This window comes from Streptomyces sp. NPDC051364 (assembly GCF_040682115.1).
GTDB lineage: Bacteria > Actinomycetota > Actinomycetes > Streptomycetales > Streptomycetaceae > Streptomyces.
On record NZ_JBFBAH010000005.1, the window covers coordinates 56,761 to 108,939 of the forward strand.

41 protein-coding genes, 1 tRNA gene and 1 riboswitch (1 of these 43 only partly in view) are annotated in these 52,179 nt (G+C 72.0%); of the genes, 15 read left to right on the forward strand and 27 right to left on the reverse strand.

Annotated features, from left to right (window positions below):
- The 3 genes in view from AB0M76_RS12320 to hutU are tightly spaced (at most 35 nt apart) and all read right to left on the reverse strand, a layout consistent with a single transcriptional unit that may run on beyond the window.
- Window positions 1–856: the 5' portion of a formimidoylglutamate deiminase gene (locus tag AB0M76_RS12320; RefSeq protein ID WP_365952823.1), read on the reverse strand. Its footprint begins 485 nt before the window's first position; only the first 856 of its 1,341 coding nucleotides appear in the window; it begins with the start codon at window positions 854–856; its stop codon lies off the left edge, out of view.
- Window positions 847–2,037, reverse strand: coding sequence for an allantoate amidohydrolase (locus AB0M76_RS12325; protein ID WP_365953176.1), 1,191 nt, complete (start codon window positions 2,035–2,037; stop codon window positions 847–849). Before AB0M76_RS12325 ends, AB0M76_RS12320 begins: the two co-directional genes overlap by 10 nt.
- Window positions 2,038–2,072: 35 nt before the next feature.
- Window positions 2,073–3,737 (reverse strand): urocanate hydratase, encoded by a 1,665-nt coding sequence (hutU, locus tag AB0M76_RS12330; protein WP_365952824.1) that lies wholly within the window; start codon window positions 3,735–3,737, stop codon window positions 2,073–2,075.
- A gap of 104 nt (window positions 3,738–3,841) precedes the next feature.
- On the opposite strand from hutU, the gene AB0M76_RS12335 reads away from it, so the two are divergent.
- Window positions 3,842–5,206, forward strand: coding sequence for a diaminopimelate decarboxylase (locus AB0M76_RS12335; RefSeq protein WP_365952825.1), 1,365 nt, complete (start codon window positions 3,842–3,844; stop codon window positions 5,204–5,206).
- Between the two features lie 99 nt (window positions 5,207–5,305).
- Here the strand turns inward: AB0M76_RS12335 and AB0M76_RS12340 are convergent, their stop codons facing one another.
- Window positions 5,306–6,148, reverse strand: coding sequence for a MurR/RpiR family transcriptional regulator (locus AB0M76_RS12340; RefSeq protein WP_365952826.1), 843 nt, complete (start codon window positions 6,146–6,148; stop codon window positions 5,306–5,308).
- 168 nt (window positions 6,149–6,316) lie between these two features.
- Between AB0M76_RS12340 and AB0M76_RS12345 the strand changes: the two genes are divergently transcribed.
- Window positions 6,317–6,682, forward strand: a complete 366-nt coding sequence (locus tag AB0M76_RS12345; protein ID WP_365952828.1) for a hypothetical protein — start codon at window positions 6,317–6,319, stop codon at window positions 6,680–6,682.
- 326 nt (window positions 6,683–7,008) lie between these two features.
- Here AB0M76_RS12345 and AB0M76_RS12350 read toward each other — a convergent pair whose 3' ends face one another.
- Complete coding sequence (locus AB0M76_RS12350; RefSeq protein WP_365953177.1) at window positions 7,009–8,394, reverse strand: cystathionine beta-synthase; 1,386 nt, start codon at window positions 8,392–8,394, stop codon at window positions 7,009–7,011.
- Between the two features lie 122 nt (window positions 8,395–8,516).
- Between AB0M76_RS12350 and AB0M76_RS12355 the strand changes: the two genes are divergently transcribed.
- The 3 genes from AB0M76_RS12355 to AB0M76_RS12365 all read left to right on the forward strand — a co-directional run bounded on the left by AB0M76_RS12355 (window position 8,517) and on the right by AB0M76_RS12365 (window position 12,198).
- A complete protein-coding gene (locus AB0M76_RS12355; protein ID WP_365952829.1) occupies window positions 8,517–9,581 on the forward strand; it encodes an SGNH/GDSL hydrolase family protein in 1,065 nt (354 codons plus the stop codon).
- Between the two features lie 146 nt (window positions 9,582–9,727).
- On the forward strand, window positions 9,728–10,948 hold the full coding sequence (locus tag AB0M76_RS12360) for an acetyl-CoA C-acetyltransferase (protein WP_365952830.1): 1,221 nt from the start codon (window positions 9,728–9,730) through the stop codon (window positions 10,946–10,948).
- A gap of 383 nt (window positions 10,949–11,331) precedes the next feature.
- The gene (locus AB0M76_RS12365) at window positions 11,332–12,198 is read left to right on the forward strand and encodes a hypothetical protein (protein ID WP_365953178.1); all 867 of its coding nucleotides are present in this window, start codon (window positions 11,332–11,334) and stop codon (window positions 12,196–12,198) included.
- Here the strand turns inward: AB0M76_RS12365 and AB0M76_RS12370 are convergent.
- On the reverse strand, window positions 12,182–12,547 hold the full coding sequence (locus AB0M76_RS12370) for a hypothetical protein (protein ID WP_365952831.1): 366 nt from the start codon (window positions 12,545–12,547) through the stop codon (window positions 12,182–12,184). The two genes, AB0M76_RS12365 and AB0M76_RS12370, sit on opposite strands and share 17 nt — an antisense overlap.
- Before the next feature lie 106 nt (window positions 12,548–12,653).
- Here AB0M76_RS12370 and AB0M76_RS12375 point away from each other — a divergent pair, with 106 nt between their 5' ends.
- The gene (locus AB0M76_RS12375; protein ID WP_214958001.1) at window positions 12,654–12,884 is read left to right on the forward strand and encodes a DUF4287 domain-containing protein; all 231 of its coding nucleotides are present in this window, start codon (window positions 12,654–12,656) and stop codon (window positions 12,882–12,884) included.
- 193 nt (window positions 12,885–13,077) lie between these two features.
- Here AB0M76_RS12375 and AB0M76_RS12380 read toward each other — a convergent pair whose 3' ends face one another.
- Window positions 13,078–13,926 carry a Bax inhibitor-1/YccA family protein gene (locus AB0M76_RS12380; RefSeq protein WP_365952832.1) on the reverse strand — a complete coding sequence of 283 codons (849 nt, stop codon included), beginning with the start codon at window positions 13,924–13,926 and terminating at the stop codon, window positions 13,078–13,080.
- Between the two features lie 135 nt (window positions 13,927–14,061).
- Window positions 14,062–14,142: transfer RNA gene (locus AB0M76_RS12385), tRNA-Leu, on the reverse strand.
- A 481-nt stretch (window positions 14,143–14,623) separates the two neighbouring features.
- On the opposite strand from AB0M76_RS12385, the gene AB0M76_RS12390 reads away from it, so the two are divergent.
- Together AB0M76_RS12390 and AB0M76_RS12395 are read left to right on the forward strand one after the other, a co-directional pair.
- Complete coding sequence (locus AB0M76_RS12390) at window positions 14,624–15,397, forward strand: ABC transporter ATP-binding protein (RefSeq protein WP_365952833.1); 774 nt, start codon at window positions 14,624–14,626, stop codon at window positions 15,395–15,397.
- A gap of 58 nt (window positions 15,398–15,455) precedes the next feature.
- Window positions 15,456–18,008, forward strand: a complete 2,553-nt coding sequence (locus AB0M76_RS12395) for an FtsX-like permease family protein (protein WP_365952834.1) — start codon at window positions 15,456–15,458, stop codon at window positions 18,006–18,008.
- A gap of 100 nt (window positions 18,009–18,108) precedes the next feature.
- On the opposite strand, the gene AB0M76_RS12400 is transcribed toward AB0M76_RS12395, so the two are convergent.
- From AB0M76_RS12400 to AB0M76_RS12440, 9 genes are all read right to left on the reverse strand, one after another.
- The gene (locus AB0M76_RS12400; RefSeq protein WP_365952835.1) at window positions 18,109–19,503 is read right to left on the reverse strand and encodes a cyclopropane-fatty-acyl-phospholipid synthase family protein; all 1,395 of its coding nucleotides are present in this window, start codon (window positions 19,501–19,503) and stop codon (window positions 18,109–18,111) included.
- 221 nt (window positions 19,504–19,724) lie between these two features.
- The gene (locus AB0M76_RS12405) at window positions 19,725–21,110 is read right to left on the reverse strand and encodes an NAD(P)/FAD-dependent oxidoreductase (protein WP_266666397.1); all 1,386 of its coding nucleotides are present in this window, start codon (window positions 21,108–21,110) and stop codon (window positions 19,725–19,727) included.
- A gap of 447 nt (window positions 21,111–21,557) precedes the next feature.
- Window positions 21,558–22,499 (reverse strand): Ppx/GppA phosphatase family protein, encoded by a 942-nt coding sequence (locus AB0M76_RS12410; RefSeq protein ID WP_365952837.1) that lies wholly within the window; start codon window positions 22,497–22,499, stop codon window positions 21,558–21,560.
- Window positions 22,496–23,053: a DUF501 domain-containing protein gene (locus AB0M76_RS12415; RefSeq protein ID WP_365952838.1), complete on the reverse strand. Its 558-nt coding sequence runs from the start codon at window positions 23,051–23,053 to the stop codon at window positions 22,496–22,498. Before AB0M76_RS12415 ends, AB0M76_RS12410 begins: the two co-directional genes overlap by 4 nt.
- Window positions 23,054–23,126: 73 nt before the next feature.
- Window positions 23,127–23,615: a septum formation initiator family protein gene (locus AB0M76_RS12420; protein ID WP_365952839.1), complete on the reverse strand. Its 489-nt coding sequence runs from the start codon at window positions 23,613–23,615 to the stop codon at window positions 23,127–23,129.
- Between the two features lie 125 nt (window positions 23,616–23,740).
- On the reverse strand, window positions 23,741–25,027 hold the full coding sequence (gene eno, locus AB0M76_RS12425; protein WP_037793436.1) for a phosphopyruvate hydratase: 1,287 nt from the start codon (window positions 25,025–25,027) through the stop codon (window positions 23,741–23,743).
- A 330-nt stretch (window positions 25,028–25,357) separates the two neighbouring features.
- Complete coding sequence (locus tag AB0M76_RS12430; protein ID WP_365952841.1) at window positions 25,358–26,059, reverse strand: transglycosylase family protein; 702 nt, start codon at window positions 26,057–26,059, stop codon at window positions 25,358–25,360.
- A 2-nt stretch (window positions 26,060–26,061) separates the two neighbouring features.
- Window positions 26,062–26,233: riboswitch (cyclic di-AMP (ydaO/yuaA leader) on the reverse strand.
- 282 nt (window positions 26,234–26,515) lie between these two features.
- Complete coding sequence (locus AB0M76_RS12435) at window positions 26,516–27,556, reverse strand: transglycosylase family protein (RefSeq protein WP_365952842.1); 1,041 nt, start codon at window positions 27,554–27,556, stop codon at window positions 26,516–26,518.
- A gap of 102 nt (window positions 27,557–27,658) precedes the next feature.
- On the reverse strand, window positions 27,659–28,933 hold the full coding sequence (locus AB0M76_RS12440; RefSeq protein WP_365952843.1) for a cytochrome P450: 1,275 nt from the start codon (window positions 28,931–28,933) through the stop codon (window positions 27,659–27,661).
- A gap of 130 nt (window positions 28,934–29,063) precedes the next feature.
- Here AB0M76_RS12440 and AB0M76_RS12445 point away from each other — a divergent pair, with 130 nt between their 5' ends.
- Window positions 29,064–30,272, forward strand: a complete 1,209-nt coding sequence (locus AB0M76_RS12445) for a globin domain-containing protein (protein WP_365952844.1) — start codon at window positions 29,064–29,066, stop codon at window positions 30,270–30,272.
- Between the two features lie 20 nt (window positions 30,273–30,292).
- Here AB0M76_RS12445 and AB0M76_RS12450 read toward each other — a convergent pair whose 3' ends face one another.
- Window positions 30,293–31,288: a nucleoside triphosphate pyrophosphohydrolase gene (locus tag AB0M76_RS12450; RefSeq protein WP_365953179.1), complete on the reverse strand. Its 996-nt coding sequence runs from the start codon at window positions 31,286–31,288 to the stop codon at window positions 30,293–30,295.
- A gap of 61 nt (window positions 31,289–31,349) precedes the next feature.
- On the reverse strand, window positions 31,350–31,976 hold the full coding sequence (locus AB0M76_RS12455) for a SurA N-terminal domain-containing protein (RefSeq protein WP_266666379.1): 627 nt from the start codon (window positions 31,974–31,976) through the stop codon (window positions 31,350–31,352).
- A gap of 192 nt (window positions 31,977–32,168) precedes the next feature.
- Between AB0M76_RS12455 and AB0M76_RS12460 the strand changes: the two genes are divergently transcribed.
- A complete protein-coding gene (locus tag AB0M76_RS12460) occupies window positions 32,169–34,598 on the forward strand; it encodes a YfhO family protein (protein WP_365952845.1) in 2,430 nt (809 codons plus the stop codon).
- A gap of 10 nt (window positions 34,599–34,608) precedes the next feature.
- On the opposite strand, the gene AB0M76_RS12465 is transcribed toward AB0M76_RS12460, so the two are convergent.
- Together AB0M76_RS12465 and AB0M76_RS12470 are read right to left on the reverse strand one after the other, a co-directional pair.
- Window positions 34,609–36,120, reverse strand: a complete 1,512-nt coding sequence (locus AB0M76_RS12465; protein ID WP_365952846.1) for a serine/threonine-protein kinase — start codon at window positions 36,118–36,120, stop codon at window positions 34,609–34,611.
- Window positions 36,117–36,707 carry a hypothetical protein gene (locus AB0M76_RS12470; RefSeq protein ID WP_365952847.1) on the reverse strand — a complete coding sequence of 197 codons (591 nt, stop codon included), beginning with the start codon at window positions 36,705–36,707 and terminating at the stop codon, window positions 36,117–36,119. Before AB0M76_RS12470 ends, AB0M76_RS12465 begins: the two co-directional genes overlap by 4 nt.
- A 269-nt stretch (window positions 36,708–36,976) precedes the next feature.
- Here AB0M76_RS12470 and AB0M76_RS12475 point away from each other — a divergent pair, with 269 nt between their 5' ends.
- Together AB0M76_RS12475 and AB0M76_RS12480 are read left to right on the forward strand one after the other, a co-directional pair.
- Window positions 36,977–37,828, forward strand: coding sequence for a hypothetical protein (locus tag AB0M76_RS12475; RefSeq protein ID WP_365952848.1), 852 nt, complete (start codon window positions 36,977–36,979; stop codon window positions 37,826–37,828).
- 72 nt (window positions 37,829–37,900) lie between these two features.
- Window positions 37,901–38,083 carry an antitoxin gene (locus AB0M76_RS12480; RefSeq protein WP_365952849.1) on the forward strand — a complete coding sequence of 61 codons (183 nt, stop codon included), beginning with the start codon at window positions 37,901–37,903 and terminating at the stop codon, window positions 38,081–38,083.
- Window positions 38,084–38,158: 75 nt separating this feature from the next.
- Here the strand turns inward: AB0M76_RS12480 and mfd are convergent, their stop codons facing one another.
- The 3 genes from mfd to AB0M76_RS12495 all read right to left on the reverse strand — a co-directional run bounded on the left by mfd (window position 38,159) and on the right by AB0M76_RS12495 (window position 45,259).
- The gene (gene mfd / locus AB0M76_RS12485; protein ID WP_365952850.1) at window positions 38,159–41,689 is read right to left on the reverse strand and encodes a transcription-repair coupling factor; all 3,531 of its coding nucleotides are present in this window, start codon (window positions 41,687–41,689) and stop codon (window positions 38,159–38,161) included.
- 202 nt (window positions 41,690–41,891) lie between these two features.
- The gene (locus AB0M76_RS12490) at window positions 41,892–44,417 is read right to left on the reverse strand and encodes an FtsX-like permease family protein (protein WP_365953180.1); all 2,526 of its coding nucleotides are present in this window, start codon (window positions 44,415–44,417) and stop codon (window positions 41,892–41,894) included.
- A gap of 53 nt (window positions 44,418–44,470) precedes the next feature.
- On the reverse strand, window positions 44,471–45,259 hold the full coding sequence (locus AB0M76_RS12495) for an ABC transporter ATP-binding protein (protein ID WP_030296992.1): 789 nt from the start codon (window positions 45,257–45,259) through the stop codon (window positions 44,471–44,473).
- A 349-nt stretch (window positions 45,260–45,608) separates the two neighbouring features.
- Here AB0M76_RS12495 and AB0M76_RS12500 point away from each other — a divergent pair, with 349 nt between their 5' ends.
- Together AB0M76_RS12500 and AB0M76_RS12505 are read left to right on the forward strand one after the other, a co-directional pair.
- A complete protein-coding gene (locus AB0M76_RS12500; RefSeq protein ID WP_365952851.1) occupies window positions 45,609–47,186 on the forward strand; it encodes an MFS transporter in 1,578 nt (525 codons plus the stop codon).
- Between the two features lie 87 nt (window positions 47,187–47,273).
- The gene (locus tag AB0M76_RS12505; RefSeq protein ID WP_365952852.1) at window positions 47,274–48,137 is read left to right on the forward strand and encodes a hypothetical protein; all 864 of its coding nucleotides are present in this window, start codon (window positions 47,274–47,276) and stop codon (window positions 48,135–48,137) included.
- Between the two features lie 71 nt (window positions 48,138–48,208).
- Here the strand turns inward: AB0M76_RS12505 and AB0M76_RS12510 are convergent, their stop codons facing one another.
- Window positions 48,209–49,066 (reverse strand): alpha/beta hydrolase, encoded by an 858-nt coding sequence (locus AB0M76_RS12510; protein ID WP_365952854.1) that lies wholly within the window; start codon window positions 49,064–49,066, stop codon window positions 48,209–48,211.
- Window positions 49,067–49,147: 81 nt separating this feature from the next.
- Between AB0M76_RS12510 and AB0M76_RS12515 the strand changes: the two genes are divergently transcribed.
- Complete coding sequence (locus AB0M76_RS12515) at window positions 49,148–49,696, forward strand: CGNR zinc finger domain-containing protein (RefSeq protein ID WP_365952856.1); 549 nt, start codon at window positions 49,148–49,150, stop codon at window positions 49,694–49,696.
- 106 nt (window positions 49,697–49,802) lie between these two features.
- On the opposite strand, the gene AB0M76_RS12520 is transcribed toward AB0M76_RS12515, so the two are convergent.
- Both AB0M76_RS12520 and AB0M76_RS12525 read right to left on the reverse strand, forming a co-directional pair.
- Entirely contained in the window at window positions 49,803–50,684 is an 882-nt protein-coding gene (locus AB0M76_RS12520; protein WP_365952858.1) for a cellulose-binding protein, read from the reverse strand.
- A gap of 135 nt (window positions 50,685–50,819) precedes the next feature.
- A partial coding sequence (locus AB0M76_RS12525; RefSeq protein WP_365952859.1) for an SUKH-4 family immunity protein occupies window positions 50,820–52,179 on the reverse strand: 1,360 nt, incomplete at its 5' end.

Below are 52,179 nucleotides of genomic sequence, written 5' to 3' on the forward strand. Positions count from 1 at the left end.
CGGTCGTGGTGCCGCCCAGCAGCGCGATGTCCCCGTCCGTCAGGTGCGTGTTGTGGACGCCGGTGGTCCGCGGGCCGAGCACCCCGTGGTCGGCCAGGAGCTGGGTCGGGGTACGCCCGTGCGCGGCCTGGCAGGCCTCGTTCTCGGCGGTCTGCTCGGAGAGGTGGACGTGCAGCGGGGCCTGCCGCTCCTCGGCCCAGCGGGCGACCGTGGCCAGTTGCCCGGCCGGTACGGCGCGCACGGAGTGGATCGCCGCCCCGATCAGGGCGTGCTCGCGGGGCTTGAGCGCCGAGACGCGCTCGGCCCAGGCGTCGGCCGTCCCGTCGGAGAACCGCAGCTGGTGCGGGTTCGGCGCCTCGCCGAAGCCCGACGACAGGTACGCCGTGTCGAGCAGCGTGATCCGGATGCCCGCCTCGGCGGCCGCCTCGATCAGCGCCTCGCCCATGGCGTTCGGGTCCGCGTACGGGACGCCGCCGGGCGCGTGGTGGACGTAGTGGAACTCGCCGACGTTGGTGATGCCGGCCAGCGCCATCTCCGCGTACACCGCCCGCGCGAGCGCGAAGTACGTGTCGGGGGTGAGGTTCTGGGCGACCTGGTACATGAACTCGCGCCAGGTCCAGAAGGTCCCGGAGCCCACCTGCACCAGGGAGCGCAGCGCCCGGTGGAAGGCATGGCTGTGCGCGTTGGCCAGCCCGGGGACGGTCAGGCCGCGCAGCACCTCGGCGCCCGGCGGCGGGGTCTCGACCCCGGCGCGCAGGGCGGCGATCCGCCCGTCGGCGCCGGCCTCGAGGGCCACGCCCGGCTCGACGTGGGTGCCGAGCCAGGCGTGTTCCAACCAGTACGTCTTCAGCGGCACGCGAGACCTTCCAGTACGTCGGCGAGGGCGAGGACGCCGGCCACGCAGTCGTCCTCGGGAGCGAACTCCTTCGGCGAGTGGGAGACGCCGGTCGGGTTCCGTACGAACAGCATCGCGGTCGGGACGGCGGCGGAGAGGATTCCGGCGTCGTGTCCCGCCCCGGTGCCGAGGACGGGGACGGAGCCGCCGAGGATCCGGTTCATCTCGTCGCGCAGGGCGTGCTCGAACTCGACGACCGGGGTGAAGGACTCCCGGACGATGGCCAGGTCGATGCCGTCCTGGTCGGCGCGCTCGCGGGCCGCCTTCTCGACGGCGGTGACCACCGCGTCGAGGGTGGCCTGGTCGGCGGCGCGGGAGTCGAGCCAGCCGCGGACGAGCGACGGGATGGCGTTGACCCCGTTCGGCTCGACGGCGATCTTGCCGAAGGTCGCGACGGCGCCGGCGAGGGAGGCCTCGGTACGGGCGGCCAGGACGGTCGCCGCGTACGTGAGCATCGGGTCGCGCCGGTCCACGAGGCGGGTGGTGCCGGCGTGGTTGGCCTCGCCGTGGAAGTCGAACCGCCAGCGGCCGTGCGGCCAGATCGCGGACGCGATGCCGACGGCGTCGCCGGACAGGTCCAGGGCCCGGCCCTGCTCCACGTGGAGCTCGACGAACGCGCCGATGCGGGCGAGGCGCTCCGGGTCGGCCCCGATGGTGTCGGGGTCGTACCCGGCGGCCTCCATGGCCTGGGGCAGGCTGATTCCGTCGGCGTCGCGGAGCTCGTACGCCTTCTCCTTGGTCAGCTGCCCGGCGGCGAGCCGGGAGCCGACGCAGGCGAGGCCGAAGCGGGCCCCTTCCTCGTCACCGAAGTTGGTGATGGCCAGGGGCCTGGCGAACTCCGCGCCCCTCCTGCGGAGTTCGTCCAGGGCGGCGAAGGAGGACACCACGCCGAGGGGGCCGTCGAAGGCGCCGCCGTCGGGGACGGAGTCCAGATGGGAGCCGGTAACGACGGCGTCACCGGCGAGGGGGTCGCCGAGCCAGGCCCACTGGTTGCCGTTGCGGTCGGTCTCGTAGGCGAGGCCGCGGGCCTCCGCCTGGGCCTGGAACCAGGTCCGGCAGTCGGCGTCGGCACCGGTCCACGCGTAGCGGCGGTACCCGCCGGAGTCGGCGTGCCGGCCGAGGGGGGCGAGCTCGTTCCACATGCTGTGGAACGAGGCCGCCCCTGCGGGGTTGTCGCTCACGCGTCGTCGCCCTCGCGCATGGGGACGCGGACGCCGCGCTCGTCGGCCACCGACTCGGCGATGTCGTAGCCCGCGTCGACGTGGCGGATGACGCCCATGCCCGGGTCGTTGGTGAGGACGCGGCGGATCTTCTCGCCCGCGAGCTTGGTGCCGTCGGCGACGGTGACCTGGCCGGCGTGGATCGAGCGGCCCATGCCGACGCCGCCGCCGTGGTGGATCGAGACCCAGGACGCGCCGGAGGCGACGTTGACCATGGCGTTGAGCAGCGGCCAGTCGGCGATCGCGTCGGAGCCGTCGAGCATGGCCTCGGTCTCGCGGTACGGGGAGGCCACGGAACCGCAGTCGAGGTGGTCGCGGCCGATGGCCAGCGGGGCGGCGAGGGTGCCGTCGGCCACCATCTCGTTGAAGCGCTCGCCCGCCTTGTCGCGCTCGCCGTAGCCGAGCCAGCAGATGCGCGCCGGCAGGCCCTGGAAGTGGACGCGCTCGCCGGCCATCTTGATCCAGCGGTGCAGCGACTCGTTCTCCGGGAAGAGCTCCAGCATCGCCTTGTCGGTCTTGTGGATGTCCGAGGCCTCGCCGGACAGGGCCGCCCAGCGGAACGGGCCCTTGCCCTCGCAGAACAGCGGGCGGATGTACGCCGGGACGAAGCCGGGGAAGGCGAACGCGCGGTCGTAGCCGGCCAGCTGCGCCTCGCCGCGGATGGAGTTGCCGTAGTCGAAGACCTCGGAGCCGGCGTCCATGAAGCCGACCATGGCCTCGACGTGCTTCGCCATCGACTCGCGGGCCCGCGTGGTGAAACCGGCCGGGTCCTTGGCCGCATACGCCGCCATGTCGTCGAAGTCGACGCCGATCGGCAGGTACGCGAGCGGGTCGTGCGCGGAGGTCTGGTCCGTCACGATGTCGATCGGGGCGCCCTCGGCGAGCATCTGCGGGAGGAGCTCGGCCGCGTTGCCGAGCAGGCCGATGGAGAGGGGCTTGCGGGCGTCGCGCGCCTCGACCGCGAGCTGCAGCGCGTGCCGCAGGTTGTCGGCCTTCACGTCCAGGTAGCGGTGCTCGATGCGGCGCTCGATGGCGCGCGGGTCGACGTCGATGCAGATCGCGACGCCGTCGTTCATCGTCACGGCCAGCGGCTGGGCGCCGCCCATGCCGCCGAGGCCCGCGGTGAGGGTGATGGTGCCGGCGAGGGTGCCGCCGAACTTCTTGGCCGCGACGGCCGCGAAGGTCTCGTACGTGCCCTGCAGGATGCCCTGGGTGCCGATGTAGATCCAGGAGCCGGCGGTCATCTGGCCGTACATGGTCAGGCCCAGCTGCTCCAGGCGGCGGAACTCCTCCCAGTTGGCCCAGTCGCCGACCAGGTTGGAGTTGGCGAGCAGCACGCGCGGCGCCCACTCGTGGGTCTGCATCACGCCGACCGGGCGGCCGGACTGCACGAGCATCGTCTCGTCCTGCTTGAGGGTCCGCAGGGTGCGGACCATCGCGTCGTACGAGCGCCAGTCGCGCGCCGCCTTGCCGGTGCCGCCGTAGACGACGAGCTTGTCGGGGTGCTCGGCGACCTCGGGGTCGAGGTTGTTCTGCAGCATCCGGAGGGCGGCTTCCTGCTGCCATCCCAGGGTGCTGAGCTCGGTGCCTCGCGCAGCACGTACGGGGCGGGGTCCTGACATGGCGGTGCCTCCTCCGATGTTGGTCAATCTATTCACATCCTGACTTCCTGAATAGATTCAGTCAACAGCTGCGGGCCGACCCGCCGGATGATTGGCTGACGGACATGGCTGTCGAGACGCACACGGCGGCGGGCGCGGCGGACGCCGCGGCGCGCCGGGACCTGGCCGTACGGGCCGCGGTCGAGCAGGGTCTGGTGGGCGGGGCGGATGCCGCGGAGCCCCTGGTCTGCCTGCTGGACGTGACCGGGATCCGATCCTCCGCCGCCGCCCTGACCAGCGCCTTCGCGGCCGCTCTGGCGCCCGGCACCCCCGTCCTGCACGCCTTCGCGGTGAAGGCGTGCCCGCTCGTGCCGGTGCTGAGGCTGCTCTCGTACTGCGGCCTCGGCTGCGAGGTCGCGAGCCCCGGCGAGCTGGCGCTGGCCCGGGCGGCCGGGGTGACACCGGAGCGGACCGTTCTGGACTCCCCCGCCAAGACCGTGGCCGAGCTGCGCGAGGCGCTGGCGCTCGGGATCGCCGTCAACGCCGACAACCGGCAGGAACTGGAACGCCTGGACGCGCTGGTCGCCGAAGCTCCCACGGCGGCCCCTCTGGGGATCCGGATCAACCCGCAGACGGGCGCGGGCGCGATCGACGCCCTGTCCACGGCCACCGCGACGTCGAAGTTCGGGATCGCGCTGCGGGATCCGGGGGCGCGCGAGTGGCTCGTACGGGCCTTCCTGGACCGGCCGTGGCTGACCCGGCTGCACACCCACTCGGGCTCCCAGGGCGTGCCCCTCCCCATGATCGCGGAAGGGGTCCGCGCCCTCCACTCCCTGGCGGAGGAGATCAACGCGGCGGCCGGCCGCCGCCAGGTCGACACCCTCGACATCGGCGGGGGCCTGCCGGTGAACTTCGCGTCGGACGCCGACACCCCGACGTACGCGCAGTACGTGGCGGCCCTCCGGGAGGCCGCCCCGGCCCTCTTCTCCGGCCGCTACGGCCTGGTGACGGAGTTCGGCAGGTCCCTGCTGGCCAAGCACGGGCTGGTGCTCTCCCGGGTCGAGTACACGAAGACCACCGGGGGCCGCCCGATCGCACTCACGCACGCCGGGGTCCAGCTGGCGACCCGTACGGTCTACGCACCGGCGGCGTGGCCGCTGCGGATCCTGCCGTACGACGCGAAGGGCACCCCGAAGACGGGCCCGCCCGTCGCCCAGGACATCGCGGGCCCGGCGTGCTTCGCGGGCGACCTGCTGGCCACGGCCCGGGAACTGCCGGAACTGGCTCCGGGGGACCTGATCGCGGTTCCGGACACGGGCGCGTACTTCTTCACGGCCCACTACGGCTACAACAGCCTCCCGCGCCCGCCGGTCCACGGCTTCACGACGTCCCCCGGGGGCACGGTCCACTTCACCCTGGCCCGCCCGGCCCAGTCGGCGGCATCGATCGTGGCGGAGGCGGGGGGCGGTTTGCGGGACGGGCTGGTGTGACCGGGGTGACGGAGACCGCTGACCGGCATCGGGGATGCGGGGCTATGCGTGCGGCCGTCGCCCCTGTGGGGGGGTGAAGACCCCGCCCCGGCGGAGCCCCTACTCCACGAACAACCCCCGCGCCGCCGCCCGCGCGTCGAAGGCCTCCAGGCGGGCCTGGGCATCCGGGAGGGCGTCGGCCATCGCCTCCAGCAGGACCCGGCCCAGCAGCATCGGCGCGCACGCCGTGTCGAAGGCCAGTCCCGTCCCGACGGGCGCCGGGATCAGCAGGTCCGAGGAGCGGGCCACCGGGGCGAACGCCGAGTCCGCGACCGTCACCACCTTCAGCCCGGCCGCCCGCGCGTGGTCCAGGGCCTCCGCCACCTCCCGCGGATGCCGCGGCAGCGCGAAGCACAGCAGCGCCGAGGCCCCGGCCCCGGCCGCCGCGTCGATCCGGTCGGCGAGCATCGAGCCGCCCTCGTCGAGGAGCCGTACGTCCGGGTGCACCTTGGCGGCGAAGTACGCGAACCCGCGCGCCTGCGAGGACGCCGCCCTCAGCCCGAGCACGGGCAGCGGCCTGGACGCGGCGAGCACCCGGCCCGCCTCCTCGACCGGCGAGGGGTCTGCGAGCATCGCCGAGAGCTGCCGCAGGTTCTCGATCTCACCCTGGACGGCCTGCTGGTACTCGTTGTACGCGTCCCCCTGCGCGGCCTCGGCGCGCTCGGCGGGAGCCACCTCGCGCAGGTGCCGGCGCAGCGCCGGATATCCGTCGAAGCCGAGCGCCACCGCGAAGCGGGTCACCGAGGGCTGGCTCACCCCGGCCAGCTCGGCGAGCTCCACGCTCGACAGGAACGGCACGTCCGCCGCACCCCGGACCATGCAGTGGGCGATTCGCCGCTGGGTGGGCGTCAGCCGGTGCCCCTCGAACAGCTTCTGCAGCCGCGCTGCCGGGCTGTCGCTCATCCCGACCCCTCCGTCCCCATGAATATTCAGTCACCGAGCACTCTGCATGCGGTTATGCAGCACGGCAAGCCGCGGACCGCTCCGCGAGACGACCCGGGGTGGGGACGGCCCCGGGATACGGGGGCTACCCCCAGTGCCGGCGCCGGCGCCCGTTCCTACGCTGGGCTCATGGAGTCCCAGGAGCTGAAGAAGGAACTCGACGCGACGTTGGACGCCCGGCGCGAGCTGGGGCCGGACTACGAGGCCGCGCTCGTGGACTCCTTCGTGGAGAAGGTCGACACCCAGGTCCGCCGCCGGCTGGCCGAGGAGCGCCTGGCCGCCGTCCGCGGGGGCCAGGGCGGCGGCGCGCTGTCGCCGCTGGACGGCAACTTCGGTGAACGCTTCGGCTTCGCGATCATCACGCTGGTCCTGGCGATCCCGCTGTCGGCCATCGGCGCCACGCAGGCGGGGTTCAAGGGCCTGCTGGTCGCCTGGGCGGGCGTCGTCGGCGTGAACTTCATCCACGCGACGAAACGCCTCCGCCACCGCTCCTGACCGCTGCACGGGCGAGCCGAGCCCAATGAAAAAGAGGTGTGCGCGGGGACCGCCGCACCCTCGCGAGCGCGAGGGGCGGGACGACGGCGGTCCCCGCGAAGGACACGGGCCGGGTCAGGGCCGGCCGCGTCCGTGGCGTCCACGCGGTCCGGGAGCCGCTCCGGAATCACGCCAACGCCGTTCGGTGGTGCCGGCCGGGGCGTTTGCGCTCCTGCCGACAACCACCACTGTGCCGGAGCCGTGTTAAGCCGGTGCTGCCGTCACATGACGGGCCCGTACCTTTTGGACGACATACCGACACGGCGTCATCCCGCCACCGGCAGCGGCTACTTCGCGCCCTTCGCGAGGAACGCCAGCAGGTCCTGGCGGCTGACCACGCCGGTCGGCTTGCCCTCGACCAGCACGATCGCCGCGTCCGCCTCGCCCAGCACGGACATCAGCTCCGACACCGGCTCGCCCGAGCCGACCTGCGGCAGCGGCCTGCTCATGTGCTTCTCGAGCGGGTCGGACAGCGAGGCCTGCTTCGCGAACAGCGCCGCCAGCAGCTCCTTCTCCACGACCGAGCCGATGACCTCGGCGGCCATCACGTCCGGGTGGCCGGCGCCGGGCTTGACGATGGGCATCTGCGAGACGCCGTACTCGCGCAGCACCTCGATGGCCTCGCCCACGGTCTCCTCGGGGTGCATGTGGACCAGGGACGGCATGGCGCCCTCCTTGTCCGCGAGCACGTCGCCGATGCGCGCCGCGGGGCCCGCCTCCTCCAGGAAGCCGTGACCGGCCATCCACTCATCGCTGAAGATCTTGCTCATGTAGCCGCGGCCGCTGTCCGGCAGCAGGACGACGACCACGTCGTCCGGGCCGAGGCCCTCGGCGGCCTTCAGCGCCGCGACGACCGCCATGCCGCAGGAGCCGCCGACGAGGAGGCCCTCCTCCTTGGCGAGGCGGCGGGTCATCTGGAAGGAGTCCTTGTCGGACACCGCGATGATCTCGTCGGTGACGTTCGGGTCGTACGCGGTCGGCCAGAAGTCCTCGCCGACGCCCTCGACCAGGTACGGCCGGCCGGAGCCGCCGGAGTAGACCGAGCCCTCGGGGTCGGCGCCGATGACCTTGACCTTGCCGCCGGACACCTCCTTGAGGTAGTTGCCGGTGCCCGAGATCGTGCCGCCCGTGCCGACGCCCGCGACGAAGTGGGTGATCTTCCCGTCCGTCTGCTCCCACAGCTCGGGACCGGTGGTCTCGTAGTGCGAACGGGGGTTGTTCGGGTTGCTGTACTGGTCCGGCTTCCAGGCGCCCGGGGTCTCGCGGACGAGGCGGTCGGACACGTTGTAGTAGGAGTCCGGGTGCTCGGGGTCGACGGCCGTCGGGCAGACCACCACGTCGGCGCCGTACGCGCGCAACACGTTGATCTTGTCCATGGACACCTTGTCAGGGCAGACGAAGATGCACTTGTAGCCCTTCTGCTGGGCCACGATGGCGAGTCCTACGCCGGTGTTGCCGCTCGTCGGCTCCACGATGGTGCCTCCGGGCTTGAGGGCACCGCTCTGCTCGGCGGCCTCGATCATCCGGACGGCGATCCGGTCCTTCACGGATCCGCCGGGATTGAAGTACTCGACCTTGGCAAGGACGGTGGCCTGCAGGCCTTCGGTCACACGGTTGAGCTTCACCAGCGGGGTGTTGCCGACGAGGCTGATCATCGAGTCGTGGAATTGCACCATGTTCTCCAGGGAGGGGACTCCACGGGTTCTCCGGGAGGTCCGGCCAGAGTATGCGGAAAGGGATTGGCCGACCGGCAGTACGGGGCAGGTAGGTCATCGAGGCCAGGCAGCAAAGCGAGGTGGCTCGACAGGTGTCCAGGGCGAGGACGGCCCGCCGGATCGCGGCGGGCGCGGCGTACGGCGGCGGCGGGCTCGGGCTGGTCGGAGCCGCCGCCGTGGGGCTGGTGCTGGCGGAGGTCCAGTTCGCCAAGCGGACGGTGGGCACCGGGCTGGGCGATCCGCCGCGGGCGGACGGGCTGTACGGGAGTGAGTTCGCCAGACCCGAGGCCGGCCCCGGGCTGGAACCGGGCACCGTCCCGCTGCGGCTCGCCATGCTGGGCGACTCCACGGCCGCCGGGCTCGGTGTGCGCCGGGCCAGACAGACCCCGGCCGCGCTGATGGCCTCGGGGCTGGCGGCGGTGGCCGAGCGCCCGGTGGAGCTGCGCAACGTGGCCGCCTCCGGGGCCATGTCCGACGACCTCGACCGCCAGGCGGGCCTGCTCCTGGACGGCGAGCTGCCGCCGCCGGACGTGTGCGTGATCATGATCGGCGCGAACGACGTGACGCGGCGCATGCCGCCGACGCAGTCGGTGCGCCACCTCACCTCGGCCGTACGCCGGCTGCGGCTCGCGGGCTCCGAGGTGGTGGTCGGAACCTGCCCCGACCTGGGCACCATCGAGCCGGTGTACCAGCCGCTGCGGTGGCTGGCCCGCCGGGTCTCGCGCCAGCTGGCTGCCGCGCAGACCATAGGGGTCGTCGCCCTGGGGGCCCGTACGGTCTCGATGGGAGACCTGCTGGGCCCGGAATTCGCGGCGAACCCCCGCGAGATGTTCGGCCCGGACTCGTACCACCCGTCGGCGGAGGGGTACGCGACCGCCGCCATGGCCGTCCTCCCCACCCTGTGCGCGGCGCTCTCCCTGTGGCCGGAGTCGGACCGCCTGGAGGTGGCGCGGAACGAGGACATGCTGCCGGTGGCCAAGGCCGCGTCTGCCGCTGCCGGGCAGGCGGGCACCGAGGTCACGGCCGCCCGCGGGCCGTGGGCCCTCCTCAAGCACCGTCGCCGCCGCCGGGTCCCGGCCGAGGACGTGTCCGCACCCCCACCCAACCCGGACCCCGTCCCGGGCCCCCAGGTGGCAGGCACCTAGGTGCCGGAGCGGGGCGGAACAGGGCGCTGGGCGGGGGCGTTGCACCTGCGGAGCGACCGGCATCACATGCCGAAGCCGGTGACCTCGACCGTACGGGGCGGTAACTTCGCATGCGGTCCCGCAACGACGCACCCCTTGGAGTCCCGATGCCCGAAGCCGTCATCGTTTCCACCGCCCGCTCTCCCATCGGGCGCGCCGGCAAGGGATCCCTCAAGGACGTCCGCCCGGACGACCTGACCGCCACGATCATCCAGGCCGCCCTCGCCAAGATCCCCGAGCTGGACCCGCGCCAGATCGACGACCTGATGCTCGGCTGCGGCCTCCCCGGCGGCGAGCAGGGCCACAACCTGGCCCGCATCGTGGCCGTGCAGATGGGCATGGACTACCTGCCCGGCACCACGATCACCCGCTACTGCTCCTCCTCGCTCCAGACCTCCCGCATGGCGCTGCACGCCATCAAGGCCGGCGAGGGCGACGTCTTCATCTCCGCGGGCGTCGAGACGGTCTCCCGGTTCGCGAAGGGCTCCTCGGACGGCCTGCCGGGCACGCACAACCCGCTCTTCGCCGACGCGGAGGCCCGTACGGGCGCCGTCGCGCAAAGCGAGGGCTCCTCCTGGCGGGACCCGCGCGAGGACGGCCTGATCCCGGACGCCTACATCTCCATGGGGCAGACCGCGGAGAACCTGGCCCGGCTCAAGGGCGTGACCCGCCAGGACATGGACGAGTTCGGCGTCCGCTCCCAGAACCTGGCCGAGGAAGCCATCAAGAACGGCTTCTGGGCCCGCGAGATCACCCCGGTCACCACCCCCGACGGCACCGTCGTCTCCACGGACGACGGCCCGCGCGCCGGCGTCACCCTGGAGGGCGTCTCGGGCCTCAAGCCCGTCTTCCGCCCCGACGGGCTGGTCACGGCCGCCAACTGCTGCCCGCTCAACGACGGCGCCGCCGCGCTGGTCATCATGAGCGACACCAAGGCGCGTGAGCTGGGCCTGACCCCGCTGGCCCGGATCGTCTCCACCGGCGTCACCGGCCTGTCCCCCGAGATCATGGGCCTCGGCCCGGTCGAGGCGTCGAAGCAGGCCCTGAAGCGCGCCGGCCTGACCGTCGGCGACATCGACCTGTTCGAGATCAACGAGGCCTTCGCGGCCCAGGTCATCCCCTCCTACCGGGACCTGGAGATCCCGCTGGAGAAGCTGAACGTCAACGGTGGGGCCATCGCCGTCGGTCACCCGTTCGGAATGACCGGCGCCCGTATCACCGGCACTCTGATCAACAGCCTGCAGTTCCACGACAAGCAGTTCGGCCTCGAGACCATGTGCGTGGGCGGCGGCCAGGGCATGGCCATGGTCATCGAGCGCCTGAGCTGAGCCGGAGCGGAGGGTAGGGGTCGCCGCGAGGAACGAGCGGCGGCACCTGCCCGCAGCGGTGGCGAAGATCAGCGCGACCACAAGGCGAGCGCCTGAGCCAGGTACCGTCCAGGCGCCGCAAGGGATCTGCTTGATCCCTTGCGGCGTACTGACGCCGAATCTAATCCCGTCGCGGCCGACCTGTGACCGAATCTCCCCCAGGATGTGACCTTTGTCCTGGGGGTTTGCCATTTCCCCAGGTCAGGGCATATTCGCCAGCTCCTGGTGTGACCAAAGCCCTGTCCAATTCGTGACGTAATGCACTGCACGCCATTCCCAGGTCGGGACACTCTGATGTAGGAAGTCGGGGGATCGAATCAACCAGGAGTTAGTCAGTGAGCGCCATGTCTCTTGCCCTACTGCTGACCACGGCCGCCGCCGCGGCCGTGGGCGCTGCTGCGCTGCACGCTGTACACGGCCTGCGCAAGCAGGTGGCGGCCCTCCGCAGTGAGCTGGCCACGCCGGCCCACGCCCGCGGCGGTGCGGCCGTCCCGCACGCCCGCAGTGCCGTGCATTCCCCCGCCGCCGAGATACGAGCCGCCGTGGCCGAGGCCCTGGCCGAGGAGCGCGAGCGCGAGCTCGCCGAGGCGCGGGCCTTCTGGGCCGCACAGGAGGCCCGTGACGCCGCGGACGCTTCCCCCCTCTTCGCCGGGGAGACCCCCACCTCCCTGCTGGGCGGCCTGCCCGGGCTCGGTGAGGACGGCCCGGCCGTCTTCCTGCCCCGCCAGGCGGACCTGGTGGGTCTGGAGCCGGTGCTCGGCGACGAGGCGGCTGGGGGCACCTCCCGGCCGGAGGCCGGCGGAGACTACCCCGAGGATTCCGCCGAGCTGGCCGCCGCGCGCCGGCGCCACCCCTCGCACCCCGACTTCGTACCGGTCCAGGCCCCGGCCCCCGGCGCCGACCACGAGCGCACGGTCAGCCGCCTGGAGGAGCTCGCGGAGGCCCGCACGGCCCTCGCCGACGTCCGCCCGGGCCCGCTGGGCACGCTCGACGTGTACGTCTTCACCGACGGCACCACGCTGTGCATGACCCCGGGCCACCGGGAGACGGCGGAGCGCCTCGCCGAGGCCCTGCGCTCGGGCACCGCGCCGGTCCTGCTGGGCGGCTCGGGCATCTCGGGCGCCTATGCGCTGACCTTCTCCTGCGGTGACTCCCAGGACCCGGACAACAATGTCTACATCCTCGCGGACCGCGTCATCGCGTCGCTCTGACTTCCGCCTGCTCCACCAGCCGTACGGCCTCGTCCAGCACCTCGGACGGGGCCTTCGCGGTTTCCGCGGGCTCCTCGGCAGCGGCCGCGCGCAGCGCCTCCGCGAGGTCCAGCCCGGCCACCGCGACCTGGTCCCCGACCACGAAGACCCCCGCGTCGGGCATGTTCCGCGCCGGAGCCGCCCCCTCGGCCTGCTCCGGCACCTCCAGCGCCTGGGCCCGTACGGAGAGCTCCCGGGCCAGCTCCAGCGCCTCGGCGGCGGCCCCCTGCTGGAGACGGCTCTGCGGCATGGCCCGCAGCCGGTCGGCGAAACGTTCCACGGCGGCGCTCAGAGGCGAAGTATCAAGCACCCGGCCGACCTTACGCGCCGCCGCGGCACCATTGCCAACGGGCGAACTCTCCGGCACGGTGGCGTGAAGAGAACAGCACAGCACGGCGATACCTCCGGAGGCGCCCATGTCCGTAGAGTTCTCCGAGCAGACCCACCGGAACATGATCGACAGAATCCCCCTGACCACCGGTCGTGAACTCTCCGACTGGCTCCGCACCGTGGACGACGGCCCCTCCCTCGTCCGGTTCGAGGAGAAGGTCAGCTGGCTGCGCGGTGCGCACGAGCTCTCGTACGGCCAGGCCAAGGCGATCATCCACGAGTACGACCTGCGCAGGGCGGCCCGCAAGTTCGGCTGAGCCCTCCCCGTCCCGATCCCCTCGACCCCTCGTTCCCTGTTCCCCCGTTGCCGGGACATCGTTCCCGTCCCCGATTCCCTGCCCCCGACCCCGTACCCCCTCCGAGACGCGGGAAGGCCCCGCGAGCGGTGAGCTCGCGGGGCCTTCCCCCTGCCGGTGGGGGCGCAGGTACCCGGTACGACTACAGGTACGACTAGTCGTCGCCGGAGAGGATCGAGAAGATCCGCAGCAGCTGCATGTAGATCCACACCAGGGTCACGGTCAGGCCGAAGGCCGCGAGCCAGGCCTCGTCGCGCGGCGCGCCGTACGCGATGCCGTCCTCGACCTGCTTGAAGTCCAGGGCGAGGAAGCAGGCGCCGAGGACGACGCCGATGACGCCGAACAGGATGCCGAGGCCGCCGCTGCGGAAGCCGAGGCCGTCACCGCCCGCGAAGACCGAGAACAGCAGGTTCGCGACCATGAGCAGCATGAAGCCCATGGCGGCCGCCATCACGAAGCCGTAGAAGCGGCGGGTGACGCGGATCCAGCGCATCTTGTACGCGAAGAGCACGGAGGCGAACACGCACATCGTGCCGAGCACGGCCTGGATGACCACACCGGCGCTGAGGTAGGTGCTGGTGGCCGCACTGATGACGCCGAGGAAGAAGCCCTCGAACGCCGCGTAGCCCAGGATGATCGCCGGGGATGCCTTGCGCTTGAAGCTCTGGACGAGCCCGAGGACCAGCGCGACGAGCGCGGCGCCGACGGCGATGCCGTACGACTTGCCGAGGTTCGCCGGGTCGACGGGCATGGCGATCCACGCGATCGTCGCCGTGAGGATGACCGTACCGAGCGTCATGGCCGTACGGCTCACGACGTCGTCCATCGTCATGACGTCGGCGCGCGCGGGCGCCTGCGGCATGCCGGTGGTCACGTCGGTGGCGTAAGGATTCGTCGCGTACGGGTTGGTCCCGGCCTGCTGGTGCTGCGCGTCAAAGCCCGCGTAGCCCCCGCTGTCGCGGCTGAACCCCCGTCGCGAGAAGACCGGGTTGCTGCTCCTCATCTCACTCCTCCATGGCCACCGTGCGCAGCCTTGCAACAAGAGTAATGCGCTCGCAAAGAAAGCACCCTACTGCTGGAGGAGGATCTTAGGAGAAGGCACGGCGAAGCGCCGGAGATATTCGGGAGGGTGCGGGAGTGCCCGGAGCCGGACTTGAACCGGCACGGCCTAAGGCCAGCGAGGTTTAAGCTCGCCGTGTCTGCATTCCACCATCCGGGCAGGGCGTAGCGGCTCCCGTACAAAAGCACTGAACGCTGCGCCGAGCCTATCCGGAACGCCCAGGTCGCCAGCGGGGTCTCTATCCGATGTTGTCTGATTTTATTGGCGCTTGAGGGTCCGTCAGGCGCGAGAACGCACGGTGGGCCCGTTACGGGCGGCGATCACCCCCGAAACGGGAATGACGGGATTTCGATGGCTCGCGCCACCCTGCCCGCCACCCTTCCCGCCACCCCGGGCCACCCCGGGCCACCCCAGGCCACCCGCCCCGCCCCCGAGCAGCGCCGGGCACGCGGTCCGCCCCTGAGGACCGCCCGGCCGGCTGTCATACCAGAGGAGGAGGCGGGCCGCCCCGCGATCAGACTCCAGTGGGCCAGGGAACGGGCACCTCGGCTGATCCCCGGGGCGACCGGCGCAGCGACGATGGAAGAGTCCCGCCGATCAGCAGACCGCACCCCGGTCCGCAGCCCGAGGAGTCGCTTCCGTGACCACCATGAACTACGCCCCCCGCACCACCCAGGCCGTGGCCGCCCGGGCCACCGGCCTCTCCAAGGTGTACGGCCAGGGCGAGACCCAGGTGGTCGCCCTCGACAACGTCTCCGTGGACTTCGGGCAGGGACAGTTCACCGCGATCATGGGGCCCTCGGGCTCCGGCAAGTCCACCCTGATGCACTGCGTCGCCGGCCTGGACACCTTCTCCGCCGGCTCCGTCCGCATCGGCGACACCGAGCTCGGCACCCTCAAGGACAAGCAGCTGACCCAGCTGCGCCGGGACAAGATCGGCTTCATCTTCCAGGCGTTCAACCTGCTGCCGACCCTGACGGCGCTGGAGAACATCACCCTGCCGATGGACATCGCGGGCCGCAAGCCCGACAAGCAGTGGCTGGACAACGTGATCACCATGGTCGGCCTCTCCGACCGGCTCGGCCACCGCCCCACCCAGCTCTCCGGCGGCCAGCAGCAGCGCGTGGCCGTGGCCCGCGCCCTGGCCTCCCGCCCCGAGATCATCTTCGGTGACGAGCCCACCGGAAACCTGGACTCCCGCTCCGGCGCCGAGGTCCTCGGCTTCCTGCGCAACTCCGTCCGCGAGCTCGGCCAGACCGTCGTCATGGTCACCCACGACCCGGTGGCCGCCTCCTACGCGGACCGCGTCATCTTCCTCGCCGACGGCCGCATCGTCGACGAGATGCTCAGCCCCACCGCCGACGGGGTGCTCGACCGCATGAAGGCCTTCGACGCCAAGGGCCGCACCAGCTGAGGGACTGCCCCTCCGCCAGTCCTCCTCCGCTGACCCCCGACACCTGGACTCCTCCGCCATGTTCCGTACCGCCCTGCGCAACGTCCTTGCGCACAAGGCCCGGCTGCTGATGACGGTGCTCGCCGTCACCCTCGGCGTCGCCTTCGTCTCCGGCACCCTCGTCTTCACCGACACCCTCAAGAAGTCCCTCTCCAACCAGTCCGCCAAGAGCTACGAGGGAGTGGCCGTCTCCGTCACCTCGTACGGCCAGGGCCGCAACCAAGCAGGCGAGAAGGAGGGCGATCCCGGCCTCAGCCAGCAGACCCTCGACAAGGTCAAGGCGCTCCCGGGCGTCGGCTCCGTCTCGGGTCGCGTCGCCGGCTTCGCCGGCGTCGGCGACGAGAACGGCAAGCTGATCGGCTCCGGCTGGTCCAACCAGGGCGCCAACTACACGCCCGTCAAGGACGGCAAGGACCCGCGCTACGCCTTCGCCCAGGGCGCCGGCCCGGTCAAGGCCGACGAGATCGCGCTCGACAGGGCAACCGCGGACAAGGGCAAGTACAAGGTCGGCGACAAGGTCCGCGTCGCCACCAACGGCCCGGTCAAGGAGTACTCCCTCGCCGGTGTCTTCACCACCGAGGACGGCGCCGTCCAGGCCGGCGGCAGCCTGGTGCTCTTCGACACCAAGGTCGCCCAGGAGCTCTACCTCAAGCCCGGCTACTTCCAGGAGATGTCGGTCGGCGCGAAGGACGGCACCTCCGCCGACAAGCTGCTGGCCGATATCAAGCCACTGGTCGACAGCAAGAACACCAAGGCGCAGACGGGTGCGGCGCTCGCCAAGGAGCAGGCCAAGGAGATCGAGAAGGGCCTGGGCCAGATGGGCACCATGCTGCTCGTCTTCGCCGGCATCTCGCTCTTCGTCGGCATCTTCCTGATCTACAACACCTTCACCATGCTGGTCACCCAGCGCACCAAGGAGCTGGCCCTGCTGCGCGCCGTCGGCGCCAACCGCGGCCAGGTCATGCGCTCGGTGCTCGCCGAGGCCCTGGTCGTCGGCGCCGTGTCGGCCGCCGTCGGCCTGATCAGCGGCGTCGGCCTGGCGGTCGGCATGCGCTCCCTGATCGGCTCCTTCGGCGCCAAGCTCCCGGGCGGTGACCTCGTGATCGCCCCGGGCACCGTCGTCGCGGCCCTGGTCATCGGCATCCTGGTCACGACGATCGCCGCGGTGCTGCCGGCCTGGCGCACCGGCCGGATCGCCCCGGTCGCCGCCATGGGCAGCGCCCACCTGCCGGCCACCGCGAAGTCCCTGGTCCTGCGCAACGTCCTCGGTTCCGTCATCAGCGTCCTCGGTGTCGGCCTGGTCATGCTCGGCGTGTCCACGGGCGGCGACGACGGCCGTATGACCATCGGCGCGGGCGCCTTCTTCATGCTCATCGGCATGATCGTGCTGCTGCCGCTGCTCTCCAAGCCGGTCATCGGGGCCGTCCGCCCGCTGCTGCAGAAGGTGTTCGGGATCCCCGGCAAGCTGGCCTCCCAGAATGCCGTCCGCAACCCGCGCCGCACCGCCGTCACCGCCGCGTCCCTGGCGATCGGCCTGACCCTGGTCACCACCCTGTCGGTGCTCGGCATCACCGTGGGCAAGGTCGTCGACCGCATGAGCACCGAAAAGCTCAAGGCGGACTACAAGGTCTCCATGGCCGACGACATGGGCAGCCTCGACAAGTCGGTGGCCGAGACCCTGGCCAAGGCCCCCGGCATCAAGGCCGTCTCCCCGCAGACGGGTGGCTTCTTCAAGGTCGGCGAGGACTTCCGGTCGGCCTCCGGTGTCAACCCGGCCGCCATCGGCCAGCTGCTGAACATCGAGACCGTCAGCGGCTCGGTGGACTCCCTCGGCAAGGGCGAGATCCTGGTCGCCGAGAAGACCGCGAAGAAGCAGAACCTCGCCGTCGGCTCCACGCTCAAAGTGAAGTACGACGACGGCCAGGAGGGCACCCTCAAGGTCGGCGCGGTCTACAAGGACATGGAGGGCCTGCTCTCCCCGTACGTCATCGACAACAAGATCCTCAGTGAGCACAGCGAGGAACAGTACGTCCGCGAGGTGTACGTCAACGTCGACGGCGGGGCGTCCAAGGCCGGCCAGCAGAAGGTCGTCGACGCCCTGGGCAAGAACCCGGCCATCACCGTCGCCACCCAGCAGGACATGCGCAACGAGATGGGCGGCATGATCAACACCATGCTGAACGTCATGTACGGCCTGCTCGGCATGGCGCTGATCATCTCGGTGCTCGGTGTGGTCAACACCCTGGCGATGTCCGTCTTCGAGCGGACCCAGGAGATCGGCATGCTGCGGGCGATCGGTCTCGACCGGGGCCGGGTCAAGAACATGATCCGCCTGGAGGCCGTCGTGATCTCGCTCTTCGGAGCGACCCTGGGCGTCGGCATCGGCATCTTCCTCGCCTGGGCGGTCGGCACCACGATGGCGAAGGCCATGCCGAACTACGAACTGATCCTCCCGTGGGACCGGATCGGCATCTTCCTCCTGCTGGCCGCCGTGGTCGGCGTCCTGGCCGCCATGTGGCCGGCCCGCAGCGCCGCCCGGCTGAACATGCTGACCGCCATCAAGACGGAGTAACCATCGCGAGGGCGAGGGACACGGAAGGGCCCCGGGGCACGCCCCGGGGCCCTTCCCCCGTTTGCACGAGGGCCCGCCGTACCAGGTCTGCCCAACGGGGTCACGCGCCCCAGGTGCGCAGCCGCAGCGGCAGGTCCGAGCGGCCGGCCGCCGCGGGCTTCACCGCGAGGACCTGGTTGACGCCGAGCCGGCCGCGCTCGAAGCCCAGCGCCGAGGCCGCCATGTACAGCAGCCAGACCCGGGCCCGCCCGGGCGAGGTCAGCCGTACGGCCGCCCCCCAGTGCTCCTCCAGCCGGGCCACCCAGGCGCGCAGGGTCAGCCCGTAGTGCTCGCGCAGCGCCTCCACGTCGCGGACCTCGAACCCGGCCCGCTCCAGCTCGCCCACCGTCGTGCCCAGCGGGGAGAGCTCGCCGTCGGGGAAGACGTAGGCGTCGATGAACTCGTCGACCCGGTACGCCTCTTCGTCCGGCTCCGGCGGGCGCGCGATCTGGTGGTTCAGCAGCCGGCCGCCGGGGGCCAGCAGGGCGTGCAGGGTGCGGGCGTACTCGCGGTAGCGGTCGGCGCCGACGTGCTCGGCCATGCCGATGGACGAAATGGCGTCGTACGGGCCGTCCTTGACGTCCCGGTAGTCCTGGATCCGGATGTCGACCCGGTCGGCCAGACCCTCCTCCGCGGCCCGCTTGCGGGCGTACACGGCCTGCTCGCGCGAGAGGGTGATGCCGGTGACGCGGACCCCGTACTCCCGGGCCGCGTGCAGCGCCATGGAGCCCCAGCCGCAGCCGACGTCGAGGAGCCGCAGGCCGGGCTCGAGGCCCAGCTTCCGGCAGACCAGGTCGAGCTTGTCCCGCTGGGCCTCCTCCAGGGTGGAGCCGGGGCTCCAATAGGCGCAGGAGTACACCATCGAGGGGCCGAGGACGTGCTCGTAGAACTCGTTGCCGACGTCGTAGTGGTGGCTGATCGCCTTCCGGTCGCGGCTCCTGGTGTGCAGCGGGCCGCCGCGGCGGGGCGCCTCCTCGGGCGGCGGCGCGGGCGCCGGCCACGGCCGGGCCAGGGCGACGAGGTCGCGCAGGGCGGCCCGGGCGGCCGGGTCGCGCAGCAGCGCGGCGGTCCCGGCGGCGCCCGCCGCGGCCCGCTCGGGCAGGTGGGGCAGGTGCGGGCGCAGGGCGGCGAGTTTGCCGAGCCCGGAGCGGCGGATCGCCGGCGGGCCCTCGGGGGCGGCGGCGGGATCCCGCTCCCAGAGCAGGCCGGCCACCCGGTCCAGCAGTTCGAACAGGTCACCCTCGACGGTGATGTCGCCGGCGACCCAGGCACGGGCCAGGCCCAGTTCACCCGGTCGCCACAGGACGCGCCGCAGGGCGCGCCGGTTGGCCAGCACCAGGGTGGGGCCGGTGGGCGGTCCGGCCTCGCTGCCGTCCCAGGCGCGAATCCGGACGGGCACGGGGGCGCCCAGCAGTGTCTCGGCAAGAGTGGCCAGCCGCGGCGCGGCGTCGGTCATCGTAGGCACCTCCAGAACGATCCGACCGAACGGCCTACCCATTTCCGGGGCCCGTCAATCGGACACCCCCCTCCATCGGGCGGACCGCCGGAGGGACCGCCGGGGGGGCCGCCGGAAGGTCCGCCGCAGCGGCTGCCGGGAACGCCGAAGGGGCCGCCCGCACCACGGATGGCGGGCAGCCCCTTCGGGGACGTGCTGGAGAGTTGCCGGTCAGGCCCGGGTCAGGAGGCCTTGGCCTTCGCGGCGGGGGCTGCCGCGGCGGCCGGAGCCGGCGCCGGCTTGGCGGCCTCGTAGAACTCTTCGCGCGGGGTCTCGAGCGCACCGAGGGAGACGACCTCGCGCTTGAGGAACATGGCGAGGGTCCAGTCGGCGAAGACGCGGATCTTGCGGTTCCAGGTCGGCATGGCCATGCCGTGGTAGCCACGGTGCATGTACCAGGCGAGCCGGCCCTTGAGCTTGATCTTCATCTTGCCCATGACGATCATCGCGACGCCCTTGTGGAGGCCGAGGCCCGCCACTGCACCCTTGTTGGAGTGGGCGTACTCGTGCTGCGGGAAGCCCCGCATGCCCGAGATGACGTTGTCGCCGAGGACCTTGGCCTGGCGCAGCGCGTGCTGGGCGTTCGGCGGGCACCAGGCGTTCTCGACGCCGGCCTTGCGGGCGGCCATGTCCGGGACCTGGGCGTTGTCGCCCGCGGCCCAGATGTAGTCGGTGCCCTGGACCTGGAGGGTCGGGGCGGTGTCGACGTGGCCGCGCGGGCCGAGCGGCAGGCCGTAGCGGGCCAGCGCCGGGTTCGGCTTGACGCCTGCGGTCCACACGATGGTGTTGGAGTCGACCTCGAGGCCGTTCTTCAGCACCACGTGGCCGTCCACGCAGGAGTCCATGGAGGTGTTGAGGTAGATCTCGATGCCGCGCGACTCGAGGTGCTCCTTGCCCCAGGTGCCGAGCTTGGGCCCGACCTCGGGGAGGATCTTGTCGGCCGCGTCCACCAGGATGAAGCGCATGTCCTCGCGCTTGATGGTGGTGTAGTACTTCGCGGCGTCGCGGGCCATGTCCTCGACCTCGCCGATCGTCTCGGCACCGGCGAAGCCGCCGCCGACGAAGACGAAGGTGAGGGCCTTGCGGCGGACGTTCTCGTCCGTCGTGGACTCGGCCTTGTCGAGCTGCTCGAGGACGTGGTTGCGCAGGCCGATGCCCTCTTCGACGCCCTTCATACCGATGCCCTGTTCGGCGAGGCCGGGGATCGGGAAGGTGCGGGAGACGGCGCCGAGCGCGATCACCAGGTAGTCGAAGGGCAGCTCGTACGCCTCGCCGACCAGCGGCGTGACGACGGCGACCTTGCGGTCCTGATCGATGCTGGTGACCCGGCCGGTGAGAACCTCTGCCTTGGGCAGCACGCGTCGCAGCGGGACGACGACGTGCCGAGGCGAGATGCTGCCTGCGGCCACTTCGGGGAGGAAGGGCTGGTAGGTCATGTACGACCGGGGGTCGACGACCGTGACGGTCGCCTCGCCATAGCGCATCTTCTTCATGATCCGCTTGGCCGCGTACAGGCCTACGTACCCACCTCCTACAACGAGGATCCTGGGACGCTCCGTGGTGCTCATGGAACGAGTATCCAGCACCCAAAGGGGTGTCGCTCGTGAGCCCCTTCACAAGGTGTCGGAAGGCCTCTGTTACACTGCGCGGCCCACGTGACGGAGGTCATGGCGCCGAACGGGAACCAGGGTGTAACGGGAGTCGTTGTTCACCCGTCCTGAACTGGCCTCCAGGCCCATAAGCGGAGTAGACCACCGGGTTGGTGGATACCTACCGACGAGGCCGGGCCGCGCCCTCGAAACACACGAACGCACACGAAAAAGAGGCCCGCGAGCCCCGGGAGCCCCCCAAAGAGACCTTCCCGCAGCCCATCAGGCCCCTTTTCCTTGTGAAGAACTTCACGAACTTTCTGTGGAGGGCGGGACCTAAGGCCCCCGTAAGGGCCCCCAGAGGTCCCCGGCAGGCCCCCCGCGACCCTCGCACCAGCCCCGCACAAGCCACCCGCGACCCACCCGTCAGGCGATGGACCAGGCGATTCCGTCGAGGATGTCGTGCTCCGAGACCACGACTTCCGAGGCGCCGATGCGCTCCATGATCGCGAGCAGCACCAGGGTGCCCGCGCCGATGACGTCCACCCGGCCCGGGTGCAGGACCGGGATCGCCGCGCGTTCGGCGTGCACCGACGTCAGCATGCGCTCGGTGATCTCGCGGACCTGCTCGTACGAGATCCGGGAATGGTGGATCGCCGAGGAGATGTACTCCGGCAGCCCGAGGGCGATCCCGGCGACCGTGGTCACCGAGCCGGCCAGGCCCACCAGCGTGCGCGCCTCGGACAGCGGGACCGTCTGCTCCACGAGGTCCAGCGCCGCCTCGATGTCGGCCCGTATGGCGGCGATCTGCTGTGCGGTCGGCGGGTCGGTGACCGCGCCGTCCACCACCAGGTGGCGCTCCGTCATGCGGACGCAGCCCACGTCGACCGAAAGGGCCGCCCGTACGTGCTCCTCGCCGACCACGAACTCGGTCGAACCGCCGCCGATGTCCACCACAAGGAACGGCGTCTCCATGTGGGTGGTGCCCGTCAGCTCCTTGGTGGCGCCGATGAAGGAGAACTCCGCCTCCTGGTCACCGGAGATCACCTCGGGCTCGACGCCCAGGATGCCGAGGACCCCCTGGACGAACTCGTCCCGGTTCTCGGCGTCGCGGGAGGCCGAGGTCGCCACGAAGCGCAGCCGCTCCGCACCCAGCTCCTTGATGACGGCCGCGTACTCGCGGCAGGCCGCGAAGGTGCGCTCCAGCGCCTCCGGGGCCAGCCGGCCCGTCTTGTCGACGCCCTGGCCGAGGCGGACGATCGTCATCCGCCGGTCCAGCTCGACCAGCTCGCCGGTCTCCGGGTCGCAGTCCGCGACGAGCAGGCGGATGGAGTTCGTACCGCAGTCGATTCCGGCGACGCGGGTCACGCGTCCGACTCCTTCTGCTCCGCCTTCTCCGCCTTCTCCGCGCACGGGGTGACGCAGGCGCCCTTGGCCCACCACTCCGGCAGCATCGCCAGCGCCTCGTCGCCGAACGGGTTCACCCCGGGCCCGGCGGCCAGCGAGTGGCCGACCAGCACGTGCAGGCACTTCACCCGGTCCGGCATCCCGCCGGCGCTCGGGAAGCCCTGGAGCACCTCGATGGCGTCGCGGCGCCGGATGTAGTCCTCGTGCGCGGCCTGGTAGGCGGCGGCCAGCTCGGGGTCCTCGGCGAGCCGGGCCTGCATCTCCTTCATCACGCCGTTCGCCTCGAGCGTGCCGATCGCGGAGGCCGCGCGCGGGCAGGTGAGGTAGTACAGCGTCGGGAAGGGCGTGCCGTCGGGGAGGCGCGGGGCGGTCTCCACCACGTCCGGCTGGCCGCAGGGGCAGCGGTGGGCGATGGCGCGCAGCCCGCGCGGCGGGCGGCCGAGCTGCTGCTCGAACGCCTCGATGTCCGCGTCGGTCGGCTCGGTCCGGTCGGTCTGGGGCGGGGGCGTCTGCATGCCTGGAGGAAGTCTCTTCGTTCTCGTGGATGGGTGCGGTGCTCGGGTGCGGTACTCGGAGTGCCGTTGCTCGTCACTCGCCGGGGCGGTCGGCCTTGTCGACGCCGTCCCAGACGTTCGAGTACCAGGGCCGGTCGGATCCGGCCGTTCCGGAACGGTGCCGCTCGGCGGCCCCGGCCCCGGGGTCGGTCATGATGTAGCTGATCTCGCCCGGGCGGACGAAGTGCAGGTGCTTGCGCGCCTGCTGCTCCGCGTACGCGTTGTCCTGCCAGCGGGCCTTCTCGTCGCGGAGGCGTTCGAGGCGCCGGCTCGCGGCCTCGGCGGCCCGCTGCTGCTTCGCGATCTCCGAACCCTGGGAGACGTACTGGCGCATCGGATACGCGAGGGCGACGACCAGCGTACAGAGGACGAGCACCAGGAGCGCGGCCCGGCCGGTGAGCCGGCTGCGGCGGACCTGACGGCGCGTCTGCGAGCGGTAGACGTGGGCGGCGGTCCGCTCGCCGAGCTGCTTGAGCCTGGTCGCGGTGGAGAAGGTGGAGAACCGATCCCGGTTCCCGGCCATTGATCCCGCCTCCCCTTGTACGCGGTACGCACTACGCAATACGTCCCCGCACACGGTACGGGACCGAGTGCGGGGACGTACGGAAGCAAGAGCGTGGTTAACCCTTGGCCCTTGGCCCTTGGCCCTTAGCCCTTGAAGCGCGGGAAGGCGGAGCGGCCCGCGTACACCGCGGCGTCGTCGAGGATCTCCTCGATGCGCAGCAGCTGGTTGTACTTGGCGACGCGGTCCGAGCGGGCCGGGGCGCCGGTCTTGATCTGACCGCAGTTCACGGCGACGGCGAGGTCGGCGATGGTGACGTCCTCGGTCTCACCGGAGCGGTGCGACATCATGCACTTGAAGCCGTTGCGCTGGGCCATCTCGACGGCGTCGAGGGTCTCGGTCAGCGAACCGATCTGGTTCACCTTGACGAGCAGGGCGTTGGCGGAGCCCTCCTCGATACCGCGGGCCAGGCGCTCCGGGTTGGTGACGAAGAGGTCGTCGCCGACGATCTGGACCTTGGTGCCCAGCTTGTCGGTGAGGGTCTTCCAGCCGGCCCAGTCGTCCTCGTACAGCGGGTCCTCGATGGAGACCATCGGGTACGCGGAGACGAGCTCCTCGTAGTACTCGGTCATCTCGGCGGCCGAGCGGGACTGGCCCTCGAACTCGTACTTGCCGTCCTTGTAGAACTCGGACGCGGCGACGTCGAGCGCGAGCGCGATGTCCTTGCCGGGGACGTAGCCGGCCTGCTTGATGGCCTCGACGATGAGGTCGAGCGCGGCGCGGTTGGACTCCAGGTTCGGGGCGAAGCCGCCCTCGTCGCCCAGGCCGGTGGAGAGGCCCTTGGTGTGCAGGACCTTCTTGAGGGTGTGGTAGACCTCGGCACCCCAGCGCAGCGCCTCGGAGAAGGACTCCGCGCCGATCGGGGCGATCATGAACTCCTGGATGTCCACGTTGGAGTCGGCGTGCGACCCACCGTTGAGGATGTTCATCATCGGAACGGGCAGCAGGTGCGCGTTCGGACCGCCGAGGTAGCGGAAGAGCGGGAGGTCCGAGGCCTCGGACGCGGCGTGCGCGACGGCGAGGGACACGCCGAGGATGGCGTTGGCGCCGAGCGAGCCCTTGTTGTCGGTGGCGTCCAGGTCGAACATGGCCTGGTCGATCAGACGCTGCTCGGTGGCGTCGTAGCCGACGAGCTCCGGGCCGATCTGCTCGATGACGGCGAGGACGGCCTTCTCGACACCCTTGCCGAAGTAACGGTTGGGGTCACCGTCGCGGAGCTCGATGGCCTCGAAGGCACCGGTGGAGGCGCCGGACGGAACTGCAGCACGGCCGGTGCTGCCATCGTCGAGGCCCACCTCGACCTCGACCGTGGGGTTGCCTCGGGAGTCCAGGATTTCCCGGGCTACGACGACGTCGATGGACGGCACGAGCATCTCCTTCTGGGATGTGACGCTGGGTGTGCGGTGGCATGTCAGGCCGTGGGATGGCCCCGCCGACTAGAGCCTAACCGGCTCCGGGCACTCGGCCAGCCGACCGCCCGCCTCCTGGGACGAAAAAGGGCCCGAATACCCGCCTTCCGGTACATAGGACTCTTGACCACCGGCGTCCCGGCCGGGGTCCGGGACGGGACCGGGACGGGACCGGGCGGGGAACAGGAGGGGCTCGGGCCGGACGAACGCCGCCGCCCGGCGCGTGGGGGGAGACGCGCCGGGCGGCGGGGATGCTGCGTGTTGTGCTCGCTGCCGCAGTTGTTACGGCAGGGTTCAGCTGAGCTTCAGCTTCTGACCCGGGAAGATCAGGTCGGCGTCCGAGACGATGTCCTTGTTGAGCTCGAAGAGCTTCTCCCAGCCGCCCTTGACGCCGTTGGCCTCGGCGATGGTGCCCAGGGTGTCGCCGGGCTTGACCTCGTACGAGCCGTTGCCGGTCTTCGGGGCCGGGGCCTCGGAGCGCTCGGAGCGGGTCGTCGGAGCCTCGGAGCGCTTCGTCTCCTTCTTCGGCTCGGTCTTCTTCGGCTGGGTCTTCTTGGTCTCGGTCTTCTGCTCCGTCTTCTTCGGGGTGTCGGTCGTACCACCGCCGGTGTAGGAGGAGTTGGAGAGGCCGACGCCGCAGGACGGCCACGCACCCTTGCCCTGGCCCTTGAGGACCTTCTCGGCTATGGCTATCTGCTGCGACTTGGAGGCCTGGTTGGCCTGCGCGGCGTACGCCTTGCCGCCGTACGCGGCCCAGGTGGAGGACGAGAACTGCAGGCCGCCGTAGTAGCCGTTGCCCGTGTTGATGGACCAGTTGCCGCCGGACTCGCACTGCGCTACGCGGTCCCACTCGGTGCCGGTGGCGGCGGATGCCGAGCCGGCCGCCATGAGCGGGGCGGCGACGGCGACACCGGCGACGCCGGCGAGCGTGACGATGCGGGTGGTCCGCTGAATGGCCGTGGCGCGGCGGTGCTTGCCCTTGCCGGAAAGCAGCATGGAGTTCTCCTCACCGACGCCTGCGAGGTGAGCTGTCGGGTTCGGGCTGATGAGTGCCCGGCCGTGCGACGTGGCGCACGACTTAACCCCTAGCCGTTTCCGTGACCGTCTCTCAACGGCCGGTCCCGGCGCCTACCTTGGTTCCCCCGCTCCTGCCTTCGGCGCTTTACGCGACGACTGTTCCCTCCGGCCGCCGGCAGGATTCGGCGATGCGGTCGAAGGAGCCCGCGGTGGCGGGCGACTCAGAAGGTAGGCAGGTCTCTCCCCGATGTTCAACGAGGAACACCGGGGAGAAACGGCCCCTACTTGCGCTCCCTTTACGGCCGTTTGCGCAGGTGAGGACGGGGTTTGCGGAAGGCTCCAGGCGGGACACGCCAGTTGACCGGAAGAGACGCATGTCTCACTTGCAGATAACGGACATTCAGCTCTTTACGGGTGCCCGAAGTGCCGCTATTCCTAGCTTAGATCCAGGTTCTGGCCGGGCTTGATCAGGTCTGCGTCCTCGCCGATGACCTGCTCGTTGGCGTGGTAGAGCGCGTTCCAGCCGCCCTTGAGGCCCTTGGCAGACGCGATGGTGGCCAGGCTGTCGCCCGCCCGGACCGTGTACGAGGGCGCCGACGCCCCCTCAGATGCGGCGGGCAGCTCGAGGGCGGGCGTACCACGGTGCTTGCCGTTGCCGGAGGTGTCCGGGATGGCACTCGGGTCGGTGGAGGCGCCCGGGGCACCCGGGGCCGCGTGGGCGCTGGGGTCGGCCGGGACGACCGGAGCGGTCGGGTCCGCCGGGTTCCCGGGCGTGGTCGGGCTCCCCGGGGTCGTCGGCGCGGTGGGCGTCGTCGGGGCCGTGGGGGTACCCGGGGGCGCGGTCGGGTCGCCGGGGAGCACCGGGACGGTCGGCGACGTGGACGGCACGTCCGGGTCGGGCATGACGGGCAGTCCGCTGTTCGGCGCGAGCGGCGCCGGCGGGAGCGTGAAGTCCGGGGCCGGAGCCGGGGTCGGGGCGCCGAAGTCCAGCGCCTTCGCTCCGGAGCCGCCCTTCGGGATCGAGTGGTCCGGGCGCGAGGGGCTCGGGGCGACGGGGCCGAGCGTGCCGGGCAGGCCCGGGTCCACGGTCGCGGCGGGGGCCTGCCGGGTCAGCCCGGCAGACTCCGAGCACTGCCCCCACGCCTGGGGGCCCTGGGTGCCCAGCACCCGCTCGGCGACGGCGATCTGCTGCGAGCGGCTGGCGAGGTCGGGGCGCTCGGCGAAGTCGAGGCCGCCCGAGGAGTTCCACTGCTCCTGCGTGAACGAAAGTCCGCCGTACGACCCGCTGCCGGAGTTGGCGCTCCAGGAGCCGCCACTCTCGCACTCGGCGACCTTGTCCCACGTGGAGGTGTCCGCCGCGCTCGCGCCGGTGGCGGCGAGCAGCGGCAGGGCCAAGGCGGAACCGGTGACTCCGGCGGTGACGACTATCGCGGGTACCTGGCGGGGGCGTCTGTGGCGGCCGTTCCCGGAACGCATGAGCTGCACCTTTCGCATAACGGCTGGGTAACGGCAGAACCTAGCCGTCTTAGCACGTCAGTAACAACTCTTGACGGGGGCTGACTTACGGTCAGGGGCGCTTCAGATGTTTCGAGCTGTGAACCTGACGGGAAGAGTGCGCAGGCCACGCATGATCAGACCCCCGCGCCAGCGAAGCTCGTTGGACGGAACAGCGAGTTCCAGATCCGGCAGACGCTTCAGCAAAGTCGCAAGCGCGGTCTGTCCCTCAAGTCGTGCGAGCGGAGCGCCCAGGCAGTAGTGGATGCCGTGCCCGTATCCGAGGTGCTGGTTGTCGGTGCGGGAGAGGTCGAGGGTGTCCGGATCGGCGAACCGCTCGGGGTCCCGGTCGGCCGCGGCGAGGACGACGAGCACCGGATCGCCGGCTGCGATGTCCCGACCCCCGAGGGTCAGCGACTCGGTGGCGAAGCGCCAGGTGGCCAGCTCCACGGGGCCGTCGTAGCGGAGCAGCTCCTCGATGCCGGTCTCCAGCAGGCCGCTCTCGCCGGCGGCGAGGGAGTCCTGGAGGCGGGTGCGCTGATCCGGGTTCATGAAGAGGGCATGTACCCCATTGCCGATCAAATTGACTGTGGTTTCGAAACCGGCGAACAGGAGGATGAAGGCCATCGCCGTGGCCTCGGCCTCCGTCAGGTGGTCCCCGTGGTCGCTCGCGCGGATCAGGTCGGAGATGAGGTCATTGCCCAGATCATCCCTTTTACGGTGGATGAGTTCACCGAGATAGGTCCGCATCTGCTTCACGGAGCGGGCGACCCCGCCGCGAGGGCCGCCGCCGTGGCGGATCATCATCCCGGCCCAGTCGCGGAAGTCGTCCTGGTCCTCGCGCGGTACGCCGAGCATCTCGCAGATGGCGTAGATGGGGAGCGGGAAGGCGAACTCGTGGATGAGATCCGCTTCCCCCTTGCTCACGAACCGGTCGATGAGGTGATCGGTCAGCTCCTGCACCCGCGGGGTGAACTCGGCCACCCTGCGCGGGGTGAACGCCTTCGACACCAGCCGCCGCAGCCGGGTGTGGTCCGGCGGGTCGATGTTGAGCAGATGCGTCATCAGCTCCGCCTTGCGCTCCCCCGGGATCCCGGTCTTGCCCTTGGCGTGGGCCGGCTCCGCGTGGTGCGCCGGGTTCTTGCTGAGCCGCTGGTCCGCGAGGGCCTGGCGGGCGTCGGCGTACCGGGTGACCAGCCAGGCCTCGACCCCGCTGGGGAGCTTGGTGCGGTGCACCGGGGAGTGCTCGCGCAGCCAGGCGTACGCCGGGTACGGATCGGTCGCGAACTCCCAGTCGAACAGGGTCGGACCCTGGGGAGGAGTGCTGTCTGCGGGGGCTGCGGAGGTCGGCTCGTGCACCCGCTGACCGTATCCCGCGGGCCGGCCGCCATCCCATATGGGTCGTTCGCCGCGGCTGTCCGTAGATCCGCCATCGCTTGACCTCGGGTTCCCCGGCCCTCCTACTTTCGGTTCTGTGGATGCGAGGATCTTGAAGAGCAGTTTCGCGGTGGTGGAGAGAAGGGCCGAGCACGCGGTCAAGTACTTCTACTCCCACCTCTTCTGGCACAACCCCGGGATCCGTGAGCTCTTCCCGGCCTCCGCCGAGGACATGGAACGCCAGCGCGACCGGCTCTTCGCCGCGCTGACCCACGTGGTCGCCCACATGGACGACGAGGGCCTCCTCCCCTATCTCCACGACTATCTCCGCGACCTCGGCCGCGACCACCGCAAGTTCCTCGCCAGGCCCGAGCACTACGCGGCCGTCGGCTCCAGCCTGCTCGCCGCGCTCGCCCGGACCTCCGGCGAGGCCTGGACCCCGGGCGTGGAGAAGGCCTGGTCCGAGGCGTACCAGGTGGTCGCCGACGCCATGATGGAAGGAGCCGCCGCGAGCGAGGACCCGCCGTGGTGGGACGCCGAGATCGTGCGCCACCTCCAGTACGGGCAGGACATAGGGGTGCTGACCCTGCGCCCGCACGCCCCGTTCCCCTATCTCCCCGGCCAGTACGTGAGCGTGAGCAGCGAGCGGGTCCCGACGACCTGGCGCACCTACTCCATAGGGAACGCCCCGCGGCCGGACGGCACCCTCGACCTGCACGTCAGCCGCATCGAGCACGGCCGGCTCAGCACCACCCTGGTCCGCGGGGCCCGGCCCGGCGAGATGCTGCGGCTCGGCGCCGCCGGCGGGCGGCTGACCTTCCGCCGCGCCGACCGGCCGGTCAGCTTCATCGCGGCGGGCACCGGCTGGGCACCGATCCGGGCCATGCTGGAGGAGCTCGCCGGGAAGCCCCCCGACCAGGACGTACGGCTCTTCGTCGTCGCGCGGGACGCCGCCCACCTCTACGACCGGCCGCTGATCGACGAGTACGCCGCCGCCTTCGGCTGGCTCGGCGTCACCTACATCACGCCCGCCCCCGGGCAGCACCGCAACGAGGCCACCGGGCGGCTCGCGACCGCGCTCGGCCACCGGGCGCTCTGGCCCGACCAGGACGTCTACCTCAGCGGCCCGCCGCCGTTCATCGACGAGACCGCGTACCTGCTCCGGGAGCTCGGCGCCCTCCCCGGCCGGATCTTCCACGACTCCGTACCCGCCGCCGGCACGGGCCACGGCCCGAACGGCCGGCCCCTCGGCTTCGGGGAGTGGTTCCTGAGCCGCCCCGCCCCGCACTGGCACAACCCGTCGGGGCGCGCGCCCCGGTAGGGCCCGTCTTCTGCCGCGGGCTACTCGCCGACGCCCTCGCCGATGCCCTCGGCGGCGCGGATCGCGTCCCGGTAGACGCGGGCCGCGGCGCGCAGCGCGGTCTCCGGGTCGACGCCCGCCGCCTCGGCGCGCGCCGCCAGTTCCAGCAGTTCGTACCCGATGCCCTCGCCGCGGGGCAGCTCCACGGCCATGCCGCCCGTGCGGACCCGGCCGGCGAGCTTGGCCGCGAGCGCGAGACCGGGCTGGCCCAGCGGGATCCCGTCGGTGACCGACTCCCGCTGCTTCTCGACCGCCTTGGTGCGCTGCCAGTGCGCGCTGACGTCCTCCGGGGTCTGCGCGTCCGCGTCCCCGAAGACGTGCGGGTGCCGGTGGATCAGCTTCTCGACGAGGCTGCCGGCGACGTCGTCGATGGAGAACGGCTCCTCGGGATGCTCCTCGGCGATGCGTGCGTGGAAGACGACCTGGAGGAGTACGTCGCCGAGCTCCTCGCGCAGCGCCTCCCGGTCCCCGTCCTCGATGGCCTCGACCAGCTCGTACGCCTCCTCCGTGGCGTACTTGACCAGTCCCTCGTGGGTCTGGCGCGAGGTCCAGGGGCATTCCCGGCGGACCCGGTCCATCACCTGAACGAGGTCGAGGAGGCGGGCGCCGGGCAGATCGTAGGAGCCGGGCAGCAGCTCGAGGTCGGGCATGTCGACGCGGCCGGAGCCGGCGAGCCGGGCCAGTCCGTCGGTGAGCCGCTGGTCGCCCTCGCCGCCCGGGATCACCACGACCGTGCGGCCGCCGGCGCAGGCCTCGACCAGCGCGTGCGCGTCCGGGGTCTCGTGCGCGACCTCGACGCCCGCCTCGCGCAGGTACGGCAGCTGCGGGTGGCCCGGGTCGGCGCACAGCACCCGGTCCGCGGCGTGCAGGGTCTGCCAGGCCGGCCAGGACAGCAGGCCGGGGGCAACCCGGTGGCTGGCGGTCAGCAGGACGATCCGGCCGGCGGCGGTCGCGTCGGCAGGATCGGCGGCGGGCACGGCGGGGGCGGGTTCGGCGGCGTGGTCATTCACCCTCCGAACCTACCTCCGGACGGGTGGCTCAGGCTCCGGCGGGGGCCTGCTCGGGCCGGGTCCGCTGGACGATCCATGGGGTGTCCTGGTCGCCGAGCACGATCTGCTGCGCGTCCCAGACGCCGTAGCGCGGGTTCACCTCGATGTGCAGCGCCTTCGCGGCGGACGCGAGCTTCTCGACCGCCTTGTCCTGGCTGCCGTAGTGGTCGAAGAGCTTGTCGCGCAGCAGCTTGAAGCGGGCGTCGGCGTCGAGCTGGCCGGGTGCCAGCTGGGCCTGCTCGAGGGCGGCCGCGGCGAGCTTCTCGCTGCCGCCGGCCTTCTCCAGCTGGGCCTTGCGGAAGTCCTGGACCTCCTTCTCGCCGACGCTCACGCCCGCCTCCTTCGCGGCGCGCTCCAGGACGACGGTCTGGATCATCTTGTTGAGCTTGACGCGCTCCAGGCCGGGCGAGGCCTGGATGAGCTGCGCGGCGGTCGGCCCGGACTCGTTCTGCGCCGCGCGGACGTCGCCCACCTGGGCCTGGAGCGCGGAGGTGGTGATCCGTTCGCCGCCGACGACGGCCGCGGTGCCGGGGCGGGCCTGACCCGAGCAGGCGGACAGCAGGGGGGCCGCCGCGAGCAGGGCGGCGGAGACGGAGAGCGCTGTGCGACGGTGCAAAGGAGCCTCCAGGGCCGGGAGATTGTGCGTCGGTGCACAAGGGCCGTGCGGTGATCGATGGTATGCAGTCAAGCTGATCCGAGCCACCGGTTCGACCAACGATTCCCGGGGTGTTGGGGTGCGCATCTGTTGATGTCACAGCCACCCAGCGGCAACCCTTTGGTCCACCGGCGCTGCCAAAGTCGGCCCACCATGTCGACACCGCACCGCTCGCCGCGCCGCCGGAGCCTGCACGGCTCGGCCCTCGCCGCCCTGATCACGGCGGTGGCCGTGTGCGCCGGGGACGCGGCCGCCCGCGTGTTCCCGTACGGGCACCGCCACCGCAGCATCAACGACCTCGGGAACCAGTTCGTCCCCTTCCACGCCCACCTGTGGGATCTCCTGCACGGGCGCGCGGAGGGCGGGCTGCTGCTCAACTGGCAGTCCGGCTACGGCACGAGCTTCCTGCCCGACTTCGGCACCTACCTCTCGAGCCCGTTCGCGGTGCTCGTCGCCCTGTTCCCGCGCGAGGACATCGACCTCGCCGTGTACGTGGTCACCGTGCTCAAGATGGCCGCCGCGGCGGCGGCGATGGCCTGGCTGCTGCGCACGCTGCGCCGCGGGCCGTGGTGGGCGGCGGGGCTGCTGGCGGCCTCGTACGCGCTGTGCGGCTGGTCGGTGATCGAGGCCTCGTACAACCCGATGTGGCTGGACGGGCTGATCGCGTTCCCGCTCCTGTGTCTGACGGGTGAGTGGGCGCTGCGGGGGCGCCGGCCGGCGGTCGCCGTCCTCGTGGTGGCGGTGTGCTGGACGGCGAACTTCTACACGGCCTACATGGCGACGCTGGGTGCGGCGCTGGTGCTCCTGTTGCAGGTGATGCTGACGCGCCAGGGGGTACGGGACCGGCTGCGGGTGCTCGTCCGTGGCGCGGGGACGACCCTGCTGGGCATCGCGGTGTCCGCCCCGGTGCTGGTCCCCCTCTTCCTGAGCTCGAAGCAGGCGTACCCGGGGTGGACTCGGCAGTTCGCGCCGGCGTCCTGGCCGGACCTGTTCGCGCGGGTCCTGCCCGCGACGTACTCCTTCTCCTCGCCGGCGCTCTTCGTGGGGACGGGGACGCTGCTGCTGGTGGCGGCCCTGCCGTTCCACCGGGCGGTGCCGCCGCCCACCCGCCTGGGGTGGGCGGGGCTGACCGCGGCCGTCCTGCTCTCCTTCCAGTGGACGCCGACGCACCTGGCCTGGCACGTGTTCGCGACCCCGAACGGCAGCCCGTACCGGCAGACGTTCGTGCTGGCCGGGGTGGCCGTGATCGCCGCGTGGACCGGGCTGGCGACGGCCGGGCTGCCGGGGCCGCGGGCGCTGGCGGCGGGGGCGGCGGTGCTGGCCGCGGCGGCCGTGGCGGCGAGCGGCAGCGCGCTGGCGACGACGTGGGGGTTCGCTCTGTTCTGCGGCGGGCTGGCGCTCGCGGCGGGGGCCTGGTGGTGCCTGCGCCACCGCAGGCTGGTCCTCCCGGCGGCCGGGGTGCTGGCGCTGGTGCTGGTCGGCCAGGCCGCGGCGACGACGGCGTTCGGGCACAAGGGCAAGCTGGGCGGCCTGGACGACTACCCCTCGTGGGGGGCGGCGCACACGGCGCGCGCCGAGGCCCTGGCCGGCGCCGAGGGCTGGCCGGCGTACCGCACGGACCCGAGCCGGCCGGCGCTCTCGGGCAACGATCCGCTGCTGCTGCGCGGGGAGGGCGGCGCGTACTACAGCAGCCACACCCCGGACGTGTTCACGCGGACGATGGTGGCCCTCGGGGCGGGCTGGACCTCGCGCGGACGCAACGTGCAGAGCATCGACAACCCGGTGACGGACGCGGTGTTCTCGGTCGGCGCCCGCCTGCAGCCGGACGGCACGATCGTCCGCGCGCAGGTGCCCCCGCTGATCACGATCCGCCCGCCGGGGCCCACGCCGTCGTACGCCGAAGGCGACGGGCCGCCCTTCGCCAACCAGGAACTCCTGCTGGGCGCCCGGGTGTACGAGGACCCCGTCTCCCCCGGGGTGTGCCGCGCGGGCACCGAGGCCTACCTGTGGGCCCCGGAGTACAACGCGACGGCCCGCCTCGCGGACGGCCGCGCGTTCCGGCTGAACGGCAACGCCCCCCGCAACCGGGCGGCCCTCCAGCCGCTGGGCGCCTCCCGGGGGGCCTCCTCGGCGCTGGTCTTCGACGCCGCCGCGCCCCCGCGCTGGGCCCTGTCCTGCCTGGACCGCGCCCGCCTGGACCCGGCGGTGGCCGCGCTCCGCGCGACGGCGCCGACGTCCCTGCGGGTCGGCTCGTCGACCGTGCGCGCCACCGTCCCGGCGGGCACCACGGGCACGGCGGTCCTCTCGTCCCCGGCGATCGCGGGCTGGACCTGCAACGACCGCCCGGCCACCCCGTACCTGGGCCTGGTCTCCGCCCCCGTGACCCCGGGCACCACGACGATCACCTGCACGTTCCGCCCCCCGGGCCTCCTCCCGGGCACGGCCGTCGCGGGAGCGGCCCTCCTGCTGCTGGGCGCGTTCCTCGCGGCGCAGCGGCGCCGCAGGCCCCGGACCGGCCGGCCGGACGTACCGGGCGCCCGGGAGGCCGACGCCTCCGCGGAGCTCACCGCGACCGGGGTCTGAGCCGCCGGCGTCAGCGGACCTGGCTCAGCCAGTGCAGGGTGCGGCGGACCTCCGTCGAGAAGGGGTGCGCCGGGCCGTGGACGCGCTCCGCGTCGAACAGGAGGCGGGCCAGGGTGTCGTGGGCCGCGGGGCGGTCGCCCATGGAGAGCAGCAGCTGGGCTATCCGGCGGCGGACCTCCAGCGGGAGGCCGGGGTCGGGATTGGCGTAGTGGTTCTCGAACAGCGGGAGCAGGGAGCGGTATTCGGCCAGGGCCGCCCCGGGGGCGCCGAGCTGCTCCAGGCACTGGGCCGCGTCGTAGCGGAAGCGCAGGGACTGGGGGTCGCCGGCCGGGAACTCGTCGGCGAGGCGGCGCAGTTCGGGCAGGGCGCGGCGGTACTGGCCGTCGTCCATCAGCGTCGCGGCGTACTGCTTGCGCAGCGAGCGGACCACCGGTGAATGCTCGCCGTGCTCGGCCTCCGCGGCCGGGAGGATCCCGCCGAGGATGTCCACGGCCTGGGTGAGGCGGCCCTGGTCCAGGAGGCTGCGGGCCTCGTCCACCGCGGCCGGGATGTCCGGCTTCCGGGGCGGCGTCGGCGGTACGGTCGGCTGCGGCGGGACGGTGGAGGCGCGGTCCGGCCAGGGGGCGTGGGGGCGCAGGAAGGGGCGTGTCGGGTCGAGAGTGCCCGCCGGCGTGCCCTCCTTGGGCAGCAGCGACGCGAGGGCCTCGTACACGTGCTGTGCGGAGGCGGGCCGGTCCTGCGGGTCCTTCGCGAGGAGGTGGAGCAGGACCGCCTCGAGCTGGTGCGGGATCTCGGGGCGCATCCTGCGGACCGGGACGGGCGGCTCGTACAGGTGGCGGTGCAGTACGCCGAGTGCGGTGGACCCGGCGAACGGGACGTTGCCGCTGAGGAGTTCGTACAGCAGGACGCCCAGCGCGTAGAGGTCGGTGTGGGGGCCCACCGCGCCGCCCATCGCCTGCTCGGGCGCCATGTACGCCGGGCTGCCGATCGGTGTGCCGGTGCTGGTGAGGCGGGTGGTGTCGGTGTCCATCACCGAGGCGACACCGAGGTCGAGGACCAGCACGGTGCCGTCCGGGCGGATCATCACATTGCGCGGCTTCAGGTCGCGGTGCACGATCGGCACCGCGTGCACGGCCGACAGCACCCCGCACAGCTGGGCGACCACGGCGACCGCCCACGGCCAGGGGTACGGGTCGTGCTGGGCGAGGTGGTCGGCGAGGTCGGTGCCCTCGACGTAGCCCATGACGAGGAACAGCTCGTCGCCGTCGCTGCCCGCGTCGTGGACCGTGACCAGGCCCGGGTGGTCCACCTGCGCCGTGACCCGGCATTCGCGCACGAAGCGGCGGCGCAGCTCGTCGGCGACGGAGCCGGGGCCCGCCACCTTGTCGGGGCGCAGCAGCTTGACGGCGACGCGGCGGTCCAGCCGCTGGTCGTACGCCGTCCAGACCTGGCCCATGCCGCCCTGTCCCAGGATGGAGGCGAGCTGGTAGCGCTCGCCGATGATCCGGTCGTCGTCCGTCACCGGGCCGGGCCCTCACCCTCGTTGCCGGGCGTGTTCGGGTTCGACTGCGGGTTCGACTGCGGGTTCGGGTGCGGGTGCGGCGTCTGCTTGCGCAGCAGTTCGCTCAGCTCGTCGAGCTCGGCGCGCACCTGTCCGATCCGCGGCGGGGTGGCCGGCCCGGGAGCCGGTGCGGGGGTCGGGGTCGGGGTCGGAATCGGCGTCTGCTGCTGGGCCGGCGGGTATCCGTACCCCGGCCGGGCCTGCTGCTGCGGTACGTACGGCGCGGGCTGCGCCGGGTACCAGGGGGCGGTCGGGGCCGCCGCGCGGGCTCCGTAGTGGCGGATGTCGGCGACGAGGAAGTACACGCAGGTCAGGAAGCCGGTGATGATGATGCCGAAGGCGCCGGTATTGCCCTGCCAGCCGTCGGTGTCGGGCGTCGGGTCGGCGCCGATCAGCGCGATCCAGGCGACGCTGAGCGCGCAGTTGACGGCCAGCAGCCACCAGTCCCGGGGCTTGCGGGTGACGACCGCGAGCCGCAGCATCGTGCCCCAGCCCAGGAAGCCGCAGCTCAGGACGGGCAGCAGGGCGAACAGCACGCGCAGTGCCACGATTCCCCCGGTACTGGACTGGGGGCCTTGCTGCGGCGGGAGGCCGGGGCCGTGCATCGCTGCTCCTGACGGACCGTGTCGACGAAGTTTCGGGTCTGAGCGTATACAGCGTTTCCGGCCGCCAGTGAGGGGATGCGCGCAACCGTTGCAGGGTCGCCGCACACCTCCGGCCGCCGCGGGCCGCGCCGCCGGGGCGGAAATCGTCGGGGCCCCCTGACCGGCGGCGACTACCCTCGGCAGTCGAGTTGTTGTTCCAAGGGGGAATCCACATGCGGAGCCGGACCATCGGCGTGTCGGTACTGGCCACGACGGCCCTGTTCGGGCTGACGACGGCCTGCCTGCCGGGGGGCGGGGGCAAGGCGGCCGACGTCGGCAGGGCGGCCCGCGCCGCCGAGCAGGCCTCGGGCGGGGCCGCTCCGTCGCCGACGGCCAAGAACAAGGACAAGAGCACGGGCGTGCTCGCCGACCTGTCGGGCGCCGAGATCCTGAGCCAGTCGTACGAGGCCATGCGCAAGGTCGAGTCGGCCCACGTCGTCGCGAAGGTGCGCGAGGAGGGCAAGCCGATGGAGTTCGAGCTGTCCCTCGACAAGAAGGGCAGCTGCAACGGCGTGATCCGGTACGAGGGCATGGGCAGGATGAACCTCGTCAAGTCCACCGACCTCATCCACTTCAAGGGCGACGAGGAGTACTGGCGGGGCGCGGCCGCACAAAAGCACACCCCGAAGAAGCAGGTGGACGCGATGGTCGCGATGCTCGCCGACCGCTGGCTGAAGGTTCCGGTCTCCGACCCCCGCGCCGCCTCGATGTCCCACGTGTGCGACCTGGGCAAGCTGACGGGCGGCAGCGGCCGGGCCAACCCGCTGGCCCGCAAGGGCGAGACGGTCACCATCGACGGCAAGCAGGCGCTGGCGATCACGACGGCGGCCAAGGAGGGTACGGAGACCGATTACATAGCCACGCAGGGCACCCCGTACATGCTCAAGTCCACCGTCTCCGGGGACGAGACCGGGGAGATCCTCTTCTCCGCGTTCGGTACGCCCGTCGACACGGCCCTGCCGGACGGCGCGGACGTCCTGGACCTGTCGAAGCTGGGCGGCGGCGTCCCCGGCGAGTCGGTCTGAGACCGACCTCGGCGGGCGGATCCCCTGAAACGCGCGTAGCGTCGCAAAAGGGATACGGAAGGGAGCCCTCGCATGGGGATCTTGGACAGGGCCAGGGAAATGCTGCACGGCCACAGCAAGCAGGCGAAGCAGGCGTCCGACGCCGCGGAGCAGCAGATCAACCAGCGCACCGGCGACAAGTACACCAAGCAGGTCGACCAGGGTCAGCAGCAGGTGGAGAAGCAGCTGGGCATCGACGAAGACCCGGACAGGTAGCTGGCGTCCGAGCAGCCGGCGGCGCGGCCGGGGACCCGCAGGTCGCCGGCCGCGCGCCTGGCCGTACGAAGACGCTTACGACCCGAGGATCGTGGTGAGGAACTCCCCCGTCCAGGCCAGCAGTTCCCGTCCGACCAGCGGCTTTCCGCCCACCCGGGCGGTCTTCGGCCGCGGGATCAGCACCTGCGAGGTGGCCGGCTTGAGCACCGCGCCGGGGTAGAGACGCTTGAGGCGCAGCTCCTGCGACTCGCGCAACTCCACCGGCCCGAAGCGGATGTTGGGCCCCTGGAGGGTGATGTCGCCGACCCCGCAGGCCCGCGCCAGCATCCGCAGCCCGGCCACCAGGAGCAGGTTCTCCACCGGTTCCGGCAGCTTGCCGTAGCGGTCGTGGAGCTCCTCGCGTACGGCCTTGACGTCCGCCTCGGAGTTCGCCGACGCGATGGACCGGTACGCCTGGAGGCGCAGCCGCTCGCCGGGCGCGTAGTCGTGCGGGACGTGCGCGTCGACCGGCAGCTCGATCTTGACCTCGAGCGGCGGCTCCTCCTCCACCCCGCCCTCGACGGCGGCCCGGTAGTCGGCCACGGCCTCGCCGACCATGCGGATGTAGAGGTCGAAGCCGACGCCCGCGATGTGCCCGGACTGCTCGCCGCCGAGCAGGTTGCCGGCGCCGCGGATCTCCAGGTCCTTCATCGCCACGTACATGCCGGCGCCCATCTCGGTGTGCTGGGCGATCGTCGCGAGCCGCTCGTGCGCGGTCTCGGTCAGCGGCTTCTCCGGCGGGTAGAGGAAGTACGCGTACCCGCGCTCGCGCCCTCGGCCCACGCGGCCGCGCAGCTGGTGCAGCTGGGAGAGACCGAAGTTGTCGCCGCGCTCCACGATGAGGGTGTTGGCGTTGGAGATGTCGATGCCGGACTCGACGATCGTCGTGGAGACGAGCACGTCGAACTTCTTCTCCCAGAAGTCCACGACGACCTGTTCCAGGGACTGTTCGGACATCTGCCCGTGCGCGGTCGCGATCCGCGCCTCGGGCACGATCTCGCGCAGCTTGGCGGCCGCCCGGTCGATGGACTCGACCCGGTTGTGGATGTAGAAGCACTGGCCCTCGCGCAGCAGTTCGCGCCGGATGGCCGCGCCGATCTGCTTCTCCTCGTACGGGCCGACGAACGTGAGCACCGGGTGGCGCTCCTCGGGCGGGGTGGTGATGGTCGACATCTCGCGGATGCCGGTCACCGCCATCTCCAGGGTGCGCGGGATCGGGGTCGCGGACATGGTCAGCACGTCGACGTTGGCGCGCAGCTTCTTCAGCTGCTCCTTGTGCTCGACGCCGAAGCGCTGCTCCTCGTCGACGATGACCAGGCCCAGGTCCTTGAACTTGGTCTCCTGCGAGAAGAGCCTGTGCGTGCCGATCACGATGTCCACGGAGCCCTCGCGCAGGCCCTCCAGGGTGGCCTTGGACTCGGTGTCGCTCTGGAAGCGGGAGAGCGCCTTCACGTTGACCGGGAACTGGCTGTAGCGCTCGGAGAAGGTCCCGAAGTGCTGCTGCACCAGCAGTGTGGTGGGGACGAGGACGGCGACCTGCTTGCCGTCCTGGACCGCCTTGAAGGCCGCGCGGACCGCGATCTCGGTCTTGCCGTAGCCGACGTCGCCGCAGATGAGTCGGTCCATGGGGACGGACTTCTCCATGTCCTCCTTGACCTCGGCGATGGTGGTGAGCTGGTCGGGGGTCTCCGCGTACGGGAAGGCGTCCTCCAGCTCGCGCTGCCAGGGGGTGTCGGGGCCGAAGGTGTGGCCGGGGGCCGCCATGCGCGCGCTGTACAGCTTGATCAGGTCGGCGGCGATCTCCTTGACCGCCTTCTTGGCGCGCGCCTTGGTCTTGGTCCAGTCGGCGCCGCCGAGGCGGTGCAGGGTCGGGGCCTCGCCGCCGACGTACTTGGTGACCTGCTCCAGCTGGTCGGTCGGGATGTAGAGGCGGTCGCCGGGCTGGCCGCGCTTGGCGGGGGCGTACTCGACGAGGAGGTACTCGCGGGTGGCGCCCTGCACGGTGCGCTGGACCATCTCGATGTAGCGGCCGACGCCGTGCTGCTCGTGGACGATGTAGTCGCCGACGCCCAGGGTGAGGGGGTCGATGGACTTGCGGCGCCGGGTCGGCATCCGGCCCAGGTCCTTGGTGGCGGTGCGCTGGCCGGTCAGGTCCGTCTCGGTGAGGACGGCGATCTTGAGCGCGGGGTCGAGGAACCCGTTGTCGAGGGAGCCGCACGCGACGTGGACGATCGACGGCTCCAGGGCGCGCAGATCGGCCTCGAGCCGGGCCGCGATGCCCTCGCCGCCGAGCACCTCGACGGTGCGTGCGGCCGGGCCGTGGCCCTCGGTGAGGTAGACGGTGTGCCAGCCCTCGGCGATCCAGCCCTTGGTGTCGGCGAGCGCGCGGGCGGTGTCGCCGCGGTAGGCCTCGGGGGCGTGCATCCCGAGCTTCAGAGTGTCCCCGCCGACCGCCTCGTCGGCAGCGAAGGGGGACACCGACCACCACATCATGCCCAGCTCGCGCGCGTGCTCCCGTACGTCCGCGATCCCGCGCAGCGAGGCCGCACCGACGTCGATCGGGGCCGCGCCGCCGCCGGCGGTGGCGGCCCAGGAGGCCATCAGGAACTCCTGCGAGGTCGCCACCAGGTCGGCGGCCCGGGTGCGCACCCGTTCCGGGTCGCACACCACGGCCATGGACCCGGCCGGCAGGACGTCGATCAGCAGTTCCATGTCGTCGACGAGGACCGGGGCGAGGGACTCCATGCCCTCCACCGCGATCCCCTCGGCGATCTTGTTCAGCAGTTCGCCGAGCTCGGGGTGCTCCTCGGCGAGGGCCGCGGCCCGCTCCCGTACCTCGTCGGTCAGCAGCAGCTCCCGGCAGGGCGGGGCCCACAGCCCGTGCTCGGCGACCTCCAGGGACCGCTGGTCGGCGACCTTGAAGTAGCGGATCTCCTCGACCTCGTCGCCCCAGAACTCCACGCGCAGCGGGTGCTCCTCGGTGGGCGGGAACACGTCGAGGATGCCGCCGCGCACGGCGAACTCCCCGCGCTTCTCGACGAGCTCGACGCGGGAGTACGCGGCCGCGGCCAGCGCCTCGGTGATCTCCCCCAGATCGACGCTCACGCCCTGGCGCAGGCTCACCGGGACCAGCTCTCCGAGCCCCTTGACCTGCGGCTGGAGCACGGACCGGATCGGCGCGACGACGACGGAGACGGGCCCTGCGGCCGGGTCGTCCTTGCTCGGGTGCACGAGGCGGCGCAGTACGGCGAGCCGCCGGCCCACGGTGTCGCTGCGCGGCGAGAGCCGCTCGTGCGGAAGGGTCTCCCAGGACGGGTACTCGGCCACCTCGTCGGGCGGCAGGAACGAGCGCAGCGCGGCGGCCAGGTCCTCGGCCTCCCGCCCGGTGGCGGTGACCGCGAGCACGGTCCGCTCGGTCCTGGCGGCCAGCGCGGCGATGACGAAGGGCCGTGCGGCCGGCGGTCCGACGAGGTCCACGTGCATGCGGTTGCCGTCGCCGGCCGCGGTGACCGCCTCGGCGAGGGCCGGGTCCCGGGTGACGGCGTCGAGCAGTCCGTGCAGGCTCATGAAAGGAGACTTCCGTCCGGTGAAGGGGCAACGCGAAGGGCCCGACACGTCTCACGGGCCGGGGCTTCCCACCCTACGACGCCACCCCCTCACCCGCGCGAGGGATTGCGGTCACTCCGGGGAGTGACGCAGTGACCGCCGACGGCCCCGGTCGGCCCGGATGGGCTGACCGGGGCCGTCGGCCCCCCGTACGACCGCGCAGCTACTCGCTCGCGATCGCGTTCAGTACGTTCATCCGCCCTGCCCGGAAGGCCGGGACCAGTGCGGCGAACAGGCCCACGAAGGCCGACCCGGCGAAGACGCCGATGATCGTCGGCCAGGGGATCTCCAGCACCTTCAGGCCCTGGAGGGCGAGCAGCTGCTGCGCGGTGGCTCCCCAGCCCATGCCCAGGCCGAGGCCGAGGAGGGCGCCGAAGAGGGCGATGACCACCGACTCCAGGCGGATCATGCGGCGCAGCTGGCGGCGGGAGAGGCCGATGGCGCGCATCAGGCCGATCTCGCGGGTCCGCTCGACCACCGAGAGGGCGAGGGTGTTCACGACACCCAGGACCGCCACGATGATCGCGAGGGCGAGGAGGCCGTAGACCATGTTCAGCAGCTGGCCGACCTGGTCCTGGAGGTCCTTCTTGTAGTCGGTCTGGTTGCGCACCTGGTACTGCGGGTACTCGGCGAGCGCCGCCTTGACCGCCGCGTACGCGGAGTCGGCCTTCCCGTCGGCGGCCTTGGCCAGCAGCATGAAGGGCAGGGGCATCCGGTCGGCCGGGACGTACTGCTGCACGGTCGCGGTGCTGACGTACATCGAGCCCTTGTCGATGTTGCCCTCGTCCGAGGTGATCGCGGCGACCTTGAGCTTGGCGCTCTTGCCCTCGGCGAAGGCGACCGTCATCTCGTCGCCGACCTTGACGTGGTGCTTGTCCGCGTAGATCGAGCCGACCGACATCGCGCCGCTGCCGTACGCCGCCGCGTGCTCGCCGGCCACCATCTTGCGCCGGACGTCCTGGACGTAGGTGGGGTCGTTGACGCTCAGCTCGCCGTCCTCGGCGGAGCCACCGGGGGCGGTGATCTTCGCCTTCACCAGCCGGTACGCGGTGACGTGGTCGAGGTCCTTCGCAGCGCGCAGCGCCTGCTCGGCCTGCGGGACGACCGGCTGCTGCGCCTGGGACTGGACGATGTAGTCCGCGCCGACCGACTTGTCGAGCTCGTCGGTGGCGGACGCCACCATCGAGGAGCCGACCACCGACAGGCAGGCGACCAGCGCCAGTCCGATCATCAGCGCGGCAGCGGTGGCGCCGGTGCGGCGCGGGTTGCGCAGCGCGTTGCGCTCGGCGAGGCGGCCGACGGACCCGAAGGGCCGCAGGACCACCCCGGAGAGCAGGCGGACCACGCCGCCGGCGAGCAGCGGGCCGATCACGATGAAGCCGATGAGGGTGAACAGCACGCCCATGGCCAGCCAGAGCGAGCCGGGCGCGGCCTTGTCGGCGGCCGCGGCGAGGAACAGGCCCGCGCCGCCGATGCCGGTCAGGACCAGGCCCAGGACCGCCCGGATGCGGCCGGCCTTCTTGTCGCCGGGGGTGCCGGCGTCGCGCAGGGCGGCCATCGGGGAGACCTTGCCGGCCCGGCGGGCCGGGATGAACGCCGAGACGACGGTGACGATGATGCCGAGCACCAGGCCCACGACCGGGGTGGTCCAGGCGACGGTCAGGTCGTCGGTGGACAGGTGCATGCCCATCTGGCCCATGAGCTTCATCAGGCCGACGGCCAGGCCCACACCGGCGCCGACACCGAGGAGCGAGCCGACGAAGCCGAGCAGCAGGGCCTCGACGACCACGGACTTGAGCACCTGGCCGCTGTCGGCTCCGATGGCGCGCATCAGGCCGATCTCGCGGGTGCGCTGGGCGACCAGCATCGAGAAGGTGTTGAAGATCAGGAAGATGCCGACGAGGAAGGCGATCCCGGCGAAGCCGAGCATCACGTACTTCATGACGTCGAGGAAGGAGCCGACGTCCTTGCGGTTGGCGTCCGCGGCCTCCTTCGCGGTCTGCAGCTTGTACGTGTCGGCGCCGACGGCGGCCGCGACCTTCTGCTTGAGCTGCTCGTCGCTGACCCCGTCCTTGGCGGTCACGTTGACGTGCGTGAAGAGGCCGGGGGCGCCGAGCAGCTTCTCCTGCGCGGTGGCGGTGTCGAAGTAGACGACGGTGGCACCCGGGTTGGTCACGGTGAAGGAGGCGATGCCGCTGATCCTGGCGCGGATGTCGCCGGTGACGGCGATGGTCCGCAGCTCGTCACCGATCTTGAGGTGGTGCTTCTCGGCGGTGTCGGCGTCGATCATCACCTCGGTCGAGCCGCGCGGGGCCTGGCCGGAGGTGATCTTCATCGACTTGAGCTCGTTGTCGTTCCAGTTGCCCGCGATGGTCGGGGCACCGGTGGTCGAGCCCATGTCCTCGTTCTTGGAGTTGGCGACCGTGACGGACAGGGAGACGACGCCGCCCTCGGCGGACCGCACGCCCTCGGCCTTCTTGACCTTCTCCACGACCGAGCCGTCGAGCGTCTCGGGCTTGCCGCGGTCGGGGGTGTCCTCGCCGCCCTTGGCCGCCTTGGGGCTGACCGTGACATTGGAGTTGGTGACCGCGAACAGCTTGTCGAACGTGGTGTTCATGGTGTCCGTGAACACCAGGGTGCCGCAGACGAACGCGACGGAGAGCATGACGGCGACGGCGGAGAGCGCCATCCGCCCCTTGTGCGCGACGAAGTTGCGCCGCGAGGTCTTCAGGACGGTGTTGCTCACGAGGTCCGCCCGCGCGCGTCGAAGTCCTTCATGCGGTCGAGGACCTGGTCGGCGGTGGGCCCGTACATCTCGTCCACGATCCGGCCGTCGGCCAGGAAGATCACGCGGTCGGCGTACGAGGCGGCCACCGGGTCGTGCGTGACCATCACGATGGTCTGGCCGAGCTCGTCCACCGAGCGGCGCAGGAAGCCGAGGACCTCGGCGCCGGCCCGGGAGTCCAGGTTTCCGGTGGGTTCGTCGCCGAAGATGATCTGCGGGCGGGCCGCGAGGGCGCGGGCGACGGCCACGCGCTGCTGCTGGCCGCCGGAGAGCTCGGTCGGACGATGCTTGAGGCGACCGGCGAGGCCGACGGTCTCCACGACCCGGTTCAGCCACTCGGCGTCGGGCTTGCGGCCCGCTATGTCCATGGGGAGCGTGATGTTCTCCAGGGCGTTGAGCGTCGGCAGCAGGTTGAACGCCTGGAAGATGAAGCCGATCCGGTCGCGGCGCAGCTGCGTGAGCTTCTTGTCCTTCAGGCCGGTGATCTCGGTGTCGTCCAGGTGGATCTGCCCGCTGGTCACCGTGTCGAGACCGGCGAGGCAGTGCATCAGCGTGGACTTGCCGGAGCCGGAGGGGCCCATGATCGCCGTGAACTGGCCGCGCTTGATGTCCACGTCCACCTCGTCGAGGGCGACCACGCGGGTCTCCCCGGCGCCGTAGGCCTTGACGACCTTGCGCGCCCGGGCCGCGACGGCTTCATGCCCTCCAGTACCCCCGTGCCTGGTTTCGGTCATAGCCGTTGTCACGGTGCTTCCCCTCGTTCGTTGCGTTGCTGCGCGTGTTGCCGGTTCCGGCGTGCCGGCCGGATCCTGCGTGTGATGCCGTCGTGAAGTCTGCGGGGCGGAGGCGGCCGGCGCGCTGGTGCCCATCGCCGTATCCACCGGGGGGTTAACCCCACCCCCGCTCGTATGAACCAGTTAAGGACCTCCCGGGGCCGTCCTCCTCCTCCGCCGGGACGAAAGACCCCTGGACCCTTGTGAGGAGCAACCCCTAGGGGTTCTCCACCCTTTGGGGGATCAGCTCTGGGGGATACCGCCGGATACGCCGCGATGAGAGGGTGTTCCCCGCAGGTACGTGCACAGTGAAAGGATCTTGGTGGGCGCGGAGGAGAGCACGGGAGAGCGCACCGGGGACGCTGCCGGGGCGGGAGCCGGGGCCCCGGCGGCCCCCGGGAGCGGCAGCCGGCCGCCGCGCACCGCGCTCGTCGCCGCCCTCATGCTGAGCATGGCCCTCGTCGCCGTCGACAACGCCATCGTCTCCACCGCCGTCCCCCAGATCGTCGGCGACCTCGGCGGGTTCTCCGTCTTCTCCTGGCTCTTCGCCGGGTACCTGCTCGCCATCACCGTCACCCTCCCCGTCTACGGGAAGCTCTCCGACACCCTCGGCCGCAAGCCCGTCCTGCTCTTCGGCATAGCCCTTTTCATCGTCGGCTCGCTGCTGTGCGCGCTCGCCTGGAACATGGCCGCCCTCATCGCCTTCCGCATCGTCCAGGGGCTGGGCGGCGGCGCCCTCCAGGGCACCGTGCAGACCCTGGCCGCCGACTTGTACCCGCTCAAGGACCGCCCGAGGATCCAGGCCAGGATGTCCTCCGTCTGGGCCGTTTCCGCCGTGGCCGGCCCGGCACTCGGCGGACTCATCGCCTCGTACGCCGACTGGCGCTGGATCTTCCTCATCAACCTGCCGCTGGGCGGCCTCGCCCTGTGGATGCTCGCCCGCCACCTCGTCGAGCCCGTACGGTCCCCCGGGCACCGCGGCCCGATCGACTGGGCGGGCGCCCTCGGCGTCTTCGCCTGCGGCGGACTGCTGCTCTTCGCGCTGGTGCAGGGCGGGGTCGCCTGGCCCTGGCTGTCCGCGCCCTCCCTCGGGCTGCTGGGCGCGAGCGCGGTGCTGGCGGCCGTGGTCGTCCGGATCGAACGCCGGGCCGAGGAACCGATTCTCCCCGGATGGGTCTGGCGCCGGCGCACCATAGCCGCCGTGAACCTGGCCCTCGGCGCACTCGGCGTACTCATGGTCGCCCCGATGGTCTTCGTCCCGACGTACGCCCAGTCGGTCCTCGGCCTCGGACCCACAAGCGCCGGGCTCGTCATGTCCGCGATGACCCTCACCTGGCCCTTGTCCGCCGCCTTCAGCCAGCACGTCTACCGGCGCATCGGCTTCCGCAACTCCGCCGCCGTCGGGATCTCGCTGGCCGCCGTGATCCTGTTCTCGTTCACGCTCCTCCCGTATCCCGCCCGGCCCTGGCAGCCCACGCTGATCATGCTGCTGCTGGGCGCCGCCCTCGGCCTCTTCCAGCTGCCGCTGATCATCGGGGTCCAGTCCACCGTGGGCTGGTCCGAGCGGGGTACGACGACGGCCTCGGTGCTCTTCTGCCGCCAGGTCGGCCAGAGTTTCGGGGCCGCCCTGCTCGGGGCCGTCGCCAACGCGACCATCGCCGCCCGGCTGGCCGACGCCCCGATGCCCGGACTGCCGGACCACCTCGACGACGTCTCCAAGGCCCTCGACCGGCCCGGGCTGCTCCCGCCGGCCGCCGCCGACTACCTGCGCGCGTCGGTGGCCGCCGCCGTGGACCACATCTTCCTCGGCGCGACCGCCGCGGCCGTGGTGGCCCTGCTGGTCCTGCTCCTGGTGGCTCCGCGGCGGTTCCCGATACTGGCGGAGCATCAGGAGAAGTAGCGGCGCGCCCGGCTTCCGCTTGTCATGACCCCGGTCAACGGAGTACACCTCGAAGTCCGAATCCGAGATCCGTTCCGGGGGGACGACATGGTTTCCGCACTCTTCGCACTGGTCTTACTGGCCGCCGTGGCCGGGCCGATCGGCCTGCGGCTGCGCCGCCGTCCGGGCTTCGTCACAGGCCGCGACGGCCGGCTCTCCACCTCCACCACCCTGGCGCTGGCCTGGACGGTGATCCTGGTCTGGCTCCTGCTCACGATCCTCGCGTACGGGCTCACGGCCGGCGGCGGCGCCGACTGGTTCGCCGGGGAGCACGGCCCGCTGTCCTCCCTGACCAGCGTGTACCTGCCGCTGCTCGGGGGCCCGTACGTGGCCCTGATCGCGGCGAAGACGGTCGTCGGCATCCGCCTCGAGAACGGCAGCATGGCCAAACCCGCCCCCAAGCCGACGGACTCCGGGAAGCGGCCGCTGCGCGAGCTGATCGCGAACGACAGCGGGCGCACCGACCTGGTGGACCTCCAGTACGTGGCGCTGAGCGCGGTCACGATGCTGTACGTGGTGCTGTTCTTCCTCTCCGACGTGGGCGGCGGGCTCCCCCACCTCCCCGCCGAGATCTGGGCGCTGACGGGCGCACCGGCCGGGGCGTACCTGGTGAACAAGATGGCCACGCGCGCGAACCCGGTGATCACGGGCGCGGCGGTGCGGGGCGCCGCCCTGGTGGTGGAGGGCGGCGGCTTCGGCCCCGAAGCCCGGGTGGAGCTCGACTCCACTGCCCTGGCGACCGAGTACGACCCCGCGACGGGCACCCTGACGGCGCAGCTGCCGGCCGCCGCGCCCCCCGCCTTCACGGTGGTGGTCACCTCCCGCGGCCTGCGCAGCGACCCGTACCGCCACGCGCCGGCGGCTGCAGGCTCGGCACCGGCACCGGCACCGGCCCAGCAGCCGGCGGGCTAGTACGCCCGCGTCGGGGCCAGGCCAGGCCAGGCCAGGTCAGGTCAGGTCAGGTCAGGTCAGGTCAGGTCAGGTCACGGGAGCTTCGCGAGGAACTCCCCGATCAGCGGGGCGATCTCCGCGAGGTGGGTCTCCAGTGCGAAGTGCCCCGCCCCCTCGAAGACGTGCACCTCGGCATCCGGCGCATCGCGCAGGTACGCCTTCGCCCCCGCGGGGGCGAAGAACGGGTCCCCGGCGCCCCAGACGACCAGGACCGGCACCCGGGCGGCGCGCAGCCAGGCCTGCCAGGCGGGGTAGTGGGCGAAGTTCGACGCATAGTCGAAGGCCAGGTCGGCCTGCGCGTCGGCGCGCCCCGGCAGCCCGAGGTAGTGCACGTCGAGCGTCCAGCCGTCCGGGGAGATCAGGCTCGTGTCGGCGACGCCGGTCTCGTACTGGAAGCGGGTGCCCTCCGGGGTGAACAGCCCCCGTACGCGCTCCTCGTCGCCCGGCACGTCCCGCCGCAGTCCGGCGAACTCGCGGGCCGCGTCGGAGAGTCCCTCCTCGTACGCGTTGCCGTTCTGCACGATCAGGCCCGTCACCCGTTCGGGCCGCCGCGCGGCGAGCCGCAGCCCGACGGGGGCGCCGAAGTCGAAGACGTACAGCGCGAAACGGTCCAGCCCGAGGACGTCGGTGAAGCCCTCCACGATGTCGGCGAGCCGGTCGAAGGTGTACGTGAACCCGTCCGGGGCCTCGGTCCGGCCGAAGCCGGGGTAGTCGGGGGCGATCAGCCGGTACGGGGTGTCGCCGAGCGCGTCCATCAGCCGGGCGAACTGGTGCGAGGAGGTGGGGAAACCATGCAGGAGCAGCAGGACCGGGCCGTCGGCGGGGCCGCTCTCGCGGTAGGCGACGCGGACCCCGTGCACCTCGGCGGTGCGGTGGTGGACGAGCTGCATCACATGCCTCCAATGGCTTTGTTTCCATTAGTCTCACCGGAGATCGCTAATGGGTCAAGTGCTTCACGTACCATTAGGCCCATGACGTTCCCGCTCACCGGAGAGCCCCTCGCCCTGGACCTCCTCAACACCCGGCCCGCGGGCGCAGGCGACCTGATCGCCGGCCCGGAGGGGCTCGCGGCCTGGCTGGCCGTCCAGGAAGGCCGGCTCGGGCCGGCCGGGAAGGCGGGCCCGGCGGAGGTGGCGGCCGTGCACGCCGTACGGGAGGCGGCCGGCGCTGCACTCACGGCCGCACGGCGCGGCGAGCAGCCCCCGGCCGGTGCGCTGCACGCGCTGAACGAGGCCTCGGCGGGCGCCCCGGCCCACCGCGCGCTCGCCTGGACACCGGACACGGGCCTGACGGCCGCCCCGCACCGCACGGGCACCCCGGCCCGGCGACTCGCGGCGCAGCTGGCGGACGCGGCGGCCGACCTCCTGACGGACCCCCGGGTGCAGGACGTACGGGAGTGCGAGGGGGCCGACTGCGTGCTGCTGTTCCTGCCGGCGCACCCGAGGCGGCGCTGGTGCGTGGCCTCGACCTGCGGCAACCGCGCCAGGGTCGCCCGCTACTACGCCCGCCACAAATCCTGACCTGGCGGCCGGGGCCGGGCTCCGGGGCCGGGCACCGGGGCCGGGCTCCGGACGCAGCGCTCCGGACGCAGCGCTCAGGCCCTGCCCCGGGATCCGCCCCGCCCGGTCAGCCCTCCGCCGGCGCGCGGCCCGTCAGGGCGGCAAGGCTCGAGCGCACGTGGTTCATGTGCGCCCGCATCTCGTCCTGCGCCTCCGCGTGCTCCCGCAGGATCCGGTCCGTCTCACGGCCGGTGCGCTCCTCCCGCACCCGGGCTTCCGCCAGCAGCTCCGCGGCCCGCGCCTCCGCGTCCTCCTGCCCGTGCCGCGCCGACTCCTCCGCCTCCGCGTAACCGCGCCGCGCCTCCGCCAGCCGGCCCTCCGCGTACCGCTCGAGCTCCGCCTGGCGCGCCTCCAGATCGGCCTCCCGGGCCGCCAGCTCCCGGTCCGCCGCGTCCCACCGCTCCACGTGCTCCTGCTCGCGGTCCGCCAGCAGCGCATCCGACCGGTGCCGCATCTCCGCCAGCGCCGTCTGCGCCTGCGAGCGCCACTCCGCCGCATCGTCCCTGGCCTCCGCCCGGACCGCGTCGGCCTCCCGCTCCGCCTGCAGCAGCCCCTGCCGCGCCCGGACCTCCGTCTGCTCGCGCACCGCGTCCGCGTCCTGCCGCGCCAGCTCCGCCACCCGGTCGGCGTACGCCTCGGCCGCGCCCGTCGCGTCCACCGCGTCCACCCGCGCGTCCCGGCGCACGGCGTCCGCCTCCTCCTCCACCAGCAGCAGGATCCGCCGGGCCCGCTCGCTCAGCTCGTCGTACGTCTGCGGGGCCAGCTCCGCCACCGCCTCGCGCAGCCGCCCCGCCTCCGCCTCCATCCGCTTCGCCAGGACGGTCAGCCGCGCCACCCGCTCCCACGCCTCGTCCCGGCTGCCGGAGAGCCGGGCGAGATACCGGTCGACCTCTTCCGTGCGGTAGCCGCGACCTCGTACGGTCGCGAAACCCGGTCCGTGAGGTGACATGGGTGCAGTCATCCTGGAAGCGCCTCTCTCGGGGGGATTCCTGTCAAGGATGCGCCATTTGCTCTCAGAAGCCGGAATGGCCGGGCCGAGACCCTGTACGAGGGTCCCGGCCCGGCCATTCAACCGATCATCCGATCAGAGCAATCCGTCCCACATCTGCTCCAACAGCACCGACCACCAGCTCTCCGGCGACGCCAGCGCCGCGCTGTCGAGCCCGGCCAGATTCGTCTGGAAATCGGCGGTCCAGTGCCCCGCCTGCTCCGGCGTCAGATGCTGGCGCAGACGCCACATGTGACCCAGCATCGCCAACGAACGCGCGAACTGCGGCAGGCTCGAATTCACGAACTGCGGCGGCACCGGCGCACCGCCCGGACCGGCCTCCACCGGAACCGCCACTATGTGCGCCGTCCCGTACTGCACACACAGCGCCTTGCCGAAGTCACTGCCCACGACCAGGTACGAACCCGCATCCGACGCCGGCTGCACCTGTCGTTGCGCAGCCAGCTCCGCCAGCGTCGGCACCGGCTGGCCCGGCACCGCCTGCGCCCAGAAGAACGGCCCGAAGTCCGTCGGCAGACCCGCCCACACCAGCGTCTGCGCCACGATCTCCGGCACACCCTGGCGGGACACCGCCCGCTGGTCGAAGCGGAACACACCCTGCGGACCGAACGCGCCGGCCAGCTCCGCGCCGATGGCGTCCAGCGGAATCGCCGGCTGGAGCGGCACCTGCTGCAGCGGCGCGCGTACCGGCGCGGGGCGCGCCGGGCCGTCCGCCACCTGGTGCAGCTCACCCTGATGGGTCAGCAGATGCCGCATGCCCTGCTGACGGCCCGCATGGTCCTTGCCGTACGGGGCCACGCTCGTGATCCGGACCTGCGGCCAGGTCTCCCGGATCATCCGCGCGCAGTAACCGCCGGGCAGCTCGCACGACTCCAGCTCGGTGTGCAGTTCCAGCACCTGCTGCGGAGGCACGTTCATCGCACGCAGCTCGTGCAGGATCTGCCACTCCGGGTGCGGCGTACCCGGAGCGGAACGGCGGATGAGCTGCTGCTCGGAGCCGTCGGGCGCGCGGTAGCGGAGCACGGCCTGGTAGCCCGGTCCGACCGTGGGCACACCGGCGGGCGCCGGGGGCTGCGCCGCGGGACCGCCCTGCGGCTGCCCGGGCGGGCCGGGAGGCGCGGGCGGCCGGCCCGTGACGGCCGGACCGGCCAGCATCGTCGCGGCATGGTCGAGCCCGCCCCCGGGGGCACCGGGCGCACCGGGCGCACCGGGAGCCCCCGGCGGACCGGGAGGCTGGGGTACGCCGGGACCCGCGAGCATGGTGGCGACCTGATGGGCCGAGCCACCGGGGGCCCCGGGCGGACCGGGAGGCGCAGGCGGCTGACCGGCACCGGGAGCACCGGGCGGACCCGGAGGCGCAGGCTGACCCGTCACGGCCGGACCGGCCAGCATCGTCGCGGCATGATCCAGCCCACGCCCCAGCGAACCCGGAGCG

Excerpts from the sequence above, each read along its gene's own strand:
- AB0M76_RS12325 (WP_365953176.1), bottom strand. The coding sequence starts at position 2,037 with ATGTGGAACGAGCTCGCCCCCCTCGGCCGGCACGCCGACTCCGGCGGG.
- hutU (WP_365952824.1), bottom strand. The coding sequence starts at position 3,737 with ATGTCAGGACCCCGCCCCGTACGTGCTGCGCGAGGCACCGAGCTCAGC.
- AB0M76_RS12335 (WP_365952825.1), top strand. The coding sequence starts at position 3,842 with ATGGCTGTCGAGACGCACACGGCGGCGGGCGCGGCGGACGCCGCGGCG.
- AB0M76_RS12340 (WP_365952826.1), bottom strand. The coding sequence starts at position 6,148 with ATGAGCGACAGCCCGGCAGCGCGGCTGCAGAAGCTGTTCGAGGGGCAC.
- AB0M76_RS12345 (WP_365952828.1), top strand. The coding sequence starts at position 6,317 with ATGGAGTCCCAGGAGCTGAAGAAGGAACTCGACGCGACGTTGGACGCC.
- AB0M76_RS12360 (WP_365952830.1), top strand. The coding sequence starts at position 9,728 with ATGCCCGAAGCCGTCATCGTTTCCACCGCCCGCTCTCCCATCGGGCGC.
- AB0M76_RS12365 (WP_365953178.1), top strand. The coding sequence starts at position 11,332 with ATGTCTCTTGCCCTACTGCTGACCACGGCCGCCGCCGCGGCCGTGGGC.
- AB0M76_RS12375 (WP_214958001.1), top strand. The coding sequence starts at position 12,654 with ATGTCCGTAGAGTTCTCCGAGCAGACCCACCGGAACATGATCGACAGA.
- AB0M76_RS12380 (WP_365952832.1), bottom strand. The coding sequence starts at position 13,926 with ATGAGGAGCAGCAACCCGGTCTTCTCGCGACGGGGGTTCAGCCGCGAC.
- AB0M76_RS12395 (WP_365952834.1), top strand. The coding sequence starts at position 15,456 with ATGTTCCGTACCGCCCTGCGCAACGTCCTTGCGCACAAGGCCCGGCTG.
- AB0M76_RS12400 (WP_365952835.1), bottom strand. The coding sequence starts at position 19,503 with ATGACCGACGCCGCGCCGCGGCTGGCCACTCTTGCCGAGACACTGCTG.
- AB0M76_RS12405 (WP_266666397.1), bottom strand. The coding sequence starts at position 21,110 with ATGAGCACCACGGAGCGTCCCAGGATCCTCGTTGTAGGAGGTGGGTAC.
- AB0M76_RS12415 (WP_365952838.1), bottom strand. The coding sequence starts at position 23,053 with ATGCAGACGCCCCCGCCCCAGACCGACCGGACCGAGCCGACCGACGCG.
- AB0M76_RS12420 (WP_365952839.1), bottom strand. The coding sequence starts at position 23,615 with ATGGCCGGGAACCGGGATCGGTTCTCCACCTTCTCCACCGCGACCAGG.
- eno (WP_037793436.1), bottom strand. The coding sequence starts at position 25,027 with ATGCTCGTGCCGTCCATCGACGTCGTCGTAGCCCGGGAAATCCTGGAC.
- AB0M76_RS12430 (WP_365952841.1), bottom strand. The coding sequence starts at position 26,059 with ATGCTGCTTTCCGGCAAGGGCAAGCACCGCCGCGCCACGGCCATTCAG.
- AB0M76_RS12435 (WP_365952842.1), bottom strand. The coding sequence starts at position 27,556 with ATGCGTTCCGGGAACGGCCGCCACAGACGCCCCCGCCAGGTACCCGCG.
- AB0M76_RS12460 (WP_365952845.1), top strand. The coding sequence starts at position 32,169 with ATGTCGACACCGCACCGCTCGCCGCGCCGCCGGAGCCTGCACGGCTCG.
- AB0M76_RS12475 (WP_365952848.1), top strand. The coding sequence starts at position 36,977 with ATGCGGAGCCGGACCATCGGCGTGTCGGTACTGGCCACGACGGCCCTG.
- AB0M76_RS12480 (WP_365952849.1), top strand. The coding sequence starts at position 37,901 with ATGGGGATCTTGGACAGGGCCAGGGAAATGCTGCACGGCCACAGCAAG.
- mfd (WP_365952850.1), bottom strand. The coding sequence starts at position 41,689 with ATGAGCCTGCACGGACTGCTCGACGCCGTCACCCGGGACCCGGCCCTC.
- AB0M76_RS12490 (WP_365953180.1), bottom strand. The coding sequence starts at position 44,417 with ATGGCGCTCTCCGCCGTCGCCGTCATGCTCTCCGTCGCGTTCGTCTGC.
- AB0M76_RS12505 (WP_365952852.1), top strand. The coding sequence starts at position 47,274 with ATGGTTTCCGCACTCTTCGCACTGGTCTTACTGGCCGCCGTGGCCGGG.
- AB0M76_RS12510 (WP_365952854.1), bottom strand. The coding sequence starts at position 49,066 with ATGCAGCTCGTCCACCACCGCACCGCCGAGGTGCACGGGGTCCGCGTC.
- AB0M76_RS12515 (WP_365952856.1), top strand. The coding sequence starts at position 49,148 with ATGACGTTCCCGCTCACCGGAGAGCCCCTCGCCCTGGACCTCCTCAAC.
- AB0M76_RS12520 (WP_365952858.1), bottom strand. The coding sequence starts at position 50,684 with ATGTCACCTCACGGACCGGGTTTCGCGACCGTACGAGGTCGCGGCTAC.